56 protein-coding genes and 1 riboswitch (1 of these 57 cut by a window edge) are annotated in these 55,114 nt (G+C 72.9%); of the genes, 33 read left to right on the forward strand and 23 right to left on the reverse strand.

The window, feature by feature from the left end; translation table 11 throughout:
- Positions 1-169 precede the first annotated feature (169 nt).
- From ACZ6KO_RS33930 to ACZ6KO_RS33975, 10 genes are all read left to right on the forward strand, one after another.
- Positions 170-760 carry a CDP-alcohol phosphatidyltransferase family protein gene (locus ACZ6KO_RS33930; protein ID WP_469307826.1) on the forward strand — a complete coding sequence of 197 codons (591 nt, stop codon included), beginning with the start codon at positions 170-172 and terminating at the stop codon, positions 758-760.
- A 94-nt stretch (positions 761-854) separates the two neighbouring features.
- Complete coding sequence (locus ACZ6KO_RS33935) at positions 855-3,350, forward strand: sugar phosphate nucleotidyltransferase (protein WP_469307827.1); 2,496 nt, start codon at positions 855-857, stop codon at positions 3,348-3,350.
- A gap of 104 nt (positions 3,351-3,454) precedes the next feature.
- A complete protein-coding gene (locus ACZ6KO_RS33940; protein WP_469307828.1) occupies positions 3,455-4,360 on the forward strand; it encodes a DUF881 domain-containing protein in 906 nt (301 codons plus the stop codon).
- Positions 4,357-4,689 (forward strand): small basic family protein, encoded by a 333-nt coding sequence (locus tag ACZ6KO_RS33945; protein WP_189973628.1) that lies wholly within the window; start codon positions 4,357-4,359, stop codon positions 4,687-4,689. Before ACZ6KO_RS33940 ends, ACZ6KO_RS33945 begins: the two co-directional genes overlap by 4 nt.
- Before the next feature lie 5 nt (positions 4,690-4,694).
- Complete coding sequence (locus ACZ6KO_RS33950) at positions 4,695-5,513, forward strand: DUF881 domain-containing protein (protein WP_469307829.1); 819 nt, start codon at positions 4,695-4,697, stop codon at positions 5,511-5,513.
- 82 nt (positions 5,514-5,595) lie between these two features.
- Positions 5,596-6,534 (forward strand): FHA domain-containing protein, encoded by a 939-nt coding sequence (locus ACZ6KO_RS33955; protein WP_469307875.1) that lies wholly within the window; start codon positions 5,596-5,598, stop codon positions 6,532-6,534.
- Between the two features lie 42 nt (positions 6,535-6,576).
- Positions 6,577-7,314, forward strand: coding sequence for a transcriptional regulator FtsR (gene ftsR, locus ACZ6KO_RS33960; RefSeq protein WP_469307830.1), 738 nt, complete (start codon positions 6,577-6,579; stop codon positions 7,312-7,314).
- A 52-nt stretch (positions 7,315-7,366) separates the two neighbouring features.
- A complete protein-coding gene (locus tag ACZ6KO_RS33965; protein WP_401457218.1) occupies positions 7,367-7,840 on the forward strand; it encodes a bifunctional nuclease family protein in 474 nt (157 codons plus the stop codon).
- 225 nt (positions 7,841-8,065) lie between these two features.
- Positions 8,066-8,707: a MerR family transcriptional regulator gene (locus ACZ6KO_RS33970; RefSeq protein ID WP_469307831.1), complete on the forward strand. Its 642-nt coding sequence runs from the start codon at positions 8,066-8,068 to the stop codon at positions 8,705-8,707.
- 77 nt (positions 8,708-8,784) lie between these two features.
- On the forward strand, positions 8,785-10,284 hold the full coding sequence (locus ACZ6KO_RS33975; protein WP_469307832.1) for a DNA polymerase IV: 1,500 nt from the start codon (positions 8,785-8,787) through the stop codon (positions 10,282-10,284).
- A 64-nt stretch (positions 10,285-10,348) separates the two neighbouring features.
- Here ACZ6KO_RS33975 and ACZ6KO_RS33980 read toward each other — a convergent pair whose 3' ends face one another.
- Positions 10,349-10,717, reverse strand: a complete 369-nt coding sequence (locus tag ACZ6KO_RS33980) for a PRC-barrel domain-containing protein (RefSeq protein ID WP_469307833.1) — start codon at positions 10,715-10,717, stop codon at positions 10,349-10,351.
- 113 nt (positions 10,718-10,830) lie between these two features.
- A riboswitch (glycine riboswitch) is annotated at positions 10,831-10,951 on the forward strand.
- 199 nt (positions 10,952-11,150) lie between these two features.
- Here ACZ6KO_RS33980 and gcvP point away from each other — a divergent pair.
- Positions 11,151-14,036 (forward strand): aminomethyl-transferring glycine dehydrogenase, encoded by a 2,886-nt coding sequence (gene gcvP, locus ACZ6KO_RS33985; protein ID WP_469307834.1) that lies wholly within the window; start codon positions 11,151-11,153, stop codon positions 14,034-14,036.
- A 99-nt stretch (positions 14,037-14,135) separates the two neighbouring features.
- Here the strand turns inward: gcvP and ACZ6KO_RS33990 are convergent, their stop codons facing one another.
- On the reverse strand, positions 14,136-14,324 hold the full coding sequence (locus tag ACZ6KO_RS33990) for a DUF5999 family protein (protein ID WP_401457207.1): 189 nt from the start codon (positions 14,322-14,324) through the stop codon (positions 14,136-14,138).
- A gap of 279 nt (positions 14,325-14,603) precedes the next feature.
- On the reverse strand, positions 14,604-15,209 hold the full coding sequence (locus tag ACZ6KO_RS33995; RefSeq protein WP_469307835.1) for a hypothetical protein: 606 nt from the start codon (positions 15,207-15,209) through the stop codon (positions 14,604-14,606).
- Positions 15,210-15,700: 491 nt separating this feature from the next.
- Here ACZ6KO_RS33995 and ACZ6KO_RS34000 point away from each other — a divergent pair, with 491 nt between their 5' ends.
- The gene (locus tag ACZ6KO_RS34000) at positions 15,701-17,200 is read left to right on the forward strand and encodes a glutamate-cysteine ligase family protein (protein WP_469307836.1); all 1,500 of its coding nucleotides are present in this window, start codon (positions 15,701-15,703) and stop codon (positions 17,198-17,200) included.
- A 111-nt stretch (positions 17,201-17,311) separates the two neighbouring features.
- Positions 17,312-18,109: a CPBP family intramembrane glutamic endopeptidase gene (locus ACZ6KO_RS34005; RefSeq protein WP_469307837.1), complete on the forward strand. Its 798-nt coding sequence runs from the start codon at positions 17,312-17,314 to the stop codon at positions 18,107-18,109.
- A gap of 10 nt (positions 18,110-18,119) precedes the next feature.
- Here ACZ6KO_RS34005 and ACZ6KO_RS34010 read toward each other — a convergent pair whose 3' ends face one another.
- On the reverse strand, positions 18,120-18,947 hold the full coding sequence (locus tag ACZ6KO_RS34010) for a PhzF family phenazine biosynthesis protein (RefSeq protein WP_469307838.1): 828 nt from the start codon (positions 18,945-18,947) through the stop codon (positions 18,120-18,122).
- Between the two features lie 189 nt (positions 18,948-19,136).
- Between ACZ6KO_RS34010 and ACZ6KO_RS34015 the strand changes: the two genes are divergently transcribed.
- Positions 19,137-19,751, forward strand: a complete 615-nt coding sequence (locus tag ACZ6KO_RS34015; RefSeq protein ID WP_469307839.1) for a PadR family transcriptional regulator — start codon at positions 19,137-19,139, stop codon at positions 19,749-19,751.
- A 73-nt stretch (positions 19,752-19,824) separates the two neighbouring features.
- On the opposite strand, the gene ACZ6KO_RS34020 is transcribed toward ACZ6KO_RS34015, so the two are convergent.
- A complete protein-coding gene (locus tag ACZ6KO_RS34020; protein WP_469307840.1) occupies positions 19,825-20,253 on the reverse strand; it encodes a type II toxin-antitoxin system Rv0910 family toxin in 429 nt (142 codons plus the stop codon).
- Between the two features lie 149 nt (positions 20,254-20,402).
- On the opposite strand from ACZ6KO_RS34020, the gene ACZ6KO_RS34025 reads away from it, so the two are divergent.
- Together ACZ6KO_RS34025 and ACZ6KO_RS34030 are read left to right on the forward strand one after the other, a co-directional pair.
- Positions 20,403-21,407 (forward strand): EamA family transporter, encoded by a 1,005-nt coding sequence (locus tag ACZ6KO_RS34025; protein ID WP_469307841.1) that lies wholly within the window; start codon positions 20,403-20,405, stop codon positions 21,405-21,407.
- Positions 21,408-21,731: 324 nt separating this feature from the next.
- The gene (locus ACZ6KO_RS34030) at positions 21,732-22,808 is read left to right on the forward strand and encodes a DMT family transporter (protein WP_469307842.1); all 1,077 of its coding nucleotides are present in this window, start codon (positions 21,732-21,734) and stop codon (positions 22,806-22,808) included.
- Here ACZ6KO_RS34030 and ACZ6KO_RS34035 read toward each other — a convergent pair.
- Positions 22,790-23,482 (reverse strand): pyridoxamine 5'-phosphate oxidase family protein, encoded by a 693-nt coding sequence (locus ACZ6KO_RS34035; protein WP_469307843.1) that lies wholly within the window; start codon positions 23,480-23,482, stop codon positions 22,790-22,792. The genes ACZ6KO_RS34030 and ACZ6KO_RS34035 overlap by 19 nt on opposite strands.
- Positions 23,483-23,520: 38 nt before the next feature.
- Between ACZ6KO_RS34035 and ACZ6KO_RS34040 the strand changes: the two genes are divergently transcribed.
- Entirely contained in the window at positions 23,521-24,852 is a 1,332-nt protein-coding gene (locus tag ACZ6KO_RS34040; protein WP_469307844.1) for an aminotransferase class I/II-fold pyridoxal phosphate-dependent enzyme, read from the forward strand.
- Positions 24,853-25,043: 191 nt separating this feature from the next.
- On the opposite strand, the gene ACZ6KO_RS34045 is transcribed toward ACZ6KO_RS34040, so the two are convergent.
- Positions 25,044-25,385 (reverse strand): HopJ type III effector protein, encoded by a 342-nt coding sequence (locus ACZ6KO_RS34045; protein ID WP_469307845.1) that lies wholly within the window; start codon positions 25,383-25,385, stop codon positions 25,044-25,046.
- Positions 25,386-25,568: 183 nt separating this feature from the next.
- Positions 25,569-26,537: a DMT family transporter gene (locus tag ACZ6KO_RS34050; protein ID WP_469307846.1), complete on the reverse strand. Its 969-nt coding sequence runs from the start codon at positions 26,535-26,537 to the stop codon at positions 25,569-25,571.
- 74 nt (positions 26,538-26,611) lie between these two features.
- Here ACZ6KO_RS34050 and ACZ6KO_RS34055 point away from each other — a divergent pair, with 74 nt between their 5' ends.
- Positions 26,612-27,538 (forward strand): LysR family transcriptional regulator, encoded by a 927-nt coding sequence (locus tag ACZ6KO_RS34055; RefSeq protein ID WP_469307847.1) that lies wholly within the window; start codon positions 26,612-26,614, stop codon positions 27,536-27,538.
- Here ACZ6KO_RS34055 and ACZ6KO_RS34060 read toward each other — a convergent pair.
- Positions 27,535-27,993 carry a pyridoxamine 5'-phosphate oxidase family protein gene (locus ACZ6KO_RS34060; protein WP_469307848.1) on the reverse strand — a complete coding sequence of 153 codons (459 nt, stop codon included), beginning with the start codon at positions 27,991-27,993 and terminating at the stop codon, positions 27,535-27,537. The genes ACZ6KO_RS34055 and ACZ6KO_RS34060 overlap by 4 nt on opposite strands.
- Before the next feature lie 76 nt (positions 27,994-28,069).
- On the opposite strand from ACZ6KO_RS34060, the gene ACZ6KO_RS34065 reads away from it, so the two are divergent.
- Positions 28,070-28,684, forward strand: coding sequence for a cysteine hydrolase family protein (locus tag ACZ6KO_RS34065; RefSeq protein ID WP_469307849.1), 615 nt, complete (start codon positions 28,070-28,072; stop codon positions 28,682-28,684).
- 20 nt (positions 28,685-28,704) lie between these two features.
- On the opposite strand, the gene ACZ6KO_RS34070 is transcribed toward ACZ6KO_RS34065, so the two are convergent.
- The 3 genes from ACZ6KO_RS34070 to ACZ6KO_RS34080 all read right to left on the reverse strand — a co-directional run bounded on the left by ACZ6KO_RS34070 (position 28,705) and on the right by ACZ6KO_RS34080 (position 31,873).
- Positions 28,705-29,214: a copper chaperone PCu(A)C gene (locus ACZ6KO_RS34070; protein WP_469307850.1), complete on the reverse strand. Its 510-nt coding sequence runs from the start codon at positions 29,212-29,214 to the stop codon at positions 28,705-28,707.
- Positions 29,211-31,469, reverse strand: a complete 2,259-nt coding sequence (locus ACZ6KO_RS34075) for a heavy metal translocating P-type ATPase (protein WP_469307876.1) — start codon at positions 31,467-31,469, stop codon at positions 29,211-29,213. The genes ACZ6KO_RS34070 and ACZ6KO_RS34075 overlap by 4 nt, the downstream gene beginning before the upstream one ends.
- A 74-nt stretch (positions 31,470-31,543) precedes the next feature.
- On the reverse strand, positions 31,544-31,873 hold the full coding sequence (locus tag ACZ6KO_RS34080) for a hypothetical protein (protein WP_469307851.1): 330 nt from the start codon (positions 31,871-31,873) through the stop codon (positions 31,544-31,546).
- Between the two features lie 148 nt (positions 31,874-32,021).
- On the opposite strand from ACZ6KO_RS34080, the gene ACZ6KO_RS34085 reads away from it, so the two are divergent.
- From ACZ6KO_RS34085 to ACZ6KO_RS34115, 7 genes are all read left to right on the forward strand, one after another.
- Positions 32,022-32,867, forward strand: coding sequence for a HipA family kinase (locus ACZ6KO_RS34085; protein ID WP_469307852.1), 846 nt, complete (start codon positions 32,022-32,024; stop codon positions 32,865-32,867).
- Positions 32,864-33,247, forward strand: coding sequence for a DUF3037 domain-containing protein (locus tag ACZ6KO_RS34090; protein WP_469307853.1), 384 nt, complete (start codon positions 32,864-32,866; stop codon positions 33,245-33,247). Before ACZ6KO_RS34085 ends, ACZ6KO_RS34090 begins: the two co-directional genes overlap by 4 nt.
- Before the next feature lie 133 nt (positions 33,248-33,380).
- Positions 33,381-34,142, forward strand: a complete 762-nt coding sequence (gene fabG / locus ACZ6KO_RS34095) for a 3-oxoacyl-ACP reductase FabG (protein WP_469307854.1) — start codon at positions 33,381-33,383, stop codon at positions 34,140-34,142.
- 20 nt (positions 34,143-34,162) lie between these two features.
- Positions 34,163-34,924 (forward strand): SDR family oxidoreductase, encoded by a 762-nt coding sequence (locus ACZ6KO_RS34100; RefSeq protein WP_469307855.1) that lies wholly within the window; start codon positions 34,163-34,165, stop codon positions 34,922-34,924.
- A gap of 152 nt (positions 34,925-35,076) precedes the next feature.
- Positions 35,077-36,660, forward strand: coding sequence for an ABC transporter substrate-binding protein (locus ACZ6KO_RS34105; protein WP_469307856.1), 1,584 nt, complete (start codon positions 35,077-35,079; stop codon positions 36,658-36,660).
- 109 nt (positions 36,661-36,769) lie between these two features.
- Positions 36,770-37,438 carry a uracil-DNA glycosylase gene (locus ACZ6KO_RS34110; RefSeq protein WP_401455608.1) on the forward strand — a complete coding sequence of 223 codons (669 nt, stop codon included), beginning with the start codon at positions 36,770-36,772 and terminating at the stop codon, positions 37,436-37,438.
- 140 nt (positions 37,439-37,578) lie between these two features.
- Positions 37,579-38,148, forward strand: coding sequence for a hypothetical protein (locus tag ACZ6KO_RS34115; RefSeq protein ID WP_469307857.1), 570 nt, complete (start codon positions 37,579-37,581; stop codon positions 38,146-38,148).
- A 32-nt stretch (positions 38,149-38,180) separates the two neighbouring features.
- Here the strand turns inward: ACZ6KO_RS34115 and ACZ6KO_RS34120 are convergent, their stop codons facing one another.
- Together ACZ6KO_RS34120 and ACZ6KO_RS34125 are read right to left on the reverse strand one after the other, a co-directional pair.
- Entirely contained in the window at positions 38,181-38,711 is a 531-nt protein-coding gene (locus ACZ6KO_RS34120; RefSeq protein ID WP_469307858.1) for a hypothetical protein, read from the reverse strand.
- Between the two features lie 72 nt (positions 38,712-38,783).
- The gene (locus ACZ6KO_RS34125; RefSeq protein WP_469307859.1) at positions 38,784-39,323 is read right to left on the reverse strand and encodes a DinB family protein; all 540 of its coding nucleotides are present in this window, start codon (positions 39,321-39,323) and stop codon (positions 38,784-38,786) included.
- A 77-nt stretch (positions 39,324-39,400) separates the two neighbouring features.
- On the opposite strand from ACZ6KO_RS34125, the gene ACZ6KO_RS34130 reads away from it, so the two are divergent.
- On the forward strand, positions 39,401-40,306 hold the full coding sequence (locus ACZ6KO_RS34130; protein ID WP_469307860.1) for a Gfo/Idh/MocA family protein: 906 nt from the start codon (positions 39,401-39,403) through the stop codon (positions 40,304-40,306).
- On the opposite strand, the gene lnt is transcribed toward ACZ6KO_RS34130, so the two are convergent.
- The 5 genes from lnt to ACZ6KO_RS34155 form a co-directional block, all read right to left on the reverse strand.
- Complete coding sequence (gene lnt / locus ACZ6KO_RS34135) at positions 40,230-41,822, reverse strand: apolipoprotein N-acyltransferase (protein WP_469307861.1); 1,593 nt, start codon at positions 41,820-41,822, stop codon at positions 40,230-40,232. The two genes, ACZ6KO_RS34130 and lnt, sit on opposite strands and share 77 nt — an antisense overlap.
- Positions 41,823-41,862: 40 nt before the next feature.
- Positions 41,863-42,330 (reverse strand): nuclear transport factor 2 family protein, encoded by a 468-nt coding sequence (locus ACZ6KO_RS34140; protein ID WP_469307862.1) that lies wholly within the window; start codon positions 42,328-42,330, stop codon positions 41,863-41,865.
- Positions 42,331-42,400: 70 nt separating this feature from the next.
- Positions 42,401-42,577, reverse strand: coding sequence for a hypothetical protein (locus ACZ6KO_RS34145; RefSeq protein ID WP_401455471.1), 177 nt, complete (start codon positions 42,575-42,577; stop codon positions 42,401-42,403).
- 120 nt (positions 42,578-42,697) lie between these two features.
- Entirely contained in the window at positions 42,698-43,570 is an 873-nt protein-coding gene (locus tag ACZ6KO_RS34150) for an undecaprenyl-diphosphate phosphatase (protein WP_469307863.1), read from the reverse strand.
- Positions 43,571-43,618: 48 nt separating this feature from the next.
- Positions 43,619-44,326 carry a TVP38/TMEM64 family protein gene (locus ACZ6KO_RS34155; RefSeq protein ID WP_469307864.1) on the reverse strand — a complete coding sequence of 236 codons (708 nt, stop codon included), beginning with the start codon at positions 44,324-44,326 and terminating at the stop codon, positions 43,619-43,621.
- Between the two features lie 369 nt (positions 44,327-44,695).
- Between ACZ6KO_RS34155 and tuf the strand changes: the two genes are divergently transcribed.
- From tuf to ACZ6KO_RS34170, 3 genes are all read left to right on the forward strand, one after another.
- Positions 44,696-45,877: an elongation factor Tu gene (gene tuf / locus ACZ6KO_RS34160; protein WP_469307865.1), complete on the forward strand. Its 1,182-nt coding sequence runs from the start codon at positions 44,696-44,698 to the stop codon at positions 45,875-45,877.
- A 109-nt stretch (positions 45,878-45,986) separates the two neighbouring features.
- Complete coding sequence (locus tag ACZ6KO_RS34165) at positions 45,987-46,844, forward strand: patatin-like phospholipase family protein (RefSeq protein ID WP_469307866.1); 858 nt, start codon at positions 45,987-45,989, stop codon at positions 46,842-46,844.
- A 295-nt stretch (positions 46,845-47,139) separates the two neighbouring features.
- Positions 47,140-47,931 (forward strand): spermidine synthase, encoded by a 792-nt coding sequence (locus ACZ6KO_RS34170; RefSeq protein ID WP_469307877.1) that lies wholly within the window; start codon positions 47,140-47,142, stop codon positions 47,929-47,931.
- Here the strand turns inward: ACZ6KO_RS34170 and ACZ6KO_RS34175 are convergent.
- A complete protein-coding gene (locus ACZ6KO_RS34175) occupies positions 47,918-49,222 on the reverse strand; it encodes an MFS transporter (protein ID WP_469307867.1) in 1,305 nt (434 codons plus the stop codon). The two genes, ACZ6KO_RS34170 and ACZ6KO_RS34175, sit on opposite strands and share 14 nt — an antisense overlap.
- Positions 49,223-49,298: 76 nt before the next feature.
- The gene (locus ACZ6KO_RS34180; RefSeq protein WP_469307868.1) at positions 49,299-50,360 is read right to left on the reverse strand and encodes a DUF8017 domain-containing protein; all 1,062 of its coding nucleotides are present in this window, start codon (positions 50,358-50,360) and stop codon (positions 49,299-49,301) included.
- 96 nt (positions 50,361-50,456) lie between these two features.
- On the opposite strand from ACZ6KO_RS34180, the gene ACZ6KO_RS34185 reads away from it, so the two are divergent.
- The gene (locus tag ACZ6KO_RS34185) at positions 50,457-50,909 is read left to right on the forward strand and encodes a DUF4442 domain-containing protein (protein WP_469307869.1); all 453 of its coding nucleotides are present in this window, start codon (positions 50,457-50,459) and stop codon (positions 50,907-50,909) included.
- A gap of 85 nt (positions 50,910-50,994) precedes the next feature.
- Here the strand turns inward: ACZ6KO_RS34185 and ACZ6KO_RS34190 are convergent, their stop codons facing one another.
- A complete protein-coding gene (locus ACZ6KO_RS34190; protein WP_469307870.1) occupies positions 50,995-51,360 on the reverse strand; it encodes a hypothetical protein in 366 nt (121 codons plus the stop codon).
- A 319-nt stretch (positions 51,361-51,679) separates the two neighbouring features.
- Here ACZ6KO_RS34190 and ACZ6KO_RS34195 point away from each other — a divergent pair, with 319 nt between their 5' ends.
- Together ACZ6KO_RS34195 and ACZ6KO_RS34200 are read left to right on the forward strand one after the other, a co-directional pair.
- Positions 51,680-54,247, forward strand: coding sequence for a beta-glucosidase (locus ACZ6KO_RS34195; RefSeq protein WP_469307871.1), 2,568 nt, complete (start codon positions 51,680-51,682; stop codon positions 54,245-54,247).
- Positions 54,248-54,316: 69 nt separating this feature from the next.
- Positions 54,317-55,006 (forward strand): DedA family protein, encoded by a 690-nt coding sequence (locus ACZ6KO_RS34200; protein WP_469307872.1) that lies wholly within the window; start codon positions 54,317-54,319, stop codon positions 55,004-55,006.
- Between the two features lie 101 nt (positions 55,007-55,107).
- On the opposite strand, the gene ACZ6KO_RS34205 is transcribed toward ACZ6KO_RS34200, so the two are convergent.
- Positions 55,108-55,114, reverse strand: the 3' end of a protein-coding gene (locus tag ACZ6KO_RS34205; protein ID WP_469307873.1) for a gamma carbonic anhydrase family protein. 542 nt of this gene lie beyond the right edge of the window; 7 of the gene's 549 nt are visible here — the last part of the coding sequence; its start codon lies off the right edge, out of view — the gene reads right to left on this strand; the stop codon is at positions 55,108-55,110.

The raw sequence follows: 55,114 nt of genomic DNA on the forward strand, positions 1-55,114 counted from the left end.
GCGCCGATGGTACTGCAGGGGGGACCCTGTGGGAGAGTAGGACGCCGCCGAACAATCATTGTGGGAAAGCCCCGCACCTTATGGTGCGGGGCTTTCCTGCGTTCAGGGTACGGATGTTCTCCTGTAGGGTCAGGAGGCATCGTTCGCACGTTCAAGTGGAGGCCCCCGGGTGGAGGTCCAGGAGACTCGGGTTCAGACTGATCGAATTTTCACGATCCCGAACATTCTCAGCATGGCGCGCCTGGCCGGCGTACCCCTGTTCCTCTGGCTGATCCTGGCGGAGCATGACGGCTGGGCGCTGCTCGTGCTCATGCTGAGCGGTGTCAGTGACTACCTCGACGGGAAGCTCGCGCGGCGCTGGAACCAGATCAGCAGCCTCGGCCGGTTGCTGGACCCGGCGGCCGACCGTCTGTACATCCTGTCCACGTTGTTCGGTCTGACCTGGCGCGAGATTCTGCCGTTGTGGCTCACCGTGGCGCTGTTGGCACGTGAGGTGATGCTGGCCGCCATGGTGCTCATCCTGCGCCGTCACGGCTATCCGCCGCCGCAGGTCAACTTCCTCGGCAAGGCCGCCACCTTCAACCTGATGTATGCCTTCCCGTTGCTTCTGCTGAGTGACGGCACTGGTTCGCTGGCGTGGCTGGCGTCCGTTTTCGGATGGGCGTTCGCCGGATGGGGTACAACCCTCTACTGGTGGGCAGGAATCCTTTACGTGGTGCAGGTCCGCCGACTCGTGAAGGCGGACGCCGCGGCCGATTGAGCTCGCTCGGCGCAGTGACGCGGAGGAGCGGAGCCGGAGTCCGAGACGGGCGAGGTCGGCGTGTACGTCGTCTCTCAAGGAGGACTCTTCCGACATGAAGGCCGTCGTGATGGCCGGTGGCGAAGGCACCCGTCTTCGCCCCATGACCTCGAGCATGCCCAAGCCGCTCCTGCCGGTGGCCAACCGGCCGATCATGGAGCACGTGCTCAGGCTGCTCAAGCGGCATGGGCTCACTGAGACCGTGGTGACCGTTCAGTTCCTGGCGTCTCTCGTCAAGAACTACTTCGGTGACGGCGAGGAGCTCGGAATGGAGCTCACCTATGCCAATGAGGAGAAGCCACTCGGGACCGCCGGCAGCGTGAAGAACGCCGAGGAGGCATTGAAGGACGATGCCTTCGTGGTGATTTCCGGCGACGCGCTAACGGACTTCGACCTCACGGACCTCATCGCCTTCCACAAGAACAAGGGCGCACTCGTCACGGTCTGCCTGACCCGCGTGCCCAATCCGCTGGAATTCGGCATCACCATCGTGGACGAGGAAGGCAAGGTCGAGCGGTTCCTGGAGAAGCCGACCTGGGGGCAGGTGTTCTCGGACACCGTCAACACGGGCATCTACGTCATGGAACCCGAGGTCTTCAATTATGTGGACCCCGACGTGCCGGTGGACTGGTCCGGCGATGTCTTCCCGCAGCTGATGAAGGAAGGCCGGCCGATCTACGGCTATGTCGCCGAAGGCTACTGGGAGGACGTCGGTACCCACGAGAGCTACGTCAAGGCGCAGGCCGACGTGCTCGAGGGCAAGGTCCAGGTCGATATGGACGGCTTCGAGATCTCGCCCGGGGTGTGGGTCGCCGAAGGCGCCGAGGTACACCCGGACGCGGTGCTGCGCGGGCCCCTGTACATCGGGGACTACGCCAAGGTCGAAGCCGGGGTCGAGATCCGCGAGCACACGGTCGTCGGCTCGAACGTCGTCGTCAAGAGCGGGGCGTTCCTGCACCGGGCCGTGGTCCACGACAACGTGTACCTCGGCCCGCACAGCAATCTCCGTGGCTGTGTCATCGGCAAGAACACCGACATCATGCGCGCCGCCCGGATCGAGGACGGCGCGGTCATCGGTGACGAGTGCCTGGTGGGCGAGGAGTCCATCGTCCAGGGGAACGTACGCGTCTACCCCTTCAAGACCATCGAGGCCGGTGCCTTCGTCAACACCTCGGTGATCTGGGAGTCGCGCGGTCAGGCGCATCTCTTCGGCGCCCGCGGGGTCTCCGGGATCCTGAACGTCGAGATCACGCCCGAGCTCGCCGTACGGCTGGCCGGTGCGTACGCGACGACGCTCAAGAAGGGCTCGACGGTCACCACGGCCCGCGACCACTCCCGTGGCGCACGTGCGCTGAAACGTGCCGTCATCTCGGCGCTCCAGGCCAGCGCCATCGACGTACGGGACCTGGAGAACGTGCCGCTGCCGGTCGCCCGGCAGCAGACCGCGCGCGGCAGTGCCGGCGGGATCATGATCCGGACCTCGCCCGGGGTGCCGGACTCCGTGGACATCATGTTCCTCGACGAGCTGGGCGCGGACCTCTCGCAGGCGCAGCAGCGCAAGCTGGACCGGGTGTACGCGCGCCAGGAGTACCGGCGTGCCTTCCCCGGCGAGATCGGTGACCTGCAGTTCCCGTCGAGCGTCTTCGACTCGTACACCGGCTCGCTGCTGCGGCAGGTGGACACGACGGGGATCGCCGACGCCGGTCTGAAGGTCGTCGTCGACGCCTCCAACGGCAGCGCCGGTCTGGTGCTGCCCAGCCTGCTGGGCCGGCTCGGGGTCGACGCGCTGACCATCAATCCCGGGCTCGACGAGAGCCGGCCGACCGAGACCGCCGAATCGCGGCGGACCGGGCTGGTACGGCTCGGGGAGATCGTGGCGTCGGCCCGGGCCGCGTTCGGTGTCCGATTCGATCCCGTCGGTGAGCGGATCTCGCTCGTCGACGAGCGCGGACGGATCATCGAGGACGACCGGGCGCTGCTGGTGCTGCTGGACCTGGTCGCGGCGGAGAAGCGCAGCGGGCGGGTGGCGCTGCCGGTGACCACGACGCGGATCGCCGAGCAGGTGGCGGCGTACCACGGCACGCAGGTGGAGTGGACGACGACCTCGCCCGACGACCTGACCCGGGTGGGCCGGGCGGAGGGCACCATCTTCGGCGGGGACGGCCGGGGCGGCTACATCGTGCCGGAGTTCAGCAGCGTCTTCGACGGTTCGGCCGCGTTCGTCCAGCTCATCGGGCTGGTGGCGCGGACGCAGCTCACGCTGAGCCAGATCGACGCCCGGATACCGCGTGCGCACGTGCTCAAGCGGGACGTGCCCACGCCGTGGGCGGTCAAGGGTCTGGTGATGCGCAGGGTGGTCGAGGCGGCCGGGCAGCGGCAGGTGGACACCACCGACGGTGTGCGCGTGGTCGAGGCCGACGGGCGCTGGGCCCTGGTCCTGCCGGACCCGGCGGAGGCGGTGACGCACCTGTGGGCCGAGGGGCCCGACGCGGCCTCCGCGCAGGCGCTGCTGGACGAGTGGGCGGCCGTGGTGGAGGGCTCCGGGCACTGAGCCCGGCAGGGGTGTGAGAGGCGTCCCCCGGCGCGGGGCCGGTGCCTGCCGGTCCCGTCCCGGGGGACGGACGCATTCGGTACGGGCCGTTCCGACATGCGACGATGTGCGGCATGTCGCAGCCGTCCAACCGCCGGAGTCCGGCACCTTCCCCGCCGGCGCGTCCCGACGCGTCCATGTCGCTGCTGACGCACGTGATGGACCACAGCCTCGACGAGGGCTACGCGGAGGCCGCGGCCCGGCGCGAGGCGGATGGTACGAAGGGCCTGCCGCGTTCCCTGAAGGCCAAGCTGGGGCTGGCGGCCGGGCTGGTGCTGGCGGCCATGGTCGTCACCCTCGGTGCCGCCCAGACGCAGGTGGCGGCGCCGGTCCTGGCCAAGGAGCGCCACGAGCTGATCGACCGGGTGGAGCGGGCCGACGAGCGGGCGGCCACACTGGAGAAGGACATCGACCGGCTGCGGGCCGACGTCGCGAAGCGGCAGCGCGAGGCGCTCAAGCAGCACGGTGGCGACCAGGGCGGGCCGGTGGCGCTGCTGTCGGGGGCGACGGAGGTCCGCGGGCCCGGGGTCAAGCTGACCGTCGACGACGCCAAGGGCGCGGCCGCGGGCGGTGGCGGGCCGCGCGAGAACACCGGCTTCTCGGACACCGGCCGGCTGCGCGACCGGGACATGCAGCGGATCGTGAACGGACTGTGGCAGTCCGGAGCCGAGGCGGTGTCGATCAACGGGCAGCGGCTGACGGCGCTGTCGGCGATCCGCGCGGCCGGTGACGCGATACTGGTCGACAACAAGCCGCTGGTGCCGCCGTACGAAGTCCTCGCGGTGGGTGACAAGAAGCGGCTGGCCACCGGGTTCCAGGACAGCGCCGACGGCGTGTACCTGAAGGTGCTGCAGGACAGCTACGGGATCCGGGCCAACCTTGCGCAGCAGGACGAGGTGCGGCTGCCGGCGGCGTCGAGCCTGACCGTGCGTACAGCTACAGCAGTAGAGCCGAAGAAGGGTGCATCGTGATCGCGGTACTGGGCCTGCTGGCCGGAGTGGTGGTCGGACTTCTGGTCCGGCCCGAAGTGCCGGCCGTCGTCGAGCCGTATCTGCCGATCGCCGTCGTGGCGGCGCTGGACGCGGTGTTCGGAGGCCTGCGCGCGATGCTGGACGGCATCTTCGTGGACAAGGTCTTCGTGGTGTCGTTCCTGTCCAACGTGGTGGTGGCGGCGCTGATCGTCTTCCTCGGCGACAAGCTCGGGGTCGGCGCGCAGCTGTCCACGGGTGTGGTCGTCGTCCTCGGTATCCGTATCTTCTCCAACGCCGCGGCCATCCGCCGGCACGTGTTCCGGGCGTGAGGCCGATGAGCAACGACGAGACGCCTCCCGAGGGCTCCGGGGCGGCTGCCGGCTCCGGGGAACCCCTGGTGCCCCCGGTGTCCGGGGCGCCCGCCCCGCCCCCGGAGACCGGCCGGCAGCGGCTGGCGGCCGGCCTGTGGCCGCTGCGGCTGAGCCGGTCCCAACTGATCGTGGCGCTGCTGTTGTTCGTCCTGGGTCTGGGACTGGCGATCCAGGTGCGGTCCAACACCGATTCGAGTGCGCTGCGCGGGGCCCGGCAGGAGGACCTGGTGCGCATCCTGGACGAGCTGGACGGGCGGACCAAGCGGCTGGAGGAGGAGAAGCAGCAGCTGACGGACCAGCGCAAGGAGCTGGAGAACAGTTCCAACCAGGCCGAGGACGCCCGCAGGCAGACTGTGGAGAAGGAGCGCCAACTGGGCATCCTGGCGGGTACGGTGGCTGCGCAGGGGCCGGGGATCACGCTGAAGATCTCCGATCCCAAGAACCAGGTGCAGTCCGACATGCTGCTGGACACCATCCAGGAGCTGCGGGCGGCCGGGGCCGAGGCGATCCAGGTCAACGGTGTGCGTGTGGTGGCGGGCACGTACTTCTCGGACGTGGACGGCGGCGTGGCGGTCGACGGTAAGAAGATCACACAGCCGTACGAGTTCAGGGTGATCGGCAAGCCGCAGGATCTGGAGCCGGCGCTCAACATTCCCGGCGGTGTGATCCAGACGCTGGAGAAGGAGCAGGCCACGGCCAGTGTCGTGCGCTCGCCGAAGATCATCGTCGATGCCTTGCGGCCGGCGAAGCAGCCTGACTACGCTCGGTCGTCATCGTCGTGAGTGGGAGTGACGTGTGGGACGGCTCACGTGGGCGGAGGCCTGCGGGGGGTCGGCGCACCGAACGAGTGGTGCGTGGTGGAAACTGTCTGGTGGTTACGGACGTTGTGAGAATGTCCGGGTCGGCAGGTGTGTGCATTCGGAGTTCGTCCTGCCCCACGGGCGGGTCTGTTTCGGTCAAGGGGAATCGCCCGTGAAGTTGTTTGAGAAGTTGTTCGGCAAGAAGAACCGCGAGGAAAGCGGTGCCAAGCACCGCGCCGGCCACGGTGACGTGGAGGCGCAGGGGGAGCGGCCGCTCTTCCGTGACGAGGTCCCCGGCGCGGATGACGTGGCGGGTGGGCGCGGTGCGTCCGCCGCCGACCCCTCCGCCGCCGGCCGCATAGGTTTCGGTGACCCGTCGACCTCAGGTGCGGGTGGAGGGTTCGCCCCCGACCCGTATGCCACCAGTACCTCCGCGGGGCAGCCGCGGCGCGAGGAGCCGTCCATGTCGGCCGAGCAGGTGTGCAGCAGGTGTGGGCACCGCAGCGACGCGGCGAGCCGTTTCTGCTCGAACTGCGGTGCGCCGCTGCGCCCGGGGCTGACGCCCGAGCGTGCCTCGGAGACCACGTCCACCATCTCGATCTCGGGCCTGGAGGCCTACGAGGCCGAGGCATCCGGTCAGCACGTGTCGTCGTCGCTGTCCCCCGAGGCCCAGGCCGCGGTGGAGGCGCTGCCCGCGGGCTCGGCGCTGCTGATCGTGCGCCGGGGCCCGAACTCGGGCAGCCGCTTCCTGCTGGACGGTGAGCTGACCACGGCCGGCCGCCACCCGCAGAGCGACATCTTCCTGGACGACGTCACCGTCTCCCGGCGGCATGTCGAGTTCCGCCGGGGCCAGGAGGGCGGGTTCACCGTCTCCGACGTCGGCAGCCTCAACGGCACGTACGTCAACCGGGAACCGATCGACTCCGTCGCCCTGCACAACGGCGACGAGGTCCAGATCGGCAAGTACCGGCTGGTGTTCTACGCGAGCCAGCGGGGCATCTGACCCTCCCCCAGACTCCGTCGGGGGACTCCCCAGGGAAGGTCCATGCTGCGTACACCGACGGGCGGTGCCGGAAACGGCGCCGCCGGCCCGGTCGGGCGGCTGGTGAGCATCGGTACGGTGCTGGGCCAGCTGCGTGACGAGTTCCCCGAAGTCACCATTTCCAAGATCCGTTTTCTGGAGGCGGAGGGGCTCGTCGAGCCCCGGCGCACGCCGTCCGGATACCGCAAGTTCAGCTCCGACGACATCGAGCGGCTGGCGCGCATCCTGAGGCTCCAGCGCGACCACTACCTGCCGCTGAAGGTCATCCGCGAGCAGCTGGACGGACATGCGGCCGACCAGGGTCGCATCCCCGCGCCGTCCTCGCACGCCGACTCCGACGGGGAAGCCGTGGACGGCCGGGCCGCGTCCACCGCGGCCCGGATCGGGCGGGCGGAGCTGCTGGCCGCCGCCGAGGTGGACGAGGCCCAGCTGGCGGAGTGGGAGTCGTACGGGCTGATCGCCGAGGCGCCCGGCGGGGGCTTCGACGCGGAGACGGTCACCGTGGCGCGTCTGGTGGCGGATCTGGGCCGGTTCGGTCTGGAGCCGCGGCACCTGCGGGCCATGAAGGCGGCGGCCGACCGGGAGGCGGGTCTGGTCGAGCAGGTCGTCGCACCCTTGCGGCGGCATCGCAATCCGCAGACCAGGGCCCATGCGGAGGCCACCATGAAGGAGCTCGCGGGGCTGTCCGTACGGCTGCACGAGGCGCTGGTGCAGACCGCTCTGGGGGTGCGGCTGTCCTGACCGGGACGGCCCCGACTACCCAAACCGGCCGGGCAGGTCCTAGGGTTGCTGTGTGAACGAGCTCGACGTTGTGGGTGTCCGGGTGGAAATGCCCTCCAACCAGCCGATCGTTCTCCTGCGTGAAGTGGGAGGCGACCGGTACCTCCCCATCTGGATCGGTCCGGGGGAGGCGACCGCCATTGCCTTCGCGCAGCAGGGCATGGCACCTGCGCGGCCGCTGACCCACGACCTGTTCAAGGACGTGCTGGAGGCGCTGGGCGAGGAGCTCTCCGAGGTCCGGATCACGGACCTGCGCGAGGGCGTCTTCTACGCGGAGCTCGTCTTCGCCAGCGGGGTCGAGGTGAGCGCGCGGCCGTCGGACGCCATAGCGCTGGCCCTGCGCACGGGGACGCCCATCTACGGGAGCGACGGGGTCCTCGACGACGCCGGGATCGCGATTCCGGACGAGCAGGAGGACGAGGTGGAGAAGTTCCGCGAGTTCCTCGACCAGATCTCGCCCGAGGACTTCGGCACCAGCAACCAGTAGGCCCCGGTCCGGGGCCCGCGGCCGGGTCGGGCGGTGTCGGATCCGGCGTGCGGCGGCCCGGAAAAAGGGCGGTTGCGGCCCATTCGAAATGCCCTTCCCGGGAACGGGGCACGCGAAACCACTCTCAGGGTGATTATCACCCGGCGTGCCGAGTGTGGCGATCGTTGACGCACCCCGGGTGACTGCCTACCGTCGAGATGGCAGGTCAAGGACGGAGGGTCGGGCGTGAGGATCACGGGCGACGGTACGACCGGGGGCACCCCCGCGCGGAGTGAGAGCGGGCCGTTCCCGCTGCACGGCAGTGCGGTGGGCGCCGCGCGCCGTCAGCCGGACTCGACGCCCCGGGCCGCCCCGGCGGGAGCGGCGCCGGCCACCGGGCAGATCGGCTACCGCGGGCCCACGGCCTGCGCCGCGGCCGGCATCACGTACCGGCAGCTGGACTACTGGGCGCGGACCGGCCTGGTGGAGCCGAGCGTGAGAGCGGCGTACGGCTCGGGCACGCAGCGGCTCTACAGCTTCCGGGACGTCGTCGTCCTCAAGATCGTCAAGCGCTTCCTGGACACCGGGGTGGCGCTGCAGAACATCCGTACGGCCGTGCAGCACCTGCGGGGCAGCGGATTCGCGGACCTGGAGCGCATGACGCTGATGAGCGACGGCGCCACCGTGTACGAGTGCACCTCGCCGGACCAGGTCGTCGAGCTGCTCCAGGGCGGGCAGGGCATCTTCGGCATCGCGGTGGGCGTGGTGTGGCGGGACGTGGAGAACGCCCTGTCGCAGCTGCACGGCGAGCGGGTCGACTCGGGCGAGACGGTGGCCGGGCACAACCCGGCGGACGAGCTCGCCGCGCGCCGGAACCGGGCCGTCTGAGACCCCGTCCGGGCCGCCGGGAAGGCGTCGAACGTGTTTGCGGTCCGTTGTCGGTGGCGTAGGGCAGCATCGGTGCTGTGAGAACCGCTCCGACGATCCTGCATCTGGACATGGACGCCTTCTACGCCTCCGTGGAGCAGGCGTCCAAGCCGAGCCTGCGCGGCAAGGCGGTGATCGTCGGCGGGCTCGGACCGCGCGGGGTGGTGGCCACCGCCTCCTACGAGGCGCGGCGCTTCGGCGTCCACTCGGCCATGCCGACGGCGCAGGCGCGCCGGCTCTGTCCGAACGGGGCGTACCTGATCCCGCGCTTCTCGCTGTACCGGGCGGTGAGCGACCAGGTCATGGCCCTGCTGCGGGAGCTGTCGCCGCTGGTGGAGCCGCTGAGCCTGGACGAGGCCTTCGTCGACCTCGAGGCGGGCGGCTGCGCGTTCGACGCGGCGTCCGCGCGGGCGACGGGGGAGCGGCTGCGGGCCGACATCCGGGCGGTCACGGGACTGAGCGGTTCGGTGGGGCTGGCCGGCTCCAAGATGCTGGCCAAGGTGGCCTCCGAGGAGGCCAAACCGGACGGACTGCTGCTGATCGAGCCGGGCACGGAGCGGGAGCTGCTCGCGCCGATGCCCGTACGGACACTGCCGGGAGTGGGCCCGGCCACGGGCGAGCACCTGCGGCGGGCCGGGATCACGACGGTGGGGGAGCTGGCCGAGGCCGGCGAGGACGAGCTGGTGCGGATGCTGGGGCGGGCGCACGGGGTCGCGCTGAACCGCATGGCGCTGGGGCTCGACGACCGGGCGGTGGTGGCCGAGCGGGACGCCAAGTCGGTGTCGGTCGAGGACACCTTCGACGTGGACCTGCACGACCGGGTGCGGATCCGGGGCGAGGTGCAGCGACTGGCGGAACGGTGCGTGCGGCGGCTGCGGGACTCGGGGCACTCGGGGCGGACGATCGTGCTGAAGGTGCGCCGGTACGACTTCTCGACGCTGACCCGTTCGGAGACCCTGCGCGGGCCCACCGACGACCCCGCCGTGGTCCGCGAGGCGGCGGCCCGGCTGCTGGAGGCGGTGGACACCACGGGCGGGGTGCGGCTGCTGGGCGTGGGGGTCTCGGGGCTGGCGGACTACACCCAGGAGGACCTGTTCGCGCAGGCGGAGGCCGAGGCGCAGGCGGAGGCACGGGCCGAGGCGGAGGCCCGGGCCGAGGCCGAGACGGCGGCAGCGGCCCTGGCCGGCCTCGGCGGGGCGGCAGGGGCGGCAGGGCCGACCGGGGTGCCGGTGCCTCCCGGGGCGGCCCCAGGGGCGGCTGTGGCGGCTGTGGCGGCCGGGGCGGGGGAGTCCGGCCCTCCGGAGCCCGGGTCGCCCCCGGAGCGGCGCTGGACGGCCGGCAGTGACGTACAGCACGCGGTGTACGGGGCCGGGTGGGTCCAGGGCAGCGGCGTCGGCCGGGTCACGGTGCGGTTCGAGCAGCCGGGATCGCCGCCCGGCCGGGTGCGGACCTTCCGGGTGGACGACCCGGACCTGCGGCCCTCGGACCCCCTCCCGCTCCCGGGCCTGCCGCCCGGGCCGGGCGCGGCCGGCCCCTGAGGGCCGCCCGCGCCCGGCCCGCGGCGCCTCTCAGGCCGAGGTCGGCGTCGTTCGTCGGCCGGGGTTAGGTCTCCCCGTCGCCCGCCAGGCGGCCGAAGTCGCGCTGGAAGTCGCTGGGGAGGGCGACGTCCAGGCCGTAGTGGTGGTAGAGCTGGAGCTCCTGCTCCGGTGAGAGGTGGCGGCCGACCCCGAAGTCCGGAGCGTCCTTGATCAGGGAGCGTTCGAAGGGCACCCGGAGGGTGTCGTTCACCAGCTCACTGGGCTCCAGCGGGACGAACGCGTCCCTGCTGAAGAGCCCTGTCCGTACGGCTGCCCATTCCGGCACACCCGTGGCGTCGTCGAGGTAGACCTCGTCCACCGTGCCGATCTTGGCACCGTTGCGGTCGTACGCCTTGCGGCCGATCAGGCTGCGCGGATCGATGTCGGTCTGCACGGTCCCTCCAACTGGTCGCAACTCCTCCGTAATGACTACAAAAAGGCAATTCCGGAGCGAGGGCCACTCGAGGGAGGCCCCAGAAGCTCGCTGGTAGGCTGGGTGACGGCTGTCGACCCTGTGCGGGAGAGTCCTCCGAGTGAGCGCGATATGAGCAAGACGTGAACACGACGGAGGCGCCGAAGGAGCAAATCCTCCCCGGAATCTCTCAGGCAGACGTACCGCACGGACGAGGCCACTCTGGAAAGCAGGGGTGGGTGTCGGACCCGCACTACCGATTCCCCTCCCTCACCGACGGTGAAAGCCGGACCTCCACGGGCGACCCCCAGGCGGACCGGTGAAGCTCTCAGGTTGAGATGACAGAGGGGGAGGCCGTCCGGGTGCCCGCGCCGTGGTGCCCCTCGCAGGTCGTACGACCAGGAGGCCTCCGTACATGACCGCCAACCGCATTCCGCTCTCCCAGCTGGAGCGAGGCATCCCCTTCGAGCAGCGCCACATCGGGCCGGACGCCGCGGCCCAGGCGAAGATGCTCGCCCAGGTCGGCTACGGCTCCCTGGACGAACTCACCGCCGCCGCGGTGCCGGATGTGATCAAGAGCGCCGAGGCCCTGGACCTCCCCGGTGCCCGTACCGAGGCCGAGGTGCTCGCCGAGCTGCGTTCGCTGGCCGACCGCAACCAGGTCCTGTCCCCGATGATCGGTCTCGGCTACTACGGGACGTTCACCCCGCCGGTGATCCTGCGCAACGTCATGGAGAACCCGGCCTGGTACACGGCGTACACGCCCTACCAGCCGGAGATCTCCCAGGGCCGTCTGGAGGCGCTGCTCAACTTCCAGACCGTCGTCGCCGACCTCACCGGCCTGCCGACCTCCGGCGCCTCCCTCCTCGACGAGGGCACCGCGGCCGCCGAGGCCATGACGCTGGCCCGCCGCGTGGGCAAGGTCAAGGGCGGGGTCTTCCTCGTCGACGCCGACGCCCTGCCGCAGACCATCGCCGTGATCCAGACCCGCGCCGAACCGACCGGTGTCGAGGTCGTCGTCGCCGACCTGTCCGAGGGCATTCCGGCGGAGATCGCCGAGCGCGGCGTCTTCGGCGTGCTGGTGCAGTACCCGGGCGCCTCCGGTGCCGTCCGGGACATCAAGCCGGTCATCGACCGGGCGCACGAGCTCGGGGCGATCGTGACCGTCGCCGCCGACCTGCTCGCCCTGACCCTGCTGACCTCGCCCGGCGAGCTCGGCGCGGACATCGCGGTGGGCACCACCCAGCGCTTCGGCGTCCCGATGGGCTTCGGCGGCCCGCACGCCGGCTACATGGCCGTCCAGGACAAGCACGCCCGTTCGCTGCCCGGCCGCCTGGTCGGCGTCTCCGTCGACGCCGAAGGCAACAAGGCCTACCGCCTGGCCCTGCAGACCCGCGAGCAGCACATCCGCCGCGAGAAGGCCACCAGCAACATCTGCACCGCGCAGGTGCTGCTCGCCGTCATGGCCGGCATGTACGCCGTCTACCACGGCCCCGAGGGCCTGAAGACGATCGCCCGCCGCACGCACCGCTACGCCGCCCTGCTCGCCGCCGGTCTGACCGCCGGCGGGGTCGAGCTGGTCCACGGCGCGTACTTCGACACCCTCACCGCCCGGGTGCCCGGCAAGGCCGCCGAGGTCGTCGCCGCCGCCCGCGAGGCCGGGGTCAACGTGTACGGGGCCGACGCCAACCACGTCCTCGTCTCCTGCGACGAGACCACCCTGCGCGCCGACATCGAGGCCGTCTGGGCCGCCTTCGGCGTGAGCGCCGACATCGAGGCGCTGGACGCGAGCGCCGCCGACGCGCTGCCCGAGGGCCTGCTGCGCTCGGACGCGTACCTGACGCACCCGGTCTTCCACCAGCACCGCTCCGAGACCGCGATGCTGCGCTACCTGCGCAAGCTCGCGGACAAGGACTACGCGCTGGACCGCGGCATGATCCCGCTGGGCTCCTGCACCATGAAGCTCAACGCGACCACCGAGATGGAGCCGGTCACCTGGCCCGAGTTCGGCCAGCTGCACCCCTTCGCGCCGATCGACCAGGCCCAGGGCTACGCCACGCTCATCAACGAGCTGGAGGAACGTCTCTGCGAGGTCACCGGCTACGACAAGGTCTCCATCCAGCCCAACGCCGGCTCGCAGGGTGAGCTCGCCGGTCTGCTGGCCGTGCGCGCCTACCACCGCGCCAACGGCGACGAGCAGCGCACGATCTGCCTGATCCCGTCCTCCGCGCACGGCACCAACGCCGCGTCCGCCGTGATGGCCGGCATGAAGGTCGTCGTCGTCAAGACCGCCGACGACGGCGAGGTCGACGCCGCGGACCTGCGCGCCAAGATCGAGCAGTACCGCGACGAGCTCTCCGTCCTGATGATCACCTACCCGTCCACCCACGGCGTCTTCGAGGAGCACGTCGCCGAGATCTGCGGTCTCGTGCACGACGCCGGCGGCCAGGTGTACGTGGACGGCGCCAACCTCAACGCCCTGGTGGGCCTGGCCAAGCCGGGTCACTTCGGCGGCGACGTCTCGCACCTGAACCTGCACAAGACGTTCTGCATCCCGCACGGCGGCGGCGGCCCGGGCGTCGGCCCGGTCGGTGTCCGGGCGCACCTCGCCCCGTACCTGCCCAACCACCCGCTGCAGCCCACCGCCGGCCCGGAGACGGGCGTCGGCCCGATCTCGGCGGCGCCGTGGGGTTCGGCCGGCATCCTGCCGATCTCCTGGTCGTACGTACGCCTCATGGGCGGCGAGGGCCTCAAGCGTGCCACCCAGGTGGCCGTGCTCGGCGCGAACTACATCGCCAAGCGCCTGGAGCCGCACTACCCGGTGCTCTACACCGGCCCCGGCGGTCTGGTCGCCCACGAGTGCATCATCGACCTGCGCCCGCTGTCGAAGGCGACCGGCGTCTCCGTCGACGACATCGCCAAGCGTCTGATCGACTACGGCTTCCACGCGCCGACGATGTCGTTCCCGGTGGCCGGCACGCTGATGATCGAGCCGACGGAGTCCGAGGACCTCATCGAGATCGACCGCTTCTGCGACGCCATGATCGCCATCCGTGCCGAGATCGAGAAGGTCGCCTCCGGCGTCTGGCCGGCCGGGGACAACCCGCTGGCCAACGCCCCGCACACCGCGGCGGCGCTGGGCGGCGAGTGGAACCACCCGTACACCCGTGACGAGGCGGTCTTCCCGGGCACCGTGGTGGCGGCCGAGAAGTACTGGCCGCCGGTGCGCCGCATCGACGGTGCCTTCGGCGACCGCAACCTGGTCTGCTCGTGCCCGCCGCTGGACGAGTACGACAACTGATCCCCACGCGTCCCGCACACACGGGCGCATGACACAGGGGCCGGTCCGGGAGTCTCCTCCCGGACCGGCCCCTGTGGCGTTGGCCGTGCCGCGGCGCCGTCAGGCCGCCGCGAGCGGCCGGTGCGGCGCGATGATCTGGCCGTCCGGCAGCAGCTCACCGGTGTCCTCGAAGAGCAGGACGCCGTTGCACAGCAGGCTCCAGCCCTGTTCCGGGTGGTTCGCCACAGGCAGCGCGGCCTCCCTGTCGGCGGATTCGGCTGATGGACAGGCAGGCTGGTGCTGGCACATGGATGCGTTCTTTCGCTGCGGTGTGGTCTGTGTGCTGCGGCTCGTTGCGTGATTCATGGCCGCCCCCCGTATCAATCTCTTGGTGTGGTCAGGATCCCAGTGTTGCCCTACGGACTTGCGTCCGCATGGATTTCCCGGCAGCTGTCCTCTTAGATTGATGACGCATCACTCGTGCGGGCGGTTCAGCCCAACTCCCCTGTCACTTCGGGTGGTTCGGGCCTGGTCCCAGCGGACTAGGCCGAATGGGTCAACCGGGTCAGGCCCCCGTCCGGGTGACGGTCAGGCGGCCGGCGCGGCCAGCGAGGGCGGGACCGGAGGGGTGGGCGGGGTCAGCCGGTGGGTCATCACCGGCAGCAGCTCGGAGACCGGGTGCGGCCGGTACGCCGCGATGCCGGGCGGGGCCGGGGCCAGCGGGACCAACAGGTCGGCGGCGGCCGGCAGACCGGCCGAGGCGTCGGCGCCCACCGCCCCGTGCAGCCACAAGGTCATCATGTACAGCTCGGGCACGGAGAGCAGCCGCGGCTGGTAGTTCTTGCCCACCGACTCCGCCTGCCGCAGCGCGCGTTCGGTCGCCGCCACGTAGGGCCCCTCGAAGAAGTGGGAGAAGACCCAGCCGTCCGCGGTGAGCCGGGTGTCCGCCGCCGCCACGTACCGGTCCCCGCTGCGGATCAGGAAACGCCATCCGGTCAGCCGGGTGCGCGGCGGCCTGCCGCCCGAGGTGATCCGGTCCAGGACGTGGACCGGAAGCGGGAGTTCGGCCGTCTTGGGGCCGGGGAGGGCGCGCAGGGCCGGGGTGAGGACCTCCTGGACGGCGGTGGGGGAGCCGAGTGCCGCGAGGACGCTGCGCAGGGCGGGCGCGGGAGCCGGGGGGACATGCAGCGGCATGGTGGGTCGCCTCTCACTTGGGAGACCGGGGAAGGGGGGAGTGCGGACGGAGCTGTCGCATTCTGGGGCCAGAGGGGGGCTGAGGGGCAATGGCCGCGCGCCAACTCTGTGCCTCGTTTGCGGAGTTTATACGACATGTGTTCACACAGTGTTTCGGCTAGCTGTCCCGCCTATTGCCGACAAGGCGCTTACCGGTCCCGCTGTCATGGATTTCATGCCGGGTGCGCGCAGACATCTCGCGCTGACCTCGGAGGTTACCGGACGGGGGCTCGGCTGGAAAGTGACGGTATTGCGGAATCGGCAAGCGCGACCTTGAAATTGCACCACGCGACTTGCCACGTGAATGTGCCCGCGCGCCGGTCGGCCAAACCGGCGCGCGCTCCCCGACATGCGCGCCCCCCGAGCGTTAGAGATCAAGGCACCGGGGCATCATCGACCGTAACGCGCGCCCGGGAGGTCCGGGCCAGGCCCACTCGAGGAGGGACGCTTCGATGGGGGAGAAGGTCGTGGCAGGCGGATTCGACCTGTCCGATCGGCAACGGTATCGGAGGAAGCTTCACGAGTGCCTGGAGGGGCTGGAGCGGCTTCTGGCGGAGAAGAGGTTCGATCGGCCCAAGAACATGATGGGGCTTGAGATCGAGCTGAATCTCGCGGGTGCCGACGGGTTGCCGAGAATGGTGAATGCGCAGGTTCTGGAGAGGATAGCGAGTACCGATTTCCAGACCGAACTCGGAATGTTCAACCTGGAGGTCAACATACTTCCGCACCGGCTCGACGGCCGGGTATTCGACCAGCTCACCGAGGAACTCAGCGCGGGTCTGGGGTATGCCCACCGACAGGCCGCGGAGATCGACGCCGGCGTGGTGATGATCGGTATCCTGCCGACGATCGCCCAGTCCGACGTGGTCTCCGCGAACCTCTCGGCCGTGGACCGGTACTCGCTGCTCAACGAGCAGATCCTGATGCTGCGGGGCGAGGACTTCACCCTCGACATCGACGGGGTGGAGCGGCTGAGCTGCACCTCCGGCTCCATCGTGCCCGAGGCGGCCTGCACCTCCGTACAGCTGCACCTGCAGGTGACCCCGGCGCGGTTCCCCGCGGTGTGGAACGCGGCGCAGTGCGCGGCCGCCGTCCAGATAGCCGTCGGCGCCAACTCGCCCTTCCTCTTCGGCCGTGAGCTGTGGCGGGAGTCGCGGCCCCCGCTGTTCACCCAGGCCACCGACACCCGGCCGCCCGAACTCCAGGCGCAGGGGGTGCGGCCGCGGACCTGGTTCGGTGAGCGCTGGGTGGACTCGGCGTTCGAGCTGTTCGCCGAGAACGTCCGCTACTTCCCCGCGCTGCTGCCGATCTGCGACGAGGAGGACCCCCTCGCCGTGCTCGCCGAGGGCGGGGTGCCCAGCCTGCAGGAGCTCGTCCTGCACAACGGCACGGTCTACCGCTGGAACCGGCCCGTGTACGGGGTCGCCGACGGGATACCGCACCTGCGGGTGGAGAACCGGGTGCTGCCCGCCGGGCCGACGGTGGCCGACGTCGTCGCCAACGCCGCCTTCTACTACGGGCTGGTCCGCACCCTCGCCGACGAGCAGCGCCCGGTGTGGAGCCGGATGCCGTTCGCCGAGGCGGAGGCCAACTTCGACGCGGCCTGCCGGCACGGCATCGACGCCCGGCTGCGCTGGCCGCGCCGGGGGCGGGGCGGCGGGCTGGCGAGCGTACCGGCGGTGCGGCTGGTCCTCGACGAGCTGCTGCCGATGGCCGCCGCCGGCCTCGACGCGTGGGGGATCGAACCCGCCGACCGGGACCACTACCTGGGGATCATCGAGGAGAGGTGCAAGCGCCGGGTCAACGGTTCGACCTGGCAGGTGGACACCTACCACCGGGCGCTCGCGGCCGGGCTGGACCGGGACGAGGCACTGGCGGCGACCACCCGCCGGTACACCGAGCTGATGCACAAGGGGGATCCGGTCCACACCTGGCCCGTCGGGCTGCGCTGAGCCCGCCCGGCGTCCGGCGGTTCCTCCGGCCGGTCGGCCCCGCTGATCGCCCCGCTCCGGGAGGAGGCAGTATGGGGTGGTCGGAGCGGGACGACGGGACGGGAGTCGGGCGTGCGGGTGGAGCCGGAGCCGGTGGTCAGGGAGCTGCGCGCGGACAGGCGGGGGGTCCTGCGCACCGAGACGCTGCTCGTGCTCGCGCTGTCGCTGGGCGCGAGCGCGCTCTCCTCCCTGATCAGCTTCATCGGTTCGCTGACCAGGCCCGGCGGCCTGAAGGACCAGGCGGCCACGCTCAACGGCTCGTACGCCCCCGGCCGGCCCTGGCTGGACCTGGCCTGGCAGCTCTTCGGGATCACCACCGCCCTGGTGCCGGTCCTGCTGGTGGCGCACCTGCTGACCCGCGAGGGCGCGCCGGGCCTGCGGGTCCTCGGCTTCGACCGCACCCGGCCCGGCTGGGACCTGGGCCGCGGCACGCTGGTCGCGGCCGCCATCGGCAGCGCCGGACTCGCCTTCTACCTGGGGGCGCGCGCCGCCGGCTTCAACCTGACGGTGGTGCCGGAGGCGCTGCCCGACGTGTGGTGGAAGTTCCCCGTACTGATCCTCTCCGCGGTGCAGAACGCCGTGGTGGAGGAGGTCATCGTGCTGGCGTACCTGCTGCGGCGGCTGGACCAGCTGGGCTGGTCGCCGATGGCCGCGCTGCTGGCCAGCTCGGTGCTGCGCGGCTCGTACCACCTCTACCAGGGCATCGGCGGTTTCATCGGCAACATGGTGATGGGCGCCGTCTTCGTCCTGCTCTACCGGCGCTGGGGCCGGGTGGGCCCGCTGGTCGTCGCGCACGCGCTGCTCGACATCGTGGCCTTCGCGGGTTACGCGCTGCTGGCGGGCAAGGTGGGCTGGCTGCCGACGGCTTAGGGCCTGGTGCCTACGGAGCGGGGGCGAGCAGTTCGCCGTCGATGACGGTGACCGCGCCGCCGGTCAGGAGCGTACGGTCGCCCGCGAGCGTGACCTTGACCAGGCCGGTGCGCGCGGACCCCTGCAGGCCGGTCAGTTCGGTACGGCCGCCCAGGCGGGCGGACCAGAAGGGCGCGAGCGCGGTGTGGGCGCTCCCGGTGACCGGGTCCTCGTCGATGCCGAAGGCCGGGAAGAAGCCGCGCGAGACGAAGTCGTAGCCGCGGGAGGGGTCCTCGGCGGGCGCGGTGACGATCACCCCGCGCCGGGCGAAGGCACGCAGGGCGTCGAGGTCCGGGGTCAGCTCGCGGACGGTGCGTTCGTCGGCCAGCTCCACCAGCAGGTCGCCGATGTGGGCCGCGGTGTCGTGGACGGAGCGGATCGCGACGCCGCCGAGGGCCCGGTCGACGTCGGCCGGTGCCTCGACCGGGGTCAGCGAGGACGTCGGGAAGTCCAGGGTGATCGTGCCGTCCGCGGCCGCCTCGGCGGTGAGGACGCCGCAGCGGGCGGCGAACCGGACCGGGCCGCTCGCCAGCCCGCCGGTGGCCAGGACGTGCGCGGTGGCGAGGGTCGCGTGGCCGCACATGTCCACCTCGGCGGCCGGGGTGAACCAGCGCAGCGCCCAGTCCGCCGGGCCGCCGGGCGGCAGCGGGTGGGCGAAGGCCGTTTCGGAGAGGTTGACCTCGGCGGCGACCTGCTGGAGCCAGGCGTCCGGCGGGAACTCCCGGTCCAGGAGCAGGACCCCGGCGGGGTTGCCGTGGAAGGGGCGGTCGGTGAAGGCGTCGACGATTCGGATGCGCATGTCCCGACGGTAGAGGCGCCCCACGATCACCGGCCAAGGCCAATCGACGACCACTGGCCTGCTGTCGCCGAGCAGTCTGCGATCGGTTCCGATATATCGTTGACGCATCGCGATGGATCAGCGATAGTGATGGTGTGGAACAAGGAACCACAGCGATACGCGGCGATTTATGACGAGAGGGGCGCAGTGATGCGTTCACATGGACATGGACACGGACATGAGGGCGGGCGTCGGCGCGGGCACCCCTGCGGGCCCGACCAGCACGGGGAGTTCGAGGGGCGCCGTGCGGCCTTCGGGCCGTTCGGGCCGGGCTTCGGCGGCGGGCCCTTCGGCGGACGCGGTGGCCGGGGCGGCCCGCACCGGCGGGCGCGGCGGGGCGACGTACGCGCGTCGATCCTGGCGCTGCTGACCGACCGCCCGATGCACGGCTACGAGATGATCCAGGAGATCGGCGAGCGCAGCGGCGGGGCGTGGAAGCCCAGCCCCGGCTCGGTCTACCCGACCCTGCAGATGCTCGAGGACGAGGGCCTGATCTCCAGCGAGAGCGAGGGCGGCAAGAAGCTGTTCACGCTCACCGAAGCGGGCCGCACCGAGGCCGGGGCGGGACCCGCGGCCCCCTGGGAGGAGGTCGGTCAGGGCGTCGACCGGGAGGCGATGCACGAGATCCGGACGGCCGGCTTCGGTCTGATGGAGGCGTTCGGCCAGGTCTGGAAGACCGGCACGCCCGAGCAGCGGCAGAAGGCCGTCGGGGTCATCAACGAGGCCCGCAAGAAGCTCTACCTGATCCTGGCCGACGAGCACTGATCCGCTGCCGGACGGGGGCGGGGGTGCGGCGGCGCCCCGCGCGGACGACCGCGCGGGGCGCCGCCCTGCCGGTTCAGGCGACCAGGCCGGCGAGCTTGCGCAGCGATTCGTTCAGCGCGGCCGTCGCCGAGTCCTTGAGTTTGCCCGCCATCAGCGAGACGGCCGCTCCCGTGAACTCGCCGTCGATGCGGACGGTGGTCGCCTCCCCGTCGGGGACCAGGGTGTACCGGGTGCCGACGATCACGCCCATCGGGCCCTTGCCCCGGATGGCCAGGACGCGCCCGTCCTGGAGCTCCTCGACCGTCCAGGTGACCTCGGCCGGGAAGCCCATCATCTTCATGTTCTCCTCGAAGGTCGCCCCGACCGCGAGGGTCTGCGGGCCGCCCTTGGGGAAGCTGGTGTGCGTCATGCTCCACTGGCCGTACGCACCCCAGTCCGTCAGCTGGGACCAGACCTTCGCGGCGGGCGCCTCGATGCGTGATTCCGCGGTGACTTCGGCCATGCGACCACCCCTTCTCGTCGGGTACGTGCGGCGGAACGTAGTGGTGGTGCGCGGAACATTCAATACTGACGACCTGTCAGAAATCCTGTGACCGTCTCAACAGGTGTCACCCCGGTGACGGTACTGACGGCTGCTGTCATGATGGCCCGATGCAAGCGTCAGGGAGACATGCCGGACTGGGCCTCGCCCTCGTCTCGGCCATCGCGTTCGGCGGTTCCGGAGTCGCGGCGAAGCCGCTGATCGAGGCGGGTCTGGACCCGCTGCACATGGTGTGGATACGGGTGGCGGGGGCGGCGCTCGTGCTGTCCCCGCTGGCCTGGCGCCACCGGGACCTGCTGCTGCGCAGGCCCGCCCTGCTGGCCGGGTTCGGTCTGGTCGCCGTCGCCGGCGTACAGGCCTTCTACTTCGCCTCCCTGTCCCGCATCCCCGTCGGGGTGGCCCTGCTCCTGGAGTACCTGGGCCCGGCGCTGCTGCTCGGCTGGATCCGCTTCGTGCAGCGCAAGCCCGTGACCCGGGCCGCCGCGGCCGGCGCCGCGGTGGCCGTGGTCGGGCTCGCCTGCGTGGTGCAGATCTGGTCGGGGCTCAGCCTGGACCCGCTCGGCGTGGTCCTCGGCCTGTGCGCCGCCTGCTGCCAGGCCTTCTACTTCGTCTTCGCGGACCAGGGCGCGGACGGGAAGGACGCTCCCGACCCGCTCGGCGTCATCGCGTACGGGATGATCATCGGCACCCTCGTCATGACGGTCATCGCCCGCCCCTGGCAACTGGACTGGTCGGTGCTGGCCGGGCGGGCCGAGGTGGCCGGCGCCGAGGTGCCCGCGCTGGTCCTCGTGGCCTGGGTGGTCCTGGTGGCCACCGTCTTCGCGTACCTGACCGGAGTGGTCTCGGTGCGCAAGCTCTCGCCGCAGGTGGCCGGCGTGGTGGCCTGCCTGGAGGCGGTCATCGCCACCGTGCTCGCCTGGGTGCTGCTCGGCGAGCACCTCGCCGCGCCGCAGATCCTCGGCGGTGCGCTCGTGCTGGGCGGGGCGTTCATCGCGCAGTCCTCGCGGGCGGCCGGACCGTCGGCGTCCGGCCCGTCGGGGGACGGCGCGTCGGGGGACGGCGCGGACGGCGCACCGGCCTCGACGGCGCTGGACCGTGAGCCGACCAGCGCCTAGGGTGGCGCCCATGCATGCGACCGTGCTTCCGCCTCCTGCCGCCTAGGGCCGTCCGGCGGATCATGGCCGGGGCCGCGACGCCTGGCACGGCACCTCGCCGCGTTGCCGGAACGTCCCAATAGCTCCGCTATCGAGACGCTCCGGCGCCTTGCGATGCACCGCACCAGACGCCGCGGCCCATCCGACCCTGATCCGCCGGACGGCCCTGGCGCGGGCGGCCGCCACACGAACCGGACCGGCCCGGGGTGTCCCCGGGCGGTTCCGCGCTGCCCGCAGAAGCGATGACCCGCATTCCTCATCCTTCACGCACGCGCGGAGAAACACGTGTCGAACCGTTCGGCTGCCGGGCGCAGCCTTTTCCTTCTCATCGTCGCCGGAGCCGCCTGGGGCACCGCCGGCGCCGCCGCCTCCCTCCTCTTCCTGGCCAGTGATCTCGGGCCGCTGTCCCTGTCGTTCTGGCGGTGCGCCGGCGGGCTGGCGCTGCTGCTCGGGGTGCTGGGGGTGCGGGCGCTGTACGCGCCGCGGCGCCGCGAGCGGGCGTCCGGGCGGCCGTCGGTGGCCTCGCTGCTCCTCACCGGGCTGATGTTCACGCTCTTCCAGGCCGCCTACTTCGGTGCGGTCCGCGAGACCGGGCTGGCCGTCGGCACCGTCGTCACGCTCGGCGCCGGTCCCGTGCTGATCGCGCTGGGCGCGCGGTACGGCATGGGCGAGCGGCTCGGCCGGGCGGGAGCGGCCGCCGTGTGCGGCGCGCTCGCCGGACTCGTGGTGCTCGCCCTGGGCGGCGGGGGCGGCGAGGTGCGGCCGCTGGGTGTGGGCTGGGCGCTGCTCTCGGCCGCCGGGTACGCGGCGATGACCCTGCAGACCAGGTCGCGTGGGCGGCGCGGGGCCGGCGGGGACGTCCTGGTCACCACGGCGTGGTCGCTCGCGGTGGGCACGGTGTGCCTGCTGCCGCTCGCGCTGGCGGAGGGGCTCCTGCCGCACACGGGCGAGCCCGCGCGGGTGCTGTGGCTGCTGGTGTACGTCGCCGCCGTGCCGACCGCGCTCGCGTACGCCTGCTACTTCGCGGGGGCGGCGGCCGTACGGGCCGCGACCGTCTCCGTGATCATGCTGATCGAGCCGGTGGGCGCGGCCGCGATCGCCGTCCTCGTGCTGGGGGAGCGGCTGACCGGCGCGGTGATCCTGGGTACGGCCCTGCTGATGACGGCGGTGGTCGCCCTGATCGTGGCCGAGGCGGGGCGCGCGGCGGACGGGACAGCAGAGGGGACGGCCGACGGGGCGGCCGGCGGGACGGCGGACGGGATGCCGGACGGGATGCCGGACGCGGCGCCTGGCGGGGCGCAGCAGGGCTCGGTGGGCGGGCCGGTGGGGCGGCCCGCCCCGGCTCAGAGCGCCGCGAGGTAGTCCGGGGTCGCGATGGACGGGTCCAGGCCGGCGGACGGTATCGGCGTGCCGTACGTCCGGGCGACCGGGACCACGCCCGACCAGTACGGAAGCGACAGGTCCTCGGGTTCGTCGTTCACGTCCCCGGTGCGGATCTTCGCCGAGACCTCGTCGAGGTCGAGCCGGATGACAGCGGTGGCGGCGAGCTCCTTGGCGTTGGCCGGGCGCGAGTCGGCCGAGCGGCCGGGCACGACGTGGTCGACGAGGGCGTCGAGCGCCATGCGGGCCTCGTCCTCGTCGGTCACCTGGTATGCGGTCCCGTGCACGACCACCGAGCGGTAGTTCATCGAGTGGTGGAAGGCGGACTTGGCCAGCACCAGGCCGTCCACGTGCGTGACGGTGACGCAGACCGGCAGGCCCGGGTCGGCCTTGCCGGCGGCGAGCAGCGGCCGGGAACCGGTGGACCCGTGGATGTAGAGGCGCTCGCCTACCCGGCCGTACAGCGTCGGCAGGACCACCGGTGCGCCGTCGCGGACGAACCCGAGGTGGCAGACGTAGGCCGCGTCGAGGATCGCGTGCACGACCTCGCGGTCGTAGTGCGCGCGCTCGCGGGCACGGCTGGGGACGGTGCGGTCGGTCGGCCGGTAGGCGGAGGCGTGGTCGGCGGAACCGGTGTCGACAGGGGCGGCGGTCATCGTGGCCAACTCCATTGCACTAGTGCATAATGTTGTTTGTGCTAGGAGAGTATCGGATCGTCGGGCGTCGCGCATCGGAGATCGCGGCCAGTGTGGAGACGGGCGTGGGCGCGGGCGAGCTCGCGCCGGGGGCGCTGCTGCCGCCCATGCGGGAGCTGGCCGCCGAGCTGGGGGTGAACCCCAACACGGTCGCCGCCGCGTACCGCACCCTGCGCGAACGCGGGGTCATCGAGACCGACGGGCGGCGCGGCAGCCGGGTGCGGGCGCGGCCGGCCAGCACGCCGCGCGAGGCGCTGAGCGTGGAGGTGCCGGCGGGCGTGCGGGACCTGTCGACCGGCAACCCGGACCTCGCGCTGCTGCCGTCGCTGGAGGGCCCGCTGGCCGCCGCGGCCCGCCGGTACGCGGCGGCGCCCACCCGCTACGGGGACGCGGCGGTCGTCGAGGACCTGGCGCGGATCGCCCGGCAGGGGCTGGATGCGGACGGCGTCCCGGCGGGGCCGGTGGGCCTGACGTCGGGGGCGCTGGACGCGATCGAGCGGGTGCTCGCGGCGCACCTCAGACCGGGCGACGCCGTCGCGGTCGAGGACCCGGGCTGGGGCAGCACGCTGGACCTGGTGCCGGCGCTGGGGCTGCGGGTGGTGCCGGTGGCGGTGGACTGCGAGGGGCCGCTCGTCGAGGCGGTCGCGCGGGCGCTGGCGGAGGGGGTGCGCGCGCTGGTGGTGACGGCACGGGCGCAGAACCCGACGGGGGCGGCGGTGAGTGCCGCCCGGGCCGCGGAGCTGCGGGCGCTGCTGGCCGCGCACCCGGGGGTGCTGGTCATCGACGACGACCACGGGCACGGGATCGTGGACCTGCCGCTGCACTGCCTGGGCGGGGTGACGCGGCACTGGGCGCTGGTCCGGTCCACGGCCAAGGCGTACGGGCCGGACCTGCGGCTGGCGGTGCTGACGGGCGACGCGGTGACGCTGGACCGGGTGCGGGGGCGGCAGCGGCTGGGCCCGGGGTGGGTCAGCCGGCTGCTCCAGTACGCGGTCGCGGAGCTGTGGGCCTCGGGGGCCGTGGACCCGGCGGCCGTGGCCCGTTCGTACGGGGTGCGGCGCGACGGGCTCGTCGCGGAGCTGGCGGCGCGGGGCGTCGCGGCGTACGGGCGCAGCGGCATGAACGTGTGGGTGCCGGTCGGCGACGAGACGGGCGTCGTGACGCGGCTGCTGGCGGCCGGGTGGGCGGTGGCGCCGGGGGCGCGGTTCCGGGTGGCGTCGGGGGCGGGGGTCCGGTTGACCGTGTCGTCGTTGGGCCCGGCCGACGTGCCCGTGCTGGCGCGGGCGGTGGCCGACGCGGTCCGCCCGGGCGCGGCCGTCCGCTACGACTAGGTGTGTTGTCCGGACAGGACGGTCGACACCCGAGCCGCCGCGCACGGCCACTCGGAGGAGCACGGCATCCACCTCACCCCGCTCGGCCAACAGCGCGTCACGGCAGCCGTGTTGGACGCATTCGGGCCAGAGTCGCGGCCGCACGGAACCCAGGGACGTCAGCCGATGACGGAGGCGAAGTGGTCGAGTGTTCAGCTCTTGCGGGTCAACGGTTGCCCGGCGAAGCTCACCCCGGCCAGGCCATGGGCCACGAGGTTGCGGATGTTGCCGTGATCAGTGTCGTTCGGCGTCGCCAGCACACTGCGGTAGTGCTCACCGAAGGCCAGCAGTGCCTCCTGGTCGCTCAGCTCTTCCAGCAGGGCCAGCCCCAGGGTCTTGCAGGAACCCTCGTTCTCACCCGCGGCATTTTCCAGTTCCCCGTTGCGGAACGTCTGCGGCTGGTACTCGTAGTGCGCGGCGATGAAGGCCAGGGTGTCGGCGAACTCGTGCTCACCCGACGCCAGGCTTGCCCGCAGCGAGTTGAGATCAGTCATATCGGCTCCCTTGGGTTGAACAGACGATCCGGTTGCCGTCCGTGACCGGACGAACATACCTCCCTCGGGTCGGCCGTCAGGATTCGCGCCACATGTCGGAACGACCGGCATCTCCGCAGGTCACCATGCCCCGCCCGGCTGATGGGTGCCGGGCGGCGCGAGGGCGCCGGCCGCGACGCCGGGTCACGGTGAGCGCTTGGGCTGGGTCAGGGCCGCGCCCGCCAGGACGATCGCCGCGCCCACCGGGGTGTTCCAGTGCAGCTGTTCGCCCAGCACCAGCAGGCCCGCCGTGGTCGCGATGACCGGGATGAAGTACGTGACCATCTGTGCGGTGGTCGGACCGACCTCGGTCACCAGGCCGTACTGCATCTGCAGCGCCATGCCCGTGCCCAGTGCCCCCAGGGCGATCACCGCGAGCGTCGGCCACAGCGGGAACGAGGCCGGGGCCGGGGTGAAGACGGCCGCCAGCACCGCCAGCTGGGCCGTGGAGACCAGGAGCTGCGCGGCCGTCATCGCCGCCGGCGAGCCGTCGGCCCCGGCCAGCGTGCGCCGTACGTAGATCCAGCCGATCGGGTAGCACAGCGACGCCAGCAGGGCGAGCGCCGTGCCCTTCGCGTCGACCCCCGAGAAGCCCTGCCAGGCGCCCAGCACGGTGAGCACGCCCAGGAACCCGAGCCCCAGGCCCGCGACGCGGCGGCGCGTGGGGCGGTCCTCGGAGAGGGCGACCAGGGACAGGGCCATGCCCCACAGCGGGGAGGTGGCGTTGCAGATGCCCGCGAGGCTGGACGGAATGCTCAGCTCCGCGTACGCGAAGAGGGAGAACGGGGCCGTGTTCAGCAGCAGCGCCGCCACCGTCAGGTGCGCCCAGGTCCGTCCGCCGCGCGGCAGCCGCTCGCGCCGCAGGAACAGCACCACCAGCAGCGCGAGGGCACCGAAGAAGACCCGGCCCAGCGCCACCTGGAACGGCGCGTACGCCTGCGTGCCGACCTTGATCAGCAGGAAGCTGAAGCCCCAGATCACGGCGAGGAACCCGAAGCGCAGGCGCCAGTCCGCGGCGATCTGCCGGGAGGGACGGAGGTGGAGGCGGGGTCGGGAGCCGGGGCGGAGGCGGATCGGCCGCCGGGTCGGGGGCAGGGTGCTCGGTGCGCTCATGGTCGTTACTCTGCTACCCGCGATCTCGTAGGACAAGCGAGATTTCTTTGGGGTGAAGGCGTAGCATCGCTTATATGTTGAACCTGGAGCGCCTGCGCACCCTCGACGCCCTCGCCCGCCACGGCTCGGTCAGCGGCGCGGCCGACGGGCTGCACGTGACGACCTCCGCCGTCTCCCAGGCGATGGCCAAACTGGAGCGCGAGGTCGGGCAGCCGCTGCTCGCCAAGAACGGCCGCGGGGTGCGGCTGACCGACGCCGGGCGGCTGCTGGCCGACCACGCGGCCCGGATCATCTCGCAGGTGGAGCTGGCCCAGGCCGACGTCGAGGCCCAGCGCGGCCGCGCGGTGGGGGAGCTGCGGATCGGGGCCTTCCCGACGGCCATGCGCGGCCTGCTGCCCGCCGCCCTGACGGCGCTGCGCGCCCGTCACCCGGAGCTGTGCGCCCGGGTGCGGGAGCAGGAACCGGAGGAGTCCATGGCCGCCGTCGTCCGCGGCGACCTCGACCTCGCGCTGGCGATCGACTGGTACAACAAGCGCATGCCGGTCCCCGCCGAACTGACCCGTGCGCACCTGCTCGACGACGCCGTCGACATCGCCGTGCCCGCCGGGCACCCCCTGGCCGGGCGGGAGCGGATCTCCCTGGCCGAGTTCGCCGCTGACGAGTGGATCTCGTGGAACGAGGGGCAGTTCTGCCACGAGTGGCTGGTGTTCACGCTGCGCGGCCTCGGCGTGGAGCCCCGGATCACCCACATCGCCGAGGAGCACCACACCCAGCTCGCCTTCGTCGAGGCCGGGCTGGGGGTGTGCGTGACCCCCCGGCTCGGGCGCGGCCCGGTGCCGCCCGGTGTACGGCTGCTGCCGGTCTGCGACTCCGTACGCCGGCACGTGTACGTCGTCTGGCGCGCGGACGCCGACCGGCGGCCCTCGGTCCGGGCGGCCGTTGACGCCCTCGTGGCCTCCGCCGCCGGGGCGTCCGGCGGGTCGGGGGCGGACGGACCCTAGCGCTTGCGGAAGTCCCAGGAGACCACCGACTCCGGCGTCAGGCGGAGCCAGGCGTGCCGGCCGTCGTGCGGCATCTCGTCGATGCCGAAGTTCTTGGCGGGGAAGAGCCGTTCCGCCTCGGCCAGTTCCGGGCACGGCTCCCCGGTGCGCGGGGCCTCGCCCACGAACACGGCGGTGCCCGACAGCTCCACGCCCCGCAGCTCGTCGTAGGACTCGCCCGCGTCGACCACCACCGAGATCCGGGGATCCCGTTGCAGGTCGGACCAGCGGCGGCTGCGCGTGATCGAGTACAGCCACAGCGACGTGCCGTCCCAGGCGAACCACAGGGCGCCGACGTGCGGTCGGCCGTCCGCCGAGACGGTGGCGACCCGGCAGGTGCGCTGCTCGCGCAGGAAGGCGTCCACCTCGTCGGCCGTCATCATGATGCGCCGTCCGCGGCGCTGTGACTCGTCCATCGGCCCTTCACCCCTTCACATCTGACTGTGTGTCAGGAATCATGGGGGCTCTTCCGCCGCCGCACCAGGGGGAGCCATGCCGGAACTCGATCCCGCCACCACCGTGCTGCTCACCGTCGAATGCCAGAACGGCGTCGTCGGCGAGGACAGCGCACTGCCCGAACTGGCCGGGGCGGCCCGCGACTCGGGGATGCTGAACCGGGTGGCGGCCCTGGCGGCCGCCGCCCGCGGGGCCGGTGTCCAGGTGGTGCACGCGGTCGCCGAGCGGCGCGCGGACGGACGAGGGGCCAGCACCAACGCGCGGCTGTTCCGGGCCGCCGCGAAGCTGCCCGTGCAGCAGCTGCCCGGCAGCCGCGCCGTCCAGCTCGCCCCGCCCCTGGAGGCCGCCGAGCAGGACCTGGTGGTGCGGCGCCTGCACGGGCTGTCGCCGATGGCCGGCACCGATCTGGACGCGCTGCTGCGCAACCTCGGCTGCCGCACCCTGGTGGTCACCGGCGTCTCGGCGAACATCGCCGTCCCCAACACGGTCTTCGACGCGGTCAACCTCGGCTACCAGGTCGTCGTCCCCTCCGACGCGATCGCCGGGGTGCCCGCGGCGTACACCGCCGAGGTGATCCGCAACGCCCTCGCCCTGGTCGCCAGGATCACCACCACCGCCGAGCTCCTCTCCGGCTGGTCACCCCGGAGCTGAATGCCACACCCCGGCCGTGCTCATGAGCCCGGCCGCACCACCACGGCCGGCACCTCCATCGGCCCGCCGCGTTCGAAGTGCAGGGTGAAGAACAGGATGTCGCCCTCGCGCCGGGTCCGGTCCGAGGGCACCGTCACGTTGACGCCGGACGGCGACATCGTCACCGTCCACCCGGCCGGGACGGCAATGGAGTCCCGCTTCTCGTCGGTCGCGGTGTTGGGGCCGAGCATGCGGTGCCCCGAGAAACCGATGGCGTCGGTGACACCCGGCAGCGTCACCTTCACCAGGCGGTCGTCCGAGCCACCGGAATTGGTGAGGCGGAAGTACGCCGAGGTGTACGGGGTGTCGCCGAAGGACACCCAGATCCGGCCGTCGGTGACATCGAGCCGCGGCGGCGATCCCGCGTAGCCGGCACCCGCCCAGACGGTCAGGGACCCGAGGGCCACGGCGCACGCCGCGACCGGTGCCAGCACGACGGACAGGCCCTCGGGGAGGCGGCGGCGGTCCGCCGGCGGGCGGGACGCGCTCATCGGACACCACCCGGCCTCCGGACGCGCCGGGCCCCGGGCGGCGCTCCCGGCCGCCAGGCCCGCAGCCGCAGGCTGTTGGCGACGACGAGCACCGAGCTGAGGGACATGGCCACCGCAGCGACCATCGGGTTCAGCAGGCCGACCATGGCGAGGGGAACGGTCACCACGTTGTAGCCGAAGGCCCAGACGAGGTTGGCCCGGATGGTGCCGAGGGTGCGCCGGGCGAGCCGGACGGCGTCGGCGAGGTCCTCGATGCCGCCGCGGGCGAGCGTCACGTCGGCGGCTCCGATCGCCACGTCCGCCCCGCTGCCCATGGCGATGCCCAGATCGGCCCCGGCGAGCGCGGCGGCGTCGTTGACACCGTCCCCGACGACGGCGACCCGGTGTCCCTCGGCACGCAGCCGGCGTACGAGGGCGGCCTTCTCCTCGGGCGTGCAGCGCGCGTGCACCTCCTCGATCCCGAGCGCGGCGGCGACGCTGCGCGCGGCCGCCTCGTGGTCACCGGTGGCGAGAACGGGCCGTACGCCCAGCCGCCGCAGCCGTTCCACCGCGCGGTAGCTGCCGGCGCGAACGGTGTCGCCCACCTCGATCAACGCCGTGGCCTCGCCGTCGACGCGGACCAGGACGGGCGTGCGCGCCGCTTCCCGGGCGGCCGCGAGGGCGTCGGCCAGTACGGTGGGGAGGTCCCCGTCCGGGACACCGGCCTCCACGACCCGGCCCTCGACCGTGCCGCGGACACCACGCCCGGCCGTCGAGGCGAAGTCCCGTACACCGGGCAGCCGCCGGCCGGAGTGGCCCCGGTGCGCGCAGGACACGATCGCCCGGCCCAGCGGGTGCTCCGATCCCTGCTCCACCGCCCCGGCGAGCAGCAGGACCTCGTCCCGGCCGAGACCGCCCGGCACCACCGTGACCCGGGCCACGCGCATGTCGCCGGACGTGAGGGTGCCGGTCTTGTCCAGCACCACCGTGTCGATGTGCCGCAGCCGCTCCAGCGCCTGCGGACCCCTGACCAGGACGCCGAGCTGGGCCCCGCGCCCGGTGGCGGCCATCAGGGCGGTCGGGGTGGCCAGTCCCAGCGCGCACGGGCAGGCCACGACCAGCACCGCGACGCAGGCGGTGACCGCGGCCTGCGGATCGGCGCCCGCACCCAGCCAGAAGCCGAGCACGGTCACGGCCAGGGTCAGGACGACCGGGACGAACACACCGGCGACCGAGTCCGCCAGCCGCTGCGCCCGCGCCTTGCCGGTCTGCGCCTCCGTCACGAGCCGTGTGATGCGGGCGAGCTGGGTGTCGGCGCCGACCGCCGTCGCCCGTACGAGGAGGAGTCCGCCGGCGTTGACCGCTCCGCCGACCACGGCCGAGCCGGGCCGGACCTCGACGGGTTCGCTCTCCCCGGTGACCAGGGAGAGGTCCACGGCGGAGGAACCCTCGGCGACCTCCCCGTCGGTGGCGACGCGCTCACCGGGGCGTACGAGGAAGACCTGACCGATCCCCAGGTCCTCGACGGGGAGCAGCCGTTCGGTGCCGTCGGGCTGCCGGACGGCGACCTCCTTGGCGGCGAGCCGGGCCAGCGCCCGCAGGGCGGCGCCCGTGCCGTGCCGGGCCCGGGCCTCCAGGGACCGCCCGGCCAGGACGAACAGCGGGACTCCCACGGCCGCTTCGAGATAGACGTGGGCCACGCCGTCCGAGGCTCCGGGCAGCAGACGCAGCGGCATCGTCATGCCGGGCTCGCCCGCGCCCCCGAGGAACAGGGCGTACACGGACCAGCCGAAGGAGGCGGCCACGCCCAGGGACACCAGGGTGTCCATGGTCGCGGCCGAGTGCCGGAGGTTGCGCAACGCCCGGATGTGGAACGGCCACGCGCTCCAGACGGCGACCGGCGCGGCCAGCGCGAAGCACAGCCACTGCCAGTTGCGGAACTGCCAGGCGGGCACCATGGACAGCACCAGCACGGGAACGGCCAGCAGGGCCGTCACCAGCAGCCGTTCGCGGTCCTGACGGCCGAGGTCCTCGGCCGTGCCGGCGGTGCCGGCCGAGCCGGCGGGGGCGCCGTCGGCCGGCGGCCGCGGCTTCGCCGGCTCGGGCAGCGCGGCCGTGTACCCGGCCTGCACGACGGCCGCCACCAGGTCCTGCGGACGGATGCCCACCGGATGGCTCACGCGGGCGCTCCCCGTGGCCAGGTTGACGGTCGCCGTCACCCCGTCGAGCTTCGCCAGCTTCTTCTCCACCCGCCGTACGCATGCCGCGCACGTCATGCCGCCCACGGTCAGGTCCGTGGTGACGAGCAGGGGCCGGTCGTCCGAGGCCGGCCGGGACACTCCTCCGGTGCTCACCGTCCGCCGCTCCCGGTCCCCGTGCCCGTGTGCCCGTGCTTCATGTCCGTGTCCGTGCCCCTGTCCGTGCCCCTGCCCGTGTCGTCGTCGCCCGCTCCGCCACCGCTCAGGCCCGGGCCGTGCATACCGGGCGCGACCGGCCCCGCGGTGGTCCCTACCGCGTACGACACGGTGAAGACCAGGGCGAGGAGCAGCAGGAAGCCGCAGAGGGCGAGGGGCGGCGCGAACGCGCCCGGGGCCGCGCCGCTTCCGGCGGAGGGGATCGACTGCGGGGGTTCTTCCATCACGGCCCAGGAGTCGGTACGGCCGCCGCGCGAGTTCCGCACGCGTCCTGTGGCGTGGGTCATACCGCAGTGCGCCCCGTCGGCCCCGGGACCGCGCGCCCGGTGTAAATTGACGAGGTCACAGTGGCGCGAGTAGACGAGCGGGCCGGGCCTCGGACGATGCGGCCCGCCCCTGGGACGGCCTGGGAATATGTTGACCGAAGTGATTGCGACCCGCTACGTCACGCCCTTGCGCGAGGGCGGTTCGCTCCCCGGCATCGTCGAGGCCGACGATCTCGGCACGTACGTCATGAAGTTCACCGGAGCCGGTCAGGGCCGCAAGACGCTGGTCGCCGAAGTCATCTGCGGGCGCCTGGCCCAGCGGCTGGGGCTGCGCGTCCCCGAGCTGGTGCAGATCCAGCTGGACCCCGTCATCGGGCTCGCCGAGCCCGATCAGGAGGTCCAGGAGCTGCTCAAGGCGAGCGGCGGGCTCAACCTCGGCATGGACTACCTGCCCGGCTCGATCGGATTCGACCCGCTCGCCTACCAGGTGGACCCCGTCGAGGCCGGCCGGGTGGTCTGGTTCGACGCGCTGATCAACAACGTCGACCGGTCCTGGCGCAACCCCAACATGCTGGTCTGGCACGGCGAGCTCTGGCTCATCGACCACGGCGCCACCATGATCTGGCACCACAACTGGCCCACCGCCACGGCCGCCGCCGCCAAGCCGTACAACGCCTCCGACCACGTCCTGGCCCCCGTGGGCCCGCGCATCGCCGAGGCCGCCGCCGAGCTGGCGCCGCTGGTGACGGAGGATCTGCTGACCGAGGTCGCCGCCGACGTGCCCGACGAGTGGCTGGTCGACGAGCCCGGTTTCGACTCCACCGACGCGCTGCGCCGGGCGTACGTGGCGGCACTGCTGCCGCGCGCCGCCACGATCCACGAGCGGATCTCGCTGGAGGCCCCGGCCCGGGCCCCGCAGGCTCCGCCGGGATGGCTCACCGATCATCTGCCCGAATGGCCCCACCCGACCCAGAAGAAGAGCGACAGCCGGTGACGAAGCGGGACGTGTTCGAGTACGCGCTGGTGCGCGTGGTGCCGCGGGTGGAGCGGGGCGAGTGCTTCAACGCCGGGGTGATCGTCTACTGCCGGGCGCGCTCGTACGTCGCCGCCCGTGTCCACCTCGACGAGGCCAAGCTCCTGGCCCTGGACCCGAAGGCCGACGTGGCCGGCGTACGGGCGGCCCTGCGCGGGGTCGAGGGCGTGTGCGCGGGGGGCGAGCGGGCCGGCCAGGCGGCCGGTGACGACGCCGGGCGGCGCTTCCGCTGGCTGATCGCGCCGCGCAGCACGGTCGTGCAGCCCGGCCCGGTCCACACCGGTCTGACGGCCGACCCCGAGGCCGAGGTGGAACGGCTGCTCGACCTGCTGGTCCGCTGACCGGTCGGCTCAGGAGCCCTGCCGCCCGGTGCCGTTGACACCGGGTGCCAGGGCTCCTAGCGTCTCCTCAGCTGAAGCTACTAAGCGGTTGCTCACCTCAGGGCGGCCGTGTCCAAGGGCGAGGAGAACCAGCATGTCCACCACCGAGCAGCGCGTCGCCATCGTGACCGGGGCGGCCCGGGGCATCGGCGCCGCCACCGCCGTCCGGCTGGCCGCCGAGGGCCGCGCCGTCGCCGTACTCGACCTCGACGAGGCCGCCTGCAAGGACACCGTGGAGGCGATCACGGCGGCTGGCGGCAAGGCCGTCGCCATCGGCTGCGACGTCTCGGACAGCGCGCAGGTCGAGGCCGCCGTCGAGCGGGTCGCGGCCGCCCTCGGTGCCCCGACGATCCTGGTCAACAACGCGGGCGTGCTGCGCGACAACCTGCTGTTCAAGATGAGCGACACCGACTGGGACACCGTCATGAACGTGCACCTGCGCGGTGCGTTCCTGATGGCGCGGGCCTGTCAGAAGCACATGGTGGACGCCAAGTTCGGCCGGATCGTCAACCTCTCCAGCAGCTCCGCGCTCGGCAACCGCGGGCAGCTCAACTACTCCGCCGCCAAGGCGGGCCTGCAGGGCTTCACCAAGACCCTGGCCATCGAGCTCGGCAAGTTCGGCGTCACCGCCAACGCCGTCGCCCCCGGCTTCATCGCCACGGAGATGACGGCCGCCACCGCCGCCCGCGTCGGCATGGACTTCGAGGACTTCCAGGCCGCGGCCGCCACCCAGATCCCGGTCCAGCGGGTCGGCCGCCCCGAGGACGTCGCGGGCGCCATCGCCTTCTTCACCGGCGACGACACCGGCTTCGTCTCCGGCCAGGTCCTGTACGTGGCCGGCGGCCCGCTCAACTGACGAAGGGGAGGGCGTACGTCATGGCGTACGAAGGCACCGACAGCGGCAAGGTCGCGCTGATCACCGGCGGCAGCCGGGGCATCGGCTACGGCGTGGCCGAGGCCCTGGTCGCGCGCGGCGACCGGGTCTGCATCACCGGGCGCAACGAGGACACGCTCAAGGAGGCCGTCGAGCAGCTCGGCGCCGACCGGGTCATCGGCATCGCCGGCAAGGCGCACGACGAGGTCCACCAGGAGGCCGCCGTCGCGGGCACGATGGAGGCCTTCGGCCGGGTGGACTTCCTGATCAACAACGCGGGCACCAACCCGGTCTTCGGCCCCCTGGCGGACCTGGACCTCGGCGTGGCCCGCAAGGTCTTCGAGACCAACGTGATCTCCGCGCTCGGCTTCGCGCAGCGCACCTGGCACGCCTGGCAGAAGGACAACGGCGGCGCGATCGTGAACATCGCGTCCATCGCCGGCGTCTCCGCCTCGCCCTTCATCGGGGCGTACGGGATGAGCAAGGCAGCCATGATCAACCTGACCCTCCAGCTCGCCCACGAGATGGCGCCCGGGGTGCGGGTCAACGCGATCGCCCCCGCCGTGGTCAAGACCAAGTTCGCGCAGTCGCTCTACGAGGGCCGCGAGGCGGAGGCGGCCGCCGCCTACCCGCTGGGCCGGCTGGGCGTTCCGGCGGACATCGGAGGAGCTGCGGCATTTCTCACTTCGGCGCAAGCGGAATGGATCACCGGGCAAACTCTGGTGGTCGACGGCGGAATCTTTCTCAATGCCGGAGTCGGGTGACCGATAATCGGACACAAAAGGGTGCATTGAGGTGCCAAATGCAGCCCTAATATGCACGGAACCGGTCAAGTGCCTCACGGAACCACCCCATTGGATTCGTGGGGCACTGCGGTAGGGTCTGCCGCACCCCTGGCTGATCGAGGAGCGTGCACGTGTTCAACCGGACCAGATGCCTGCAGACACTTGCAGCCCTTGCGTCCATATCCCTGCTCGCCGGCTGCGGGCTGCTTTCGGACGATGCCGGAAAGGACGCGAAGCCCATAGTCGTGGGCACCACCAGCGCGCCGAGCACCCTCGATCCCGCCGCGGCCTGGGACGGTTCCTGGGAGCTGTACCGGAACATTTACCAAACCCTTCTCGCCTTTCCGACCGGAAGCACCAAGCCGCAGCCCGACGCGGCCCAGAGCTGCGAGTTCACCGACGCCGCGAACGAGTCCTACCGGTGCACGCTGAAGAAGGGCCTGAAGTTCTCCAACGGCGAGCCCCTCGACGCCAAGGCCGTCAAGCACTCCATCGACCGGATCCGCACCATCGGCTCCAAGGTCGGCCCCAAGGACCTCTTCGGCAGCCTGGAGAAGATCGAGACCCCCGAGCCGCTGGTCGTCGTCTTCCACCTGAAGACGCCCGACGCGACCTTCCCCTTCGTCCTCGGCTCGCCTGCCGCCTCGCTCGTGGCGCCCAAGGAGTACCCGACCGACCGGGTCCGCGCGGACGGCAAGGTGACCGGCTCCGGCCCGTACGTCCTGGACTCCTACAAGGAGGGCGACGAGGCCGTCCTCGGCCGCTACGACGACTACCAGGGCTTCGCGCAGCGCCGTAACGACGCCGTCACCATCCGCTACTTCACGGACTCCGCGAAGATGGTCGGCGCGCTCAAGGAAAAGCAGCTCGACGCCACCTACCGTGGCCTGTCGGCCGCGGAGATCAAGGACCTCCAGAGCCCCGCCTCGAACGCCCAGGGCGTCCAGGTCGTCGAGAACGTCGGCGCCGAGATCCGCTACCTGGTCTTCAACCCCAAGGACCCGGCCGTCAACAAGCCGGCGGTCCGCCAGGCGATCGCCCAGGTCGTCGACCGCGGCGCGATCGTCTCGAAGGTCTACCAGGGCACCGCCGAGCCGCTGTACTCGATGGTCCCCAAGGGCGTCGCCGGCCACAAGACGCCGTTCTACGACCGCTTCGGCACCCCCGACGTCGTCAAGGCACGGAAGATCCTCAAGGACGCCGGGATCACCCAGCCGGTGGACCTGACCTTCTGGTACACCACCGACCGGTACGGCGCCTCCACGGCGGCCGAGTTCACCGAGCTCAAGCGCCAGCTCGACGAGAGCGGCCTGTTCCGGATCACCCTGCGCAACCAGCCCTGGAAGGCCTACCAGGAGGGCTACAAGAACGGCGAGTACCCGGTCTTCGGCCGTGGCTGGTTCCCCGACTTCCCGGACCCCGACAACTTCATCGCGCCGTTCGTGGGCCAGGAGAACGCGGTCGGTACCCCGTACTTGAACACGGAGATCCTCACCGACCTGCTGCCCAAGTCCCGCCGCGAGGGCGACCGCTCGGTCGTCGCCCGCGAGTTCGAGCGGGCGCAGGCGATCTTCGCCGAGGACGTCCGGCTGCTCCCGCTGTGGCAGGGCAAGCTGTACGTCGGCGCGCGCGACGACATCGCCGGCGCGGAGCGGGCCCTGGACCCGCAGACGGCCATGCAGATGTGGGAGCTGTACCGCAAGACCAGCTGGTAGCGGTCCCGTCGGCCGGCCCCGCGGGGCCGGACGGTGCCGTTGTCAGTGGTGCCCGGTAGGTTCGGAGCAGTTGCACGAACACGTACCGGAGGTTGTCGACGTGACCCAGATGCTGCCCGAGTCCTGGCTCCCCGTCCTCGGTGGGGAGCTGGAGCAGCCCTACTTCAAGGAGCTCACCGAGTTCGTCGAGAAGGAACGGGCGAACGGGCCGGTCTACCCGCCCCGCGAGCAGGTCTTCGCGGCCCTGGAGGCGACCCCCTTCGACAAGGTGAAGGTGCTGGTGCTCGGCCAGGACCCCTACCACGGCGCGGGCCAGGGGCACGGCCTGTGCTTCTCGGTGCGGCCCGGGGTCAAGACCCCGCCGTCCCTGCGCAACATCTACAAGGAGATGCACGCCGAGCTCGGCACGCCCATCCCCGACAACGGGTACCTGATGCCGTGGGCCGAGCAGGGCGTCCTGCTGCTCAACGCGGTGCTCACGGTGCGCGAGGCCGAGCCCAACTCGCACAAGGGCAAGGGCTGGGAGAAGTTCACCGACGCGGTGATCCGTGCCGTGGCGGGGCGCCCGGACCCGGCCGTCTTCGTGCTGTGGGGCGCGTACGCGCAGAAGAAGCTGCCCCTGATCGACGAGAGCCGCCACGTCGTCGTCAAGGGCGCCCACCCCTCCCCGCTGTCGGCGAAGAAGTTCTTCGGCTCCCGGCCCTTCACGCAGATCAACGAGGCCGTGGCCGCCCAGGGGCATGAGCCGATCGACTGGACGATCCCGGACCTGGGCTGACGCCGCACCGCGCCTTGCGCGGCAATGCCGGTGCCTCCGGCTAGCGTCTTGATGATCGGACCGGACCGGACGGGGTCCGGCGGACGCAACCGGAGGCCGCATTGAGGGAGCAGCAGCGGGAGGCGTCGGAGGACGCCGTCATGACCAGGATCGGCCAGGCGGTCATCCTGCTGCACGCCGGCGACCGTGAGGAGGCCCGCAACCGCCTCGGCGCGATCTGGGCCGAGATCGGCGAGGACGGAGCCGCGCTGCACCGCTGCACCCTGGCCCACTACATGGCCGACGCCCAGGACGACCCCGTCGACGAACTGGCCTGGGACCTGCGCGCGCTGACCGCCGCCGAGGGGCTCGCCCGGGAACTGGACGACGGGGCGGCGGGCGACGGGGCGGAGGGCGGCGACGCGGCCGCGGGCGCCGGAGAGACGCGGGGAGCGTTTCCGGCGGCGCGCCCCGAGCCGTACGAGCCTCCCGTGGCCGTACGCGCCTTCTACCCGTCCCTGCACCTGAACCTGGCCGCCGACTACCTCAAGCTCCAGCGGCCGGAGGCGGCCCGGATCCACCTGGCCCGCGCCCGCGCCGCCACCGCGGCCCTGCCCGACGACGGCTACGGCGACGGCGTACGGGCGGCCCTCGCCCGGCTGGAGCGGCAGCTGGCCGCCGGGCCGGGCGAGGACCCGCGCCCGGGCCCCTTCCCGGGGCAGCACCCGTAGCGGGTGTCCGGGGGAGGGGCGGGGCGCCGGGCTCAGTCCTCCCGCACGTGCGCGCAGATGCGGGCCTCGGGGCTGTCCGGGCTCCACGAGCCGTGCTTGCGGCCCAGCGCGCACACGTCGGCCGGGCGCACCGGCAGTTTCTGGATCAGCCGGCGCGGCACCTCGCCGTCCTGTCGGTCGTGCCGGCCGCCGCGCCGGCGCCGCTCGCCCGGGGGAGCGGCGCTCGCTCCGGGCTCCGCGACGACGTCCGGCACCGACGGCGGGACCTCCTCGGGCACGGGGGCGTGCTCCTGCGGCCGGGCCGCCTCGCGCCCGGTGCGCGCCGGCACGCCCGGCGCGGCGGCCGGGGCACGCTCCGGAGCGGCCTCCAGGGCCTCCAGGGCGGGCGCCTGGACGACCACCGGCGCGGCCCCGCCGCCCCGCGGGGCGTGCTGCGGCGGCTGCGCCGACGGGGCCGCCGCCGGCTGGAGCGAAGCCGGGGTCACGTTCACACAACCGGAGACGGCCGAGACGGCCGCGGCGACTCCGAGCAGCAGGGTTGTCGTGGTTCGGGATGAATGCACTCGCGCAACTCTGCTGTGCCAGGAGCCGGTTGCGAAAACCCGGAGGCCATATTCACCCCGCATGAGTGACGGCTACTCGCCGGTTGCCCCGTCGATCTGCTCGCGCAGCAGGTCCGCGTGCCCGTTGTGGCGCGCGTACTCCTCGATCATGTGCGTGTACACCCAGCGGAGGCTGAAGTGCTCGCCGGTGCGGCTGCGGCGTACGGAGACCTCGTCCAGCGAGCGGCCGGCCGCGGCCTGCCGGGCCAGTTCGATCTCCCGCTCCCACGTCTCGCGCGCCTCGGCGAACGTGTCCGCCGCCCCGAAGTGGAAGTCGCCGTCCCGGTCGGCCTCGGTGCAGTACAGATCGGGCAGTTCGGCGCCGTGGGTGACCTGGCGGAACCACCACCGCTCGACCTCCGCGAGATGCCGTACGAGCCCCAGCAGGGTCAGCTCCGACGGCGGCAGCGAGGCCCGCCGCAGCTGTTCCTCGGTCAGGCCCTCGCACTTCAGGGCGAGCGTGGCCCGGTGGTAGTCGAGCCAGCCCTCCAGCATCTCCCGCTCGGCGGCGGTGGTGGAGGGCTCGGTGCGTACGGTCGTGACCGTGGTCTCGGATGACGTCATGGACGCCATCCTCGTCGAACGCGGCTGCGCCCACCAGGGATTAAGCTGTCACCCGGCAGTCGCACGCACCCTCGGGGAGGCTTTCGGTGAAGGTCGCTTGCATCGGACTCGGTGACATCGCGCAGAAGGCGTACCTGCCCGTCCTCACGGCCCGCGCGGGTGTCGAACTGCACCTGCAGACCCGCACCCCCGCCACGCTGGAGCGGATCGGCGAGCTCCACCACATCCCGGCCGACCGCCGGCACGCCGACCTCGACGCGCTGCTGGAGCGGCGCCCGGACGCGGCGTTCGTGCACGCGCCCACCCCCGCCCACCCCGAGATCGTCTCGCGGCTGCTGGAGGCGGGCGTCGCGACCTACGTGGACAAGCCGCTGGCCTACGAGTTCGCCGAGTCGCGGCGGCTGGTGGAGCTGGCGGAGGAGCGCGGCGTCAGCCTCGCCGTCGGCTTCAACCGCCGCCACGCGCCCGGCTACGCCCAGTGCGCCGACCATCCGCGCGAACTGATCGTGATGCAGAAGAACCGGGTCGGGCTGCCCGAGGACCCGCGCACGCTGGTGCTGGACGACTTCATCCACGTCGTCGACACCCTGCGCTTCCTGCTGCCCGGCGAGGCCGACCACATCGACGTACGCGCCCGGGTGCGCGAGGGACTCATGGAGCAGGTGGTGCTCCAGATGTCCGGCGACGGCTTCACGGCGCTGGGGATCATGAACCGGCTCTCCGGCTCCACCGAGGAGATCCTGGAGGTCGCCGGGCAGGACTCCAAGCGGCAGGTCGTCAACCTGGCCGAGGTCATCGACCACAAGGGCCAGCCGACGGTACGGCGGCGCGGGGACTGGGTGCCGGTCGCCCGCCAGCGCGGGATCGAGCAGGCCGTGGACCACTTCCTGGAGGCCGTGCAGGTGGGCAAGGTGCTCAGCGCCCGGGACGCGCTGGCCAGCCACGAGCTGTGCGAGCGGATCGTGCTGACGGCGCTGGAGCAGGCTTCCTGAGCCGGCGCGCCGCCCCGGCCGCCCCCGCCGCCCCCGCCCAGCGGTACGCGCCGTAGCCGGCCAGTGCCGCCAGGGCGGCGGCCACCGGCCAGTCGCCGAAGCGGGTGTAGAGCGTGGTGCCGTGCGCCAGCGGCACGTCGTACACGGCCGCCGTGCTCGCCGAGGCGGCCAGCGGGGCCGCCAGGCGCTCGCCCGCGGGACCGTACACGGCGCTGGTGCCGGTGAGGGTGGCATGGACCATCGGGCGGCCGTTCTCGGCGGCCCGCAGCGCCGCCAGGGAGGCGTGCTGGGCGGGCGCCCAGCTGTTCTGGAAGGTGGACGTCGCCGACTGCGCGACCAGCAGGTCGGCGCCCTCGCGCACGAGGTGCCGGCTCATGTCGGGGAAGGCCGATTCGAAACAGACCAGCGGGCCGATCCGCCCCGGCCCACCCCCCGGCAGGGTCATCAGCACGGGGGTCTCGCCGCGGTGGCGGTCCTCGCCCGCCGCCTTGCCGACCGAGGTCACCCAGCCGAGCGCCGCGCGCGCCGGTATGTACTCGCCGAAGGGGACCAGGCGCATCTTGTCGTACCGGTCACCGGTCGGGCCCTGCGGGCCGACGAGCACGGAGGACTTGTATATCCCCGGCCGGTCCGAGCGGCGCGCGTCCACATTGACCAGCAGCGGAGCCGACACCTCCGCCGAGAGCGCCGCCAGCCGCCGCGCCAGGTCCGGGCGTGCCGCCAGGTCCGCCCCCACGCTGGACTCGCCCCACACCACCAGGTCCGGGCGCTGCCCCGCCAGCTCCCGGGTCAGCCGCTCCCCGATCTCGAAGCGCCGCTCCACGCTCTGCGGACCCGCCACCAGGCCGGGCTGGACGACCGCAACCCGCAGCCCGCCCGACACCTCGGGCTGCGGCGCCCACCACCACACCGCCGCCGTCAGCACCGCGCACCCCGTCAGCCCGGCCAGCGCCGGGGCCCGGGCCGGGCGTACGGCGACCAGCATCACCACCGCACAGTTCACCGCCACCACTAGCAGGCTCACCAGCCACACCCCGCCCACGGACGCCACCCGCAGCGCCGCCGGGACCTGCCACTGGCTGGCCCCCAGCAGCCCCCACGGCCCGCCCAGCCCCTGCCAGGACCGCGCCAGCTCCGGCAGCAGCCACCCCGCCGGTACGAGGACCAGCGCGGCCGCGGCCCGGCCGGGCGGCGGCACCCCGCCCAGCAGCCGCCGCACCAGCAGCGCCCAGGGGATCCACAGCAGCCCCAGCAGCGCGGCCAGCGGCAGCAGGAACACGTGCAGGCTGGGCAGCAGCCAGTGGTGGACCGCCAGGATCAGGCCGAGGCCGCCGAGCCAGCCCTCCAGGGCCGCCCGCCGTCCGCTCGGCGCCGTCCGCAGCAGCAGCATCCAGGGCACCAGGGCGACGTACGCCCACCACCACAGGGCGGGCGCCGGGAAGGCGAGCGCCGGCAGCGCGCCGGCGGCCGGCGCCGCACCGGCACGCCACCACCACCGGGTCCGGTCGGACTGCATCTGACGCCTCCCCTCCAGTGTGGCCCGGTCCCACCCTGCTTCAGGCCGACATGTGCCGCCACTTCTCGTGGACCGTCACACCGGTGAGCCGCCAGCCGTCGGGGGTACGGGCGAGCGCGAAGGCGTACCGTCCGGCGGCCACGAAATTGGGGGTGGTCACGCTCCCGTCGAAGTCGGTGCCCGCCAGCCGCATCGGATTGACGAAGTCCGCGCGCACCCGCGCCCGGTCGCCCGGCCCGCCCGCGTCGTCCTCCAGCTCGACGAGCCGGTTGCAGATCAGGTGCTGGCGCACCGGGAACAGTTCCATGGTCTGCGCCAGCCATACGGCGACCTCGCCCGCGGGCCCCTCGATGCCGCCCGCCGAGGTGTAGTCGGCGCGCCCGGCGGGGGTGAACAGCGCCCGGTACGCCTCCCAGTCCCCGTCGTCCACGGCGAGCGCGTACCCGGTGACCACGGCGTCGATCGCCATCCGGTCCATTACCGTCGCGAGATCCACACGCTGCGTCATCGGGTCAGTGTGGGTCAGCGGACCCGCGAGGCCAAGGGGCGTGCGGGCACGGGATCCGGCGGGCGGGCGCTCAGTGGCCGGAAACGGCCTCCCGCTGCCGTACGACGACCAGGAACGCGTCCGTGGCCAGGTCCATCACCACCTCGGCCGGCACCCCCTCGCGCATCCGCTGCGCCGCGTACTCCTCGGCCGGCCAGCTCCCCCTCGGACTGCCCGCCGGAAAACGCTCCAGCACCACTCGCCCCATGGGGCACCCCCTGTTTCATCGCCCTTCAGTTCTCCTCAGGCACAACGACGCGAGGGCCGCACGGGAACGTTCCCGTGCGGCCCTCGCGTCGTCGTCCGGGCGCGCCGGGCGCGCCGTGGATCAGTGTCCGGACTCGCCCGCGTGGGGGCTCAGCACGTCGGTGCCGACCAGGGCGAACAGCACGATGCCCAGCAGGATCCGGTAGATCACGAACGGCATGAAGCTCTTGGTGGTGATGAACTTCATGAACCACGCGATCACGGCGTAACCGACGAAGAAGGCGATCACCGTCGCGAAGATCGTCGGCCCCCAGGACACGTGCCCCTCGCTCGCGTCCTTCAGCTCGAACAGGCCCGAGGCCAGCACGGCCGGAATGGCCAGAAGGAAGGAGTAGCGGGCAGCCGCCTCACGGGTGTAGCCCATCAGCAGACCGCCGGAGATCGTCGCACCCGACCGGGACACACCCGGGATCAGCGCCATGGCCTGGCAGAGACCGAAGATCAGACCGTCCCGGACGCCCAGCTCCTTGAGCGTCTTGCGCTCCCGGATCGCCCGGTGCCGGCCGCCGGCCTCGTCGCGGGCCGCCAGCCGGTCGGCGATGCCGAGCACGATGCCCATCACGATCAGCATGGTGGCGATCAGGCGCAGGTCGCGGAACGGGCCCTCGATGGCGTCCTTGAGCGTGATGCCGAGGACACCGATCGGGATCGAGCCGACGATGACCAGCCAGCCCATCTGGGCGTCGTGGTCCGAGCGCAGCGACTTGTTCGTGAGCGAGCGGAACCAGGCGGAGATGATCCGGGCGATGTCCTTGCGGAAGTAGATCAGCACCGCGGCCTCGGTCCCGATCTGCGTGATCGCGGTGAAGGCCGCCCCCGGGTCCTCCCAGTTGGCGAACGCCGCGGTCAGCCGCAGGTGGGCGCTCGAGGAGATCGGGAGGAACTCCGTAAGCCCCTGGACGAGACCGAGGATTAGAGATTCGAACCAGCTCATGTCGGGGTGCGCTCGTCCTTGTGATCGTCGGGCAGTTCGGGTCCGATGCTAGGGCCCGTGCGAGGCACCGCTGACCACAGGGGTCCCTTGAACGTCCAACGACTCCCGGACACGGTGCCGCTTGCGCCAGGCGACCGTCCCCGCGAGGAGCAGGGAGACGGCGATGAAGCCGAACGAGACGAGGAAGACGGGCGAGGTCGGGGAGGCGGCGTTGGCCCCCGCGACCACGTACGCGGCCGTGTTGGGGATGGTACCGAGCGCGGTCGCGAGCAGGAACGGCAGCAGCCGGCACCGGGACACCGCGGCGCAGTAGTTGGCCACCTGGAAGGGCACTCCGGGGAAGATCCGCACCGCCAGCATCGACCGGAACCCGTGGCGGCTGAGCTGTCCGTCGGCCGCCTCCAGCAAGCGCCGACCCTTCAGCAGCGGCCGCAGCGCGTCCTGGCCCAGGGCCCGGCCCAGTCCGAACGCGATGCCCGCGCCGAGCACGGTCCCCGCGAGCGCGGCCGGCAGCCCCAGGGTCGTCCCGAACACCGCCCCCGCGCCCAGGTTCAGCAGCGGCCGCGGCACGAGCGCGGCCGTGCACAGCCCGTACACGAGCGCGTAGAGCACGGCCGCGACGCCGGCCGGCACGCCGGGGGTCCACCCTTGCGACAGCAGCCGCTGGGGCTCGTAGAGCAGGACGCACCCGCCGGCCGCGACGAGCAGCACGACGAGCAGCGACAGCCGCGTCCACGGCGTGAGGAGGAGGGACATCCGGGGAGACTAACCGACGTATCCGGCATCGCGCCGTCATCTGGGTCTCATCCGGCCGAAGCCGCTCTCGTGCACCGGAGCCGTGGTCGTGGGCCGCAGCCCGGTGCCGGGGTAATTCGCTCGACGCGACCGCGGGCCGGCTGGCACCATCGGCCCCATGTCCCGGTACGCCTTCCCCGCAGCGCCGTCCGCAGTCGCGGACGCGCCGAAGGCTGCCGTCTTCCTGATCGATGCGTTCGACGGCGCACGAAGCTGACCCTTCCCGGACAGTCCGGCGGACCCCGCAGGGGGAGGGTCGGTCCGACGCAGGGGTCCCGTTCACGTCACGAACACGACGTGTCACGCGTCGCACATCAACGGGAAGAGATCATGGCCAAGACGGCCTTCGTGCGCACCAAGCCGCACCTCAACATCGGCACCATGGGTCACGTCGACCACGGCAAGACGACCCTGACCGCCGCCATCACCAAGGTCCTCGCCGAGCGCGGCGGCGCCGCCTTCGTGCCCTTCGACCGCATCGACCGGGCGCCGGAGGAGGCCCGGCGCGGCATCACCATCAACCTCGCCCACGTCGAGTACGAGACCGACACCCGCCACTACGCCCACGTGGACATGCCCGGGCACGCCGACTACGTCAAGAACATGGTCACCGGCGCCGCCCAGCTCGACGGGGCGATCCTCGTCGTCTCCGCGCTCGACGGCGTCATGCCGCAGACCGCCGAGCACGTGCTGCTCGCGCGGCAGGTGGGCGTGGAGCACATCGTCGTCGCCCTCAACAAGGCCGACGCCGGCGACCCCGAGCTCACCGACCTCGTCGAGCTCGAGGTCCGCGACCTGCTCGCGCAGCACGGCTACGGCGGTGACAGCGTGCCCGTCATCCGGGTCTCCGGGCTGAGGGCGCTGGAGGGCGACCCACGGTGGACCGCGGCGATCGGCGCGCTGCTGGACGCGGTGGACACGTACGTACCCATGCCGGTGCGCTACACGGACGCCCCGTTCCTGCTGCCGGTCGAGAACGTACTGACCATCACCGGCCGCGGCACGGTCGTCACCGGAGCCGTCGAGCGCGGCCGGGTGGCCCTCGGCGACCGGATCGCGCTGCTCGGCGGCGAGGGCGAGCCGGTGGAGACGGTCGTGACGGGCCTGGAGACCTTCGGCAAGCCGATGGAGTCCGCCGAGGCGGGCGACAACGTGGCGCTGCTGCTGCGCGGGCTGCACCGCGAGCAGGCGCGCCGCGGCCACGTGGTCGCCGCACCCGGCAGTGTCACCCCCAGCCGCCGGTTCACCGCCCGGGTGTACGTGCTCTCCGCCCGCGAGGGCGGCCGCAGCACACCGCTGACCTCCGGCTACCGCCCGCAGTTCTACGTACGCACGGCGGACGTCGTCGGCGATGTGGACCTCGGCGACCGCGCGGTCGCCCGGCCCGGCGAGACGGTCACCATGACCGTGGAGCTCGGCCGGGACGTCCCGCTGGAGGCCGGGCTCGGCTTCGCGATCCGCGAGGGCGGGCGCACGGTCGGCGCGGGCACGGTGACCACCGTCCTCGGCTGAGGGCGCCGCCCGCGCCCCGGCCCCGGCCCCGGCGCCGGCCCCGGCCTGGTGACGGCAGTGCGGCACTGCCACACTGCCGTCACCACACATTTCCAGGACGGGGGCGGCGATGGCGGCGACGGGCGGCGGCGAGCGGGCACTGGTGCTCGGCGGCGGGGGACTGACCGGCATCGGATGGGAGTCCGGGATCCTGTGCGGCCTCGCCGAGGCGGGCGTGGACCTGTCCGGCGCCGACCTCGTCGTCGGCACCTCCGCCGGCTCCGTCGTCGGCGCGCAGCTCACCTCCGGGCTGCTCGGCCCGCGCGAGCTGTACGAGCGCCAGCTCGCCGACCCGGCCGGCGAGGACGTGGCGCGCCTGGGCGCCGGTGTCCTCGCCCGTTACGCCCTGACCATGCTGCGCTCCGCGGACGCGCGCGGCTACCGGCGCCGGATCGGCGCGCTCGCGCTGGCCGCGGACACCGGCGACGAGGCGGCGCGGCGCACCGTGCTGGCGGCGCGCCTGGTCTCGCACGAGTGGCCCGAGCGGCGCCTGGTGGTCACCGCCGTGGACGCCCTGACCGGTGAGCTCAAGGCCTTCGACCGGGAGAGCGGGGCCCAGCTGGTCGACGCGGTCTGCGCCAGCTGCGCGGTGCCGCGGGTGTGGCCGCCGGCCACCGTGGGCGAGCGCCGCTACATCGACGGCGGCATCCGCTCCAGTGCCAACGCCGACCTCGCGGCCGGCTACCGGCGTGTGGTGATCATCGCCCCGATGACGCTGGGCGCCGGCCACATCCCCGCACCGCTGACACAGGCCGCGGCGCTGCGCGCGGCGGGCGCGGAGGTGGCCGTGATCCACCCGTCCCGGCAGGCGCGCCAGGCCTTCGGGCGCAATGTGCTGGACCCGGCACGGCGCGCCCCGGCGGCCCGCGCAGGCCTGGCCCAGGCCCCGGCCCACGCGGCCGAGGTAGCCCGCATCTGGTCCCCCTGACCCCCGGGCGCCGACCCTCCGGGGCCCCGGGCCCAGGGTTCCCGAGCCCCCGAGCCCCCGCCCGGCGCCTTGCGTGCCTGCGGCCCCCGGGCATGCCGGCCTGCGGCCCCTGGGCGTGCGGGCCTCTGGCCTCCGGGTTCCCGGACCCGCGGTCCCCGGCCCCGGGCGCCGGGCGCCGGGCCTGGGGTCTTCGGGGGACGGGTCCGTGGCCCGGTGGCGGGCGGCGGAGAATGGTGGGGTGAGTGACGAGCTGATCCCGGTGGTCCGGGACGTGGACCAGGGCATCGCCAAGCTGATGCCGGACGTGGACCGGGAGCGGGCCTGGCTGCTGACGGTCGACGGCGCCCCGCAGTCGTACGTCGACCTCGACGACCCCGAACACCTGGAGTTCGAGTACGTCCGCCGGCTCGCGCACGTGCTGGACTGCGCGGCGGATCCCGGCGTCCCGCTGGACCTGCTCCACCTGGGCGGGGGAGCGCTGACCCTGCCCCGTTACGCCGCCGCCACCCGGCCGGGCTCGCGCCAGCAGGTCGTCGAGTTCGACGGGGCGCTGCTCGATCTCGTCGCCGCACACCTGCCGCTGCCGGCCGGCGCCGACGTGGCCCTGCACGCCGCCGACGCCCGGAGCTGGCTGGAACAGGCGCCCGCGGCCGCCGCCGACGTGCTGATCGCCGACGTCTTCGGCGGCTCGCGGGTGCCCGCCGCGCTGACGTCGGTGGAGTACGCGCGCGAGGCGGCCCGGGTGCTGCGGCCCGGTGGCCTCTACGCCGCCAACCTCGCCGACGGCGCCCCCTTCGGGTTCCTGCGCGCCCAGCTGGCGGGCTTCCGCGCCCAGTTCGCCGAGCTCGCCCTGCTCGCCGAGCCCTCGGTGCTGCGCGGCCGCCGCTTCGGCAACGTGGTGCTGCTGGCCTCTGACGCCGGGCTGCCCACCGCGGAGCTCGCGCGGCGCTGCGCCGGTGACGCCTTCCCGGCCCGCGTGGTCGAGGGCCCGGCGCTGACGCGGCTCATCGGCGACGCCAGGCCGGTGGCCGACGTGGACGCCGCACCGTCGCCGCGGCCGCCGTCCGGAGCGTTCAGCGTGGGGTGACCTCGGCGGGCAGGTGAGCTTCCTTGACCGGGCTCGTCGTGGGGTGCACGGGGCGGCGCGTGATCCGCCGTACGTCGGGGACGAGCAGCACCAGCGCCGTGGCCAGCACCACCAGCCCCGCGCAGCCCCACAGCGCGCCGGAGCGGCCGAAGGCGGACTCGGCCGGGCCGGCCAGCGCGGTGGCCAGCGGGAGCATCGACACCGACCCGAACCAGTCGTACGCGGAGACCCGGGAGAACTTGTCCTCCGGGATCTCCTGGTGCAGCGTCGTCATCCAGTTCACGCCGAACACTTCGATCGCCGTGCCGGTCAGGAACATGACCGCGCACAGCCCCCACGCGGGCAGCGGAACGGCCAGCGCCGCCGAGGGCAGGGCCAGCGGGAACACGCACAGCGTGCCCACCAGCAGCAGCCGGCGCGGCTTCCAGCGCATCATCAGCAGTGCGCCGCCGAGGGTGCCCAGGCCGAAGGCGCCCATCGCGTAGCCCCAGGGCGCGGGCCCGCCCAGGTGGTCCCGGGCGACCAGCGGACCGTAGACCGCCTCGGCCGCGCCGACGACGGCGACCACGACGGAGAACTGCAGCACGATGCCCCACAGCCACGGCCGGCTGCGGAATTCCGCCCAGCCCTCGCGCAGATCGGCCAGCAGCCCGCCGCCGGGCGCCCGCGCGGCGGCGTCACCGACGTCGAGGAAGGCCCGCAGCGCGCCCGCGACGGCGAAGGCGGCCGCGTCGACGGCGAGGACCCAGCCGGGCCCGAGCGCGGCGACCATGGCCCCGCCGAGCGCGGCGCCGCCGATGCCGGCGCCGTTCATGGCCATCCGGAAGAGCGCGAAGGCGCGGTTGGCGTGCTCGCCCGAGACGCTGGAGAGCAGCATGCCCTCGGCGGCCGGGTTGAAGAAGGCGGTGCCGGTGCCGCACAGCGCGGTCAGCAGCATCATCTGCCACAGCCGCGGCTCGCCCAGCAGGACCAGCGCGGCGAAGGCGGCCTGGGACACACAGTTGAGGGCGTTGGCGGCCACCATCACGCGGTGACGCGGCAGCCGGTCGGCGAGCGCCCCGCCGACGAGGAGGAAGAGGACGAGCGGGAGCGTGCGCGCGGCCGCGACGAGACCGACGTCACCGCTGGATCCGCCCGTCTCCAGGACGGCGAAGGCGGCGGCGATGAGCGCGCCGTGGCTGCCGAGGTTGGTGACCACGGCGGCGCCCGTCAGCAGGCTGTAGTTGCGTCCCGCCCAGGCGGGGCGGCGGCGGGCGAGGCGGCTGCGCAGGGCCGGGGCAGGAGGTTTCACCCAGGGACTATCCCCGCCCCGGGCCGGGAATCCAAACCGGTTTCCGGCCCGGGCGGGAAAAGGGCGGCGCCGGCGCTCAGCCGGAGAGCCGGATCGAGCCCATGACCTTCTCGTAGACCTCGGGCTTGATCTCCTCGGCGACGCCGGTCGGACCGAACATCACCCAGTTCGCGAAGTCGCCCTTGGCGTTGCGGAAGCTGAAGGAGACCGACTTGGCGTCGGTGACCGAGCACTTGTGGGTCTTGGGCAGCCCGTTCACGGTGGCGGTGGCGGTGTGGCCCTTGATCCCGGAGGCGGTGGTGAACTCCTTCGGGGTCGTGATCTTGACCATTTCCTTGGGCTGCTTCTGCGAGTACGCCGCGTACACCCAGGAACCGGCGTTGTCACGGGAGTTCGAGGCGGTGTCCGTGCCGCCCTGGCCGCCCTTGGTGCCGGTGGTGCCCAGCGGGTAGCTCTCCTCCCTGCCGTTCTTGTCGGAGTCGACCTTGCACCAGTCCTCCTTGAGGTAGGCCGGTGCCGACATCATGATCAGCGGGGAGCCGTCCGACTTCTTGTCGTCGCCGTAGCCGGTCGACAGGCCGGACGAGGCCACCGCCCACTCCGGCGGGACGTCGAAGGCCACGCCGTAGTTGGGGTTGAAGACCACCTTCCAGCCGGGGACCGTCGGCTGGAGCTGGCCGCCGGCGCGCGGGTTGTCGCTCGGGGCGGCCGGGGCGGCGGAGGTGGCGGGCGTCGAGGCGGGTGCGGAGGCGCTCGTCTCGGGCTTGTCGTTGGCCTGCGGGTCGCCCTTGTCGTCGTCCTTGGTCAGGACGAAGGCCGCGGTGACGGCCGCGGCGGCCACCACGGCCGAGGCCGCGATGATCGCGATGGTCTTGGTGGAGGCCGAGCTGCCGCCGTCCCCGGGGCCCTGGGGCGCGTGGGGCGGCTGCGGCGGCATGGGCGGCTGGGCCCACGGCTGCGTGGCCGGCTGCTGCTCGTGCCCCTGCTGCTGCGGGTATCCGTAGCCGGGCTGTTGCTGGCCGTACCCCGGCTGCTGGTAGGGGTTCGGCTGCTGCCCCGGCTGCTGCTGGTACGGGTTCTGGTGCGCGTCCTGCGGGTTCTGCTCGCCCCCGGGCTGCTGCTGCTGTCCTGGCCACATGGCCGGTAACGATAGTGGGAGCGCGCGGCGGCGGCCACGTCCGGTCCCCCGTCGGGTCTGGTCAAGCTCATCTACTCGCGGGTAACATCGCATTTCATGAGCGCAGATCAGATGAACGTGGGCGAACTGCTCGCCGCGACGGTGCCGATGGCCCGCACCCTGAACCTCGAGTTCCTGGAGACCACCCCGGAGCGCGCGGTCGTCCGGCTGCCCGACCAGCCCGACTACCACAACCACGTCGGCGGCCCGCACGCCGGCGCCATGTTCACCCTCGCCGAGTCGGCGAGCGGCGCCATCGTGCTGGCGGCCTTCGGCGACCAGCTCTCGCGCGCGGTCCCGCTGGCGGTCAAGGCCGAGATCGGCTACAAGAAGCTCGCCAAGGGCGTCGTCACGGCCACCGCCACCCTGGGCCGCCCCGCGGCCGAGGTGGTCGCCGAGCTCGACGCGGGCGGCCGCCCGGAATTCCCGGTCGCCATAGCCATCCAGCGCGAGGACGAGGCCGTGACGGGCGAGATGACCGTCGTGTGGACCCTGCGCCCCAACTCCTGAGTTGTGTGCGGCCGGGCCGGGCCCCGGCCAGTGAAGGAGCGTGACCCCGGTGCGGGGTCACGCTCCTGTCGTACGGGTTGGCCGGTCAGTGCCAGCCGCCGTGGCCGCCACCGTCGTGGCCGCCCCGGCCGCCGCCCCAGCCGTCGTCGTGGCTGCCGCCCCAGCCGTCACCACCGTGACCGCCCCAGCCGCCGCCGTGGCCGTCCCAGTCGTCGTTGTAGCCGCCCCAGCCGCCCCAGCCGCCGTGGTCGTCGTCGTGCCAGCCGTTGCCGCCGTAGCCGCCGTAGCCGCCCCGGTCGTCGTCGTTCCAGTAGGCATGACGGTAGCCGTTGCCGCCGTATCCGCCGTCCCCGCACCAGTCCGACCGGTTGTCGCCGCGCCAGTTGTGCGTGTTGTCCGAGCAGTGCCGGCCTGTGTGTCCGTCCGCGGCGAAAGCTCCGCTCACGGGCATGAGGCCCAGGGTCATACCTGCGGCCCCCGCGACGACTGCCGCCATGATCCTCCGGCGCATTTCCATGCACCTCCCGGCAATTGCTTGCCAATGAGACATCTGGGTCATTTCCACCCTCCCCTCTCCCCAGGGAGCTGTCAAAGCGGACCGCTCTGACCAGCGGCGGGGCGCCTCAGGCCCACCCCGCCGCCCGCCGCAGGGCTGAACCGGCCGCCCCCGTCTGCGCGTCTGACGGGGCCACGGGCGTACGGGGCCGCACAGTGGGCCGGGGGGCGGTCCGGTGCGGGCCGCCCCCGCCGCCGACCTGCAGGGAGCGCCCATGAGCGAGGCCAGCGACGCGACCGGAGCCGGTGCGGCCGGTGACGCCGGGTCCGTCGCCCGCACGGCGTCCGCCGGACCCGCCCTCTCCCGCCGCGCCGCGCTCCGGCTGCTCGCCGCCGCTGCCGCAGGGGCCGGCGGCTGCGTGGCCACCGTCCCGCCGGGCGCGGGCGTACGGACGACCCCCCGGGCGGCGCAGGCTCCGGTGGCCCCCAGACCCGGCCGCGCCGCGCGCGTCGACGCCCTGCTGGAACGGCTCACCCTCGACGAGAAGACCGCCCTGCTGCACGGTGCCAGGGACCCCGCCCCCCTCGGCCAGGCCGGATACGTGCCCGGCGTCCCGCGCCTGGGCATCCCCCCGCTGCGGCTGGCCGACGGATCCGCCGGCGTCCGGGTGGCCGAGCCGGCCACCGCCCTGCCCGCGCCCGTCCTGCTGGCCTCCGCCTTCGACCCGGCGCTGGCCCGCGCGTACGGCCGCGTCCTGGGCCGCGAGGGCCGGGCACTGGGCCAGGACGTCCTGCTCTCGCCGATGGTCAACCTCATCCGCACCCCGTTCGCCGGCCGCAACTTCGAAACCTTCGCCGAGGACCCCAAGCTCACCGCCGACCTGGTCGCCGAGGTGGTCCGCGGCATCCAGGACGAGGGACTGGTCGCCACCGTCAAGCACTTCGCCCTCAACAACCAGGAGCGCGCCCGCGAGACGATCGACGTCGTCGCCGCCGAACAGACCCTGCGCGAGACCGAACTGCGCGGCTTCGAGGCCGCCGTCGCCGCCGGAGCCGGCGCCGTCATGGGCGCCTACAACAAGGTCAACGGCACCTGGGCGTGCGAGCACAAGCAACTGCTGGACGAACTGCTGCGCGGCGACTGGGGGTTCGACGGCTGGGTGATGTCCGACTGGGACGCCGCCCACAGCACCGTCGCCTCCCTGGGCGCCGGACTCGACATGGAGATGCCCGGCGGCACCCACTTCGGCGCCCCGCTGCGCGAAGCGGTCCGCGGCGGCTCGGTCGCCGAAACCGCCGTCGACCTCGCCGTGCGCCGCGTGCTCACCACCATGGACCGCTTCGGTCTGCTCGACCCCCGCCCCGCCGCCCGGCCCGCCCGGGACGCGGCCGCCGGCGCCCGGCTCGCCCGCAGGGTCGCCGTCGCCGGGGCCGTCCTGCTCCGCAACGAGCAGGGCACGCTGCCCCTGGCCGACGCCGCCGCCCGCTCCGTCGCCGTCGTCGGACCCACCGGCGGGGTGCCCTTCGTCGGCGGCGGCGGCAGCGCCCAGGTGGTGCCCGAACGGGCCGTCAGCCCGTACACGGCGATCCGTGAGCGGGCCGGGCGCACGGCCACCGTCCGCTACGCCCTCGGCGAGGACGTCTACGGCAAGCCGCTGCCCGGCGGCCTGCTCACCCCGCCCGCCGACCTGGAGAACCGCACGGTGAAGGCGGGGCGCGGCTTCAGCCACCAGGCGGAGTTCACCCTCGCCGAGGACGACGAGTGGACCGTGCTCGTCCACTACAGCGGCAAACGGCCCGACGTGCGCGTCGACGACGAACCGCTGTTCCCCGTACGGCAGGGCGTCGCCGAGCGGTACGCGGGCGGACTGCTCGGCACCGCGCCCGACGGCCTCGCCGTCCGCCGTCACACCCTTGCCCTGAAGGCCGGCACCCACCGGCTCTCCGTCGCCGCCGAGGGCGGGGCCGCGGGCCAGCGCTTCCGGCTGCGCCACACCACGCGGGCCAGCCGCGCCGCCGACCTCGCCGAGGCCGTCAAGGCCGCCCGGGCCTCGCGCTCCGTGGTGCTGTTCGCCTACGAGGACGCCACCGAGGGCACCGACCGCACCGGCCTCGCCCTGCCCGGCGACCAGGTACGGCTGATCGAGGCGGTCACCGCCGTCAACCCGCGCACCACGGTGGTGCTCAACACCCCGGGCGGGGTCGCCATGCCGTGGCTGGCCCGCACGGGCGCCGTGCTCCAGATGTACTACCCGGGCCAGGAGGGCGCCGCCGCCACCGCCGACGTGCTCTTCGGTGACGTCGACCCCGGCGGGCGGCTCACCCAGACCTTCCCGGCCGACGACTCCTCCCACCCGGCCGGCGGGGACCCGGCCCGCTATCCGGGCGTCGGCGGCCGCCAGGAGTACAGCGAGGGGATCCAGGTCGGCCACCGCTGGTACGACGCGCAGGGCGTGACGCCGCTGTTCGCCTTCGGCCACGGGCTGTCGTACACCACGTGGAGCTACGAGAAGCTGACCGTACGGCCCGAACGCGGCGGCCTGCGCGTGGAGTTCACCGTACGCAACACCGGGCGCCGCAAGGGCACGGAGGTGGCCCAGGTGTACCTCGGCCCCTCGCCGGAGCTGCGGCTCGACCAGCCGGTGCGGGCGCTGGCCGGCTACCGGCGGCTGACCGTGGCCCCGGGGCAGTCCCAGCGGGTCACCCTCGACCTCGACGCGCGCACGCTGTCCTCCTGGGACCCCGTGCAGCACGCGTGGGTGGTGGGCAAGGGACTGCGCGAGGTGGCCGTGGGCCGGTCCTCGCGGGACCTGCCGTTGCGGGCCAGAACCGTGGTCAGGTGATCGGCAGCGGGTAGGCTGCCCGGTCGGTGCGTCACAGGGGACGCGCCTGGGACGCGGGAGGACGCACCGGTGCACATCCAGGAATGGCTCGAGACCGTGCCGGCGGTGAGTATCTATCTCCTGGTGGGGGTGGTCATCGGACTGGAGAGCCTGGGCATCCCGCTGCCGGGGGAGATCATCCTGGTGAGCTCGGCGCTGCTGGCCTCGCAGCACGGGGACGTGGACCCGCTGGTGCTGGGCATCTGCGCGAGCACCGGCGCCATCGTGGGCGACTCGATCGGCTACGCCATCGGCCGCAGGGGCGGCAAGCCGCTGCTGCAACGGCTGGGCCGGCGCTTCCCGAAGCACTTCGGCGAGGCCAACATCGCCATGGCGGAGCGGTCCTTCGAGAAGTGGGGCATGTGGGCCGTCTTCTTCGGACGGTTCGTGGCGCTCCTGCGGATCTTCGCGGGGCCGCTGGCCGGCGTGCTGCACATGCCGTACTGGAAGTTCGCCATCGCCAACGTCTTCGGCGGGATCCTGTGGGCCGGCGGGACGACGGCCGTCATCTACTACGTCGGCATCGTCGCGGAGGCCTGGCTCAAGCGGTTCTCGTGGCTGGGGCTGGTGCTCGCCGTGCTGATCGGCGTGACCACGATGCTGGTGCTGCGCAGCCGGGCGAAGAAGGCGCACGCCGAGGGCACTGCGGCCGCCGCGGCCGCCGCGGGCGCGCTCCCGGCCCAGCCGGAGCCGGAGCCGGCGGCCGCGGTCCGCGACTGACCCGCCGTACGGACGTCACGCGCCGTACGGGGCCCGGGGGATCCCGTACGGCGGCCGGTTCACCCGGCGTGCGTCACGCGGCGCAGGTCACACGGTGTGCGTCACGCG

Source organism: Streptomyces sp. NPDC042102 (assembly GCF_055582305.1).

Excerpts from the sequence above, each read along its gene's own strand:
- ACZ6KO_RS34145 (WP_401455471.1), bottom strand. The coding sequence starts at position 42,577 with ATGGGGCGAGTGGTGCTGGAGCGTTTTCCGGCGGGCAGTCCGAGGGGG.
- ACZ6KO_RS33935 (WP_469307827.1), top strand. The coding sequence starts at position 855 with ATGAAGGCCGTCGTGATGGCCGGTGGCGAAGGCACCCGTCTTCGCCCC.
- ACZ6KO_RS34035 (WP_469307843.1), bottom strand. The coding sequence starts at position 23,482 with ATGACCGCCGCCCCTGTCGACACCGGTTCCGCCGACCACGCCTCCGCC.
- ACZ6KO_RS34165 (WP_469307866.1), top strand. The coding sequence starts at position 45,987 with ATGGCGGCGACGGGCGGCGGCGAGCGGGCACTGGTGCTCGGCGGCGGG.
- ACZ6KO_RS34185 (WP_469307869.1), top strand. The coding sequence starts at position 50,457 with ATGAGCGCAGATCAGATGAACGTGGGCGAACTGCTCGCCGCGACGGTG.
- ACZ6KO_RS34000 (WP_469307836.1), top strand. The coding sequence starts at position 15,701 with ATGGGGGAGAAGGTCGTGGCAGGCGGATTCGACCTGTCCGATCGGCAA.
- ACZ6KO_RS34150 (WP_469307863.1), bottom strand. The coding sequence starts at position 43,570 with ATGAGCTGGTTCGAATCTCTAATCCTCGGTCTCGTCCAGGGGCTTACG.
- ACZ6KO_RS34065 (WP_469307849.1), top strand. The coding sequence starts at position 28,070 with ATGCCGGAACTCGATCCCGCCACCACCGTGCTGCTCACCGTCGAATGC.
- ACZ6KO_RS34015 (WP_469307839.1), top strand. The coding sequence starts at position 19,137 with ATGCGTTCACATGGACATGGACACGGACATGAGGGCGGGCGTCGGCGC.
- fabG (WP_469307854.1), top strand. The coding sequence starts at position 33,381 with ATGTCCACCACCGAGCAGCGCGTCGCCATCGTGACCGGGGCGGCCCGG.
- gcvP (WP_469307834.1), top strand. The coding sequence starts at position 11,151 with ATGACCGCCAACCGCATTCCGCTCTCCCAGCTGGAGCGAGGCATCCCC.
- lnt (WP_469307861.1), bottom strand. The coding sequence starts at position 41,822 with ATGCAGTCCGACCGGACCCGGTGGTGGTGGCGTGCCGGTGCGGCGCCG.
- ACZ6KO_RS34180 (WP_469307868.1), bottom strand. The coding sequence starts at position 50,360 with ATGTGGCCAGGACAGCAGCAGCAGCCCGGGGGCGAGCAGAACCCGCAG.
- ACZ6KO_RS34125 (WP_469307859.1), bottom strand. The coding sequence starts at position 39,323 with ATGGCGTCCATGACGTCATCCGAGACCACGGTCACGACCGTACGCACC.
- ACZ6KO_RS33950 (WP_469307829.1), top strand. The coding sequence starts at position 4,695 with ATGAGCAACGACGAGACGCCTCCCGAGGGCTCCGGGGCGGCTGCCGGC.
- ACZ6KO_RS34115 (WP_469307857.1), top strand. The coding sequence starts at position 37,579 with ATGACCAGGATCGGCCAGGCGGTCATCCTGCTGCACGCCGGCGACCGT.
- ACZ6KO_RS34050 (WP_469307846.1), bottom strand. The coding sequence starts at position 26,537 with ATGAGCGCACCGAGCACCCTGCCCCCGACCCGGCGGCCGATCCGCCTC.
- ACZ6KO_RS34045 (WP_469307845.1), bottom strand. The coding sequence starts at position 25,385 with ATGACTGATCTCAACTCGCTGCGGGCAAGCCTGGCGTCGGGTGAGCAC.
- ACZ6KO_RS34140 (WP_469307862.1), bottom strand. The coding sequence starts at position 42,330 with ATGACGCAGCGTGTGGATCTCGCGACGGTAATGGACCGGATGGCGATC.
- ACZ6KO_RS34190 (WP_469307870.1), bottom strand. The coding sequence starts at position 51,360 with ATGCCCGTGAGCGGAGCTTTCGCCGCGGACGGACACACAGGCCGGCAC.
- ACZ6KO_RS34085 (WP_469307852.1), top strand. The coding sequence starts at position 32,022 with ATGTTGACCGAAGTGATTGCGACCCGCTACGTCACGCCCTTGCGCGAG.
- ACZ6KO_RS34060 (WP_469307848.1), bottom strand. The coding sequence starts at position 27,993 with ATGGACGAGTCACAGCGCCGCGGACGGCGCATCATGATGACGGCCGAC.
- ACZ6KO_RS34170 (WP_469307877.1), top strand. The coding sequence starts at position 47,140 with ATGCCGGACGTGGACCGGGAGCGGGCCTGGCTGCTGACGGTCGACGGC.
- ACZ6KO_RS34195 (WP_469307871.1), top strand. The coding sequence starts at position 51,680 with ATGAGCGAGGCCAGCGACGCGACCGGAGCCGGTGCGGCCGGTGACGCC.
- ACZ6KO_RS34075 (WP_469307876.1), bottom strand. The coding sequence starts at position 31,469 with ATGACGTGCGCGGCATGCGTACGGCGGGTGGAGAAGAAGCTGGCGAAG.
- ACZ6KO_RS34155 (WP_469307864.1), bottom strand. The coding sequence starts at position 44,326 with ATGTCCCTCCTCCTCACGCCGTGGACGCGGCTGTCGCTGCTCGTCGTG.
- ACZ6KO_RS34010 (WP_469307838.1), bottom strand. The coding sequence starts at position 18,947 with ATGCGCATCCGAATCGTCGACGCCTTCACCGACCGCCCCTTCCACGGC.
- tuf (WP_469307865.1), top strand. The coding sequence starts at position 44,696 with ATGGCCAAGACGGCCTTCGTGCGCACCAAGCCGCACCTCAACATCGGC.
- ACZ6KO_RS34070 (WP_469307850.1), bottom strand. The coding sequence starts at position 29,214 with ATGAGCGCGTCCCGCCCGCCGGCGGACCGCCGCCGCCTCCCCGAGGGC.
- ACZ6KO_RS34020 (WP_469307840.1), bottom strand. The coding sequence starts at position 20,253 with ATGGCCGAAGTCACCGCGGAATCACGCATCGAGGCGCCCGCCGCGAAG.
- ACZ6KO_RS34100 (WP_469307855.1), top strand. The coding sequence starts at position 34,163 with ATGGCGTACGAAGGCACCGACAGCGGCAAGGTCGCGCTGATCACCGGC.
- ftsR (WP_469307830.1), top strand. The coding sequence starts at position 6,577 with ATGCTGCGTACACCGACGGGCGGTGCCGGAAACGGCGCCGCCGGCCCG.
- ACZ6KO_RS33995 (WP_469307835.1), bottom strand. The coding sequence starts at position 15,209 with ATGCCGCTGCATGTCCCCCCGGCTCCCGCGCCCGCCCTGCGCAGCGTC.
- ACZ6KO_RS33990 (WP_401457207.1), bottom strand. The coding sequence starts at position 14,324 with ATGTGCCAGCACCAGCCTGCCTGTCCATCAGCCGAATCCGCCGACAGG.
- ACZ6KO_RS34055 (WP_469307847.1), top strand. The coding sequence starts at position 26,612 with ATGTTGAACCTGGAGCGCCTGCGCACCCTCGACGCCCTCGCCCGCCAC.
- ACZ6KO_RS34110 (WP_401455608.1), top strand. The coding sequence starts at position 36,770 with ATGCTGCCCGAGTCCTGGCTCCCCGTCCTCGGTGGGGAGCTGGAGCAG.
- ACZ6KO_RS34025 (WP_469307841.1), top strand. The coding sequence starts at position 20,403 with ATGCAAGCGTCAGGGAGACATGCCGGACTGGGCCTCGCCCTCGTCTCG.
- ACZ6KO_RS33940 (WP_469307828.1), top strand. The coding sequence starts at position 3,455 with ATGTGCGGCATGTCGCAGCCGTCCAACCGCCGGAGTCCGGCACCTTCC.